Raw genomic sequence first — 57,671 nt, 5'->3', positions numbered from 1 at the left:
AGCTGAAGACGCTAAGATCTCTCCTAAACAAAGTGCAAGCTTACTTGATATCTTCAGTTGTATAGCTCAGGGCATCGTTCCTTATGGCGCTCAGGCACTTTTGGCTGCTGCGTCATTTAGTATCTCACCGGTCGAAGTTGTCACAAATGTTTGGTACTGTTTTATTCTGGCACTGGTAACTATTGTTCTGTTGTTTTGGAAAAACGGCGAGAGCTAGTAATTAGGATTACGACTTTGTTGTCAGTTGCATTTAGAGGCTCTTATCTAGAGCCTTTTTTATTCCTGGTAATTACTCAATGCCATTTGATACATCTAAAGGTTATCTCAATTACCAACTATTAAATTGTTGAGTGCTAGCTGAGAAAGATGTCTGACGTGAGAATATCTTTATGGTGGCATGTTTTTTTGAAAAAAAAACCGCAACAATTAAATGTTACGGTTTTGATTTACAGTAAATAATGGCGCTTATTTATTAAGTACAGCCGCCAGTGATTCTGCTAAGTAATTTGCATTGGTGTCGTTAACACCGGCAACATTCACTCGGCTTGAACCGACGATATAAATGCTGTAATCAGTTTTTAATGTGTTGATGGCCGCTTTATCTATTCCTAAGAATGAGAACATACCATTTTGGTTTGCAATGAAATCAAAGTTTCCAGGGACACCTTTCTCAGCAAATTTCGTTGCGATAAAGCTACGAAGTCCGTTAATGCGTTCACGTTTCTCGTTTAACTCTTGATGCCACAATGCGGTTAAATCTTGGCTGCCCAAAATAGTGGCAACAATATCAGCACCGTGTGCAGGAGGCATAGAGTAGATTGCGCGAATAACATTTAATGTATTGCTAAATGTAATTTCTGTTTTAATCGCGTCACGACCCACAATGCTGATTGCACCGATACGTTCACGGTACAAACCAAAGTTCTTAGAACATGAAGAACAAACAATCATTTGCTCAACTTGATCTGCTAATAAGCGAATACCAGCAGCGTCTTCTTCTAAACCAGAACCAAATCCTTGATATGCAGAGTCGATTAAGAAAGTGAATTTTTGCTGTTTTGCGATATCAGCAACGGTTTGCCACTGCTCGATATTAAGATCCATACCACTTGGATTGTGGCAACATGCATGGAATAAAACCACATCACCTTCTGGAACTTTGCTTAGTGTTTCAACCGTTTCGTTAAATTTAAGACCCATAGTGTCAAAATCAAAATATGGGAATTCTTCAACTTTTAAACCAGCTGCTTTGAATATGCTTAAGTGGTTTGCCCATGTTGGGTTGGTTACCCAAATGGTCGCATCTGGATTTGCACGTTTGATTAATTCAGCTGCAACTCTTAGCGAACCTGTTCCGCCAGGGGTTTGTGCGGTCTTTACGCGTGATGACTCAATGATTTGATGCTCACCAAAAATCAACTGAGTAATAAGTGAATTAAAATCCGCGTTACCCGCTAAACCTAAATACGATTTAGATGTTTCGTTTTCAAGACGAAACGCTTCTGCTTTTTTTACTGACTTTAAAACTGGCGTATTGCCAACTTCGTCTTTATAAACACCGACGCTTAAATCAACTTTTTTAGGGTTTGGATCAGCTTTAAATTCGGCCATTAAACCAAGAATAGGATCGGTAGGAACGGGTTGTAATTGATCAAACATGATGTCTCACTTAACTGTTATTCGGTTGATTAATTTAATTTTGAGTTTGAAAAAAGGTGGCCTAGCACCTCGCAAACAACTTCAAATACGGCTTGTTTGTCCGCGTCAAAGCTATCTGTACTAAAACATTCTGCGTCGATGATACCAATAATGTGGTCTGTACAGCCAGACCCATCGTTGACCTTTTTTAAACTATTTGGTGATAAAATAGGCCAACATAGTTCACTTTTCACTTTTGGGTCGCAGGTATAGTATTCTCCGCCGTCAGCGACGTACTTTTGGACATCATTAATTGTCCGTTTTTCACCATAAAGCCCAACAAAACTATTGTTGCTGATAGTTGCAAATTCAGGTGTTAATGGGAATTCAGCACGGCTTGGTTCACCAAAATAAGCCAATTTTGTTAATACTTTCTGGTCGTTATTATCAGAGCGTGTTATGTAAACCCCAAACCAGTCAACGGCCGTTTTGTATTTGACCCAGTCAACAACTGCTTGAACTTGTTTAACTAATACTAACTGCTGAGTGTTTAATACATTCGTTAAATCAAAAGGTTCGGCTGCGAGTTCGCCAAATAACGAACAGCTACCCCCTTCACCTAGCATAGGCACTGCATACTGGGTGATCAGATTAACAGGGTGATTTTCAAGCCAAGTAAGTAACTCATTTTTTAATTCAAGCATTAGCATCATTCTTTATTTTGGGTGTTTAGCCGTCTAAACGTAAGGAATGCTAACTTGAGAAAACCGATATGTAAACCATTTTTGGTATGTTGATGTTAATTTATTGATCTAATTGGGGAGTTAAGTTTATAAGCAACGTGTACTTGGTTACCTTTTTCATTGTAATTAACAAACTCAGCAAGCTCATGTAACAACATATTGCCTCTGCCGTGCTCTAATTCACATTCAAAATCGAAGTCATTGTCTTCCGCAATAAATCCGTCGCCACTGTCGGTAACAATAATATGAACTGAGCATTCAGCGGGCTCGTAATTAATGGCAATTTTGATTTGGCCTTCATTGAGTCGTTCTAATCTCTCAATTCTTAAACTGTAATATTCCATAAAGCCATCGTCAGTGTCTTTGATTTTGGAGTCAAGGCCCAACAAACCATGATCCACAGCATTATTATACGCTTCTGACAGTAACAAAAAGAGTGTTGAGCGATGTAAGCCCGCGCCTTTTATTTGCGCAATTAAATCGACAACTTCGGCAACAGGGTCTGTCGATTTTATTTGTTCAACATTTAAATCCAAATTAATGACAAGTGGTAATGTGGAGAAATGGTTATCCCACTCATCTTCATTTGAGTTAATTGCTGCACAACGAAGCGATAAAATTGAAATGTCGTCGTCTTGTTCTGCTTCGCCACGAAATTCATTGAGGGAGTCGACGATCTGTGCAATTGAATTGTTGTTAACGTCGTTTATTAAGTGTTCGAGCCTATCATAACCGAACATTTCTTGGTTTTGATTAAACGATTCAACTACGCCGTCTGTCGCCATATAAAGTTTGTCAGAGACGGAAACCGAATAATTTTCGACGGCTAAGTCAAATTCGACATTGTCAAGAATACCAAGGGCCATATGCTGAGATGCGATAGTTTGCTTTATGCCACTTAGGTCATCAACTAAATACATATCTGGCGTGCCACCTGCCCATATCGATAAGCTTTTACCTTGACTGCTTAACTCAATAAGGGCCGCTGCACAAAACATATCGTCGGGCAGTAGTGTGAGTAAAATATCATTGATTTCACACGCTATGTCACCAACCGATAAGCCTTTTTGTGTCATTGAATAAAAGGTTCGTGAGACTGGTAACGTTCCCACTGCAGAAGAGAGTCCGTGACCTGTGAAGTCACCCATCATCACATATAAGTTACCTGTTGGGCCGAGCGCAACCAGCATAATATCGCCGTTAAACATAGATGCTGGCGACAAGTGGTATTCAAGTAAGTGAGGAACTTTGTAATTGCCTTCAAGGGCTCGGTTAAATATATGTTCGACAATTTGGTGTTCGCGCTCAGTTTTTAGTCGATAGAAATCAAGCTGCTTTTTCTGTTCGAATGTTTTAATACTCAGAGCACGGATCCGAGAATGAGCCTGAATTTTTGCCTGTAGTATAACCCGGTCAAATGGTTTGTTAAGGAAGTCATCACCGCCTACTTCAAGGCAATGTTTTAAACTGTCTTGGTCGTCCAATGCGGTAATAAAAATAATTGGCAAGTAAACTTCTTTCGACAGTTCTTTTAACTTTGGTGCCGTTGAATACCCATCTAAAATCGGCATAACAACGTCGAGCAACACTAAATCAGGAGATTCTTGTTTAAAAACACTGATAGCTTCGATGCCATTTTCGGCTAAAACAACAGTGAAGCCCTCATGCTCTAGCATGTGCTTAAGTAAACTGCGATTTAGTTCTTGGTCGTCAACTACCAGTACTTTCAATGTTGTTCAGCCGGTTAATACACGTTTTTAATCAATATCAAACTTTTTATCAAAGCGAGATATCTGCAATATTTTCTTAATTTGTGGTCGACAATTTGAGATTTTGATATTTGGAATACTGCTGCCTAGAGATTTTTGCATATTGAGCAACATGCCAAGAGCAGAACTATCCATATATTCAGTTTCACGTAAATCAACAACAACGCAATTTAGTTTTCTATCTATGTCAGAATAAGCGCTTCGAAACGACTGAACTAAATTAAAATCAAATTTTCCTTTGATCTGGATTGTAAAGGTTTGACCATCTGGCGAAGTAGAGGTGGTTAAACTCATTATTAAAGCTCCTAGTTTTATGTTTTACATTTCTATAATTGCTTGAGATTAGAGGAAAACTTCAAGGAAATGCATGTCCAAGTTAATTTCTTAACCTTAGATTCAAGATTAATCTGTGATCCTACAAAAATCCAGTGAATGTACTGAATTAGTTTTAATTGTTTTTAATAATAGTTGAAAATGGTAAATTTCCGTCAAGTTAATTGAAATGATAGAGGTCATATGGCTGACTGGCAAAATCAGTTAAGTAAACTAGTCTACTCTACAGACAGTGGAAAAATTGAAGATAAAAAACCGACAAATGTACAAGTCGGAGAAGTATATAAAGACGGATTTGTTCGAATTTCTCGTGAAACAAAAGGTCGTAAAGGCAAAGGTGTCATGATCATCACAGGAATACAACTTCCAGCAGATGAATTCAAAAAGCTTGCTCAAACACTGAAGAAAAAATCGGGTACCGGTGGTGCCGTTAAAGATGATCAAATTGAAATCCAAGGTGACGACCGAAACAAGTTGCAGTCGATCCTAGAGGACATGGGTTATAAATGTAAGATTTCGGGCGGTTAACACCTGACGTCGTCGTATTATGAGATCAATTAAATGAATGAATTATCACCGCAAGACTTATCAATACTATTAATCGAACCGTCACCAACACAGCAAAAATTCATCGCCAGACAAATGCAGCAAGAAGACATTGTTAATATTGAATTTGCCAGTGATATAAAAAGTGCCAAAACGTATTTAGCAAATCATCATCCAGATTTAATAACAAGCGCAATGTACTTTGACGATGGGACGGCATTGGAATTTGTTCGAGAGCTAAAAAGTGACGAGCACACAGCAGACATACCGTTTATGTTGGTTTCTAGTGAGTGTCGAAAGGAGCAACTCGAGGCGTATCGTCAAAGTGGCGTCATCGCTATTTTACCTAAACCCTTTACCCCAGAACATTTGGGAACGGCTATAAACGCGACATTAGATATCCTAAGTGCAGAAGAACTTGAGTTGTCTTTCTTTGATGTTAAGTCACTGAGAGTATTAGTGGTTGATGACAGTCGTTTTGCTCGTAAGTTTGTCTCCCGTGTCTTAAATAGTTTGGGTATTGAAAAAATAACAGAAGTTGCCGATGGCAAAGAGGCGATTGATACGATTAAAGAACATATGTTTGATCTTGTCGTGACAGATTACAATATGCCAGAAGTGAACGGTAAAGAGTTGACGGAATATATACGTAATGAAAGTGAGCAAAGCCACATTCCTGTTTTGATGGTCAGTTCGGAATCAAATGAAGCGCATCTCGCTAATATTGAAAAATCAGGTGTAAATGCGATGTGTGATAAGCCGTTTGAACCTGAAAATGTCAAAAAGATTTTGTACAGTTTATTGGAAGGAGAAGAATAAAGTTCAAGAGGAATGCATTGAATTGGGCTTTCACTGACAAGTATCGTTAACAAGATGGATAATTTCCCCTCTAAGCATGGCGATTTTAGTTCAATATGGTAGTATCCCCGCTTTATTTTTTTAATTGATAGAGAAGCATTATGTCTCAATATTCTACTGTAGAACTACAGGCTAGTTATGGTATCGGTCGTCAAATTGGCGATCAAGTTGCAAGCAACCCTTTTGAAGGTCTTGACGCTAACGCAGTTGCGCAAGGTGTTATGGACGCATTAAACGGCGCTGAGTTTGCTGTTGAAGTTGAAGATTTACGTGAAGCATTTGGCGTAATCAACGAACGTATGCAAGCTGCTCAAGCAGAGCAAGCAAAAGAAGCATCTGCAGAAGGTCAAACTTTCTTAGATGAAAATGCAAAACGTGATGAAGTAACCGTAACTGAATCTGGTCTTCAATACGAAGTTTTAGTTGCAGGCGAAGGCGAAAAACCAACTGCGGCAAGCACAGTTAAAACTCACTACCATGGCACACTAGTTAACGGTACTGTGTTTGACAGTTCTTATGACCGTGGTCAACCGGCTGAATTTCCAGTTGGTGGCGTAATTAAAGGTTGGACTGAAGCATTACAACTAATGTCTGTTGGTTCAAAATGGCGTTTAGCAGTACCTTATGAGCTAGCTTATGGCGAGCAAGGTGCAGGCGGCGCGATTGGTCCTTTCCAAACACTAATTTTTGATGTTGAATTACTAGAAATCATTGCGTAATTTAGCTTTAAATTGATTGTGAAATGGCAGTCATTGGCTGCCATTTTTTTTGCTTATTTGTCCGCTTTTTACTTTTCAAAGTATGATATTAAGTACGTTGCAAGAACCGACTTAACCAATTGTCCGGTTGTTGTTTTGGCATCGGATCAAAGTCGGCAATGTTTATGATAGAGGACGTGCTTTCCACAATTGGAATATAGTCCGCTGTTAGCGGATCAAATCGATAATCTTGTTGCCATTGTTGGGCATTTTTGACAATTTCATTTACCGCTTGAACAATAAAACGAGCTTCTGCATCGGTTGATGTTGGGTGCAAGGACACTCTTATCCAACCTGGTTTCGCAGATAAGTCGCCCTGATCGATTTGACCGGTTATATTACCCGATGTTGACTTGTCGACATTTAATAAAATATGACCGTAGGTGCCAGCACAACTGCAACCCCCACGACTTTGAATGCCAAATCTGTCGTTGAGTAATCTCACCATTAAGTTGTAATGCATATCTTTAACATAAAAAGAAACAATGCAGAGTCTGTCTTTGATGTCGCCTTCAAGTAAACCCACTCCGTCTATATTTGCTAAGCCATTCAACAAAATGTTGGTCAATTGTTGTTCTCGCTGATGGATTTTGTCAGTGCCCATTTGGTCTTTGAGTTTGATTGCTAGAGCAACTTTAATTGTTTGTAAAAATCCTGGAGTGCCGCCGTCTTCTCTCACTTCAACGTCGTCGTAAAACCCTTGTTGGCCCCATGGATTGGTCCAGGTCACTGTCCCGCCGCCCGGTTGGTCGGGGATTTTATTGCCGTACAAGGCTTTATCAAAAACTAAAATGCCACTACTGCCTGGGCCACCTAAAAATTTGTGAGGCGAAAAGAAAATAGCATCTAGCTTTTGTTCAGGGTCAGATGGATGCATATCGATGTCGACATACGGCGCAGAGCAGGCAAAATCGACAAAACAAAGACCGCCGTGTTGATGCATAATTTTGGCCATCAAATGGTAATCGGTTTTAATGCCAGTCACGTTACTACAGGCAGTAAATGAGCCTATCTTAAGTGTGCGTTGTTTGTAGATCTCAAGCTGCTGCTTTAAGTCTTGGATACAAGGTTTGCCATCGGCGCCTTTCGCTAAGATAACCACGTCAACTTCACAGGCATTCCACGTTGTTTGATTAGAATGATGTTCCATATGCGTGATAAATACCACAGGGCGTAAATTGGATTCAGCGGCAAGAGTTTTAAATCGTTCTGGTACTCGCAGACCTAGCATACGTTGTAATTTATTTACGACCGTGGTCATGCCTGAACCAGCACTGATAAGCGCGTCATTCGCGCTGGCATTTACGTGGCGCTTTATTATTTGCTGCGCGTCGTGGTAGGCGCGGGTCATTGTGGAACCCGTTAAGTTTGTTTCTGTATGAGTATTAGCGACATAGGGACCAAGTTGCTCAACAAGGAAAGTTTCTATTGGTTGATATAGGCGACCGCTAGCCGTCCAGTCGGCATAGACCACATCCCGCTTTGTATTATTAAAATCTACGTTAAGGTCGTGGCCAATTATGTGTTGTCTGAATTGGTTGAAATATTGTTCGAGCATAAGAGTATCCGCTTGTTAAAACTGACACCATTATATCGAGCATGTAGGAAATGATTTTTCTATTACTTCTATTTATTGGCTAAAGGTTGGTAATTAATCCCACAAAAGTAATAACTTTTGGAATAAAAAACTATATATGCGCTACTTGTTAAAACTAACAGTAATTGAGTGGGATCTCTGTGGTGTATTTCATTTGCTCCATCGCAAAACTGGAACTGACATCGCTAAATCCAGCTTGGCTGATAAGTCGCTTATAAAATTCATCATAGGCTTTCATGTCTGGCACTAACACTTTTAGTAGGTAGTCCGTATCACCACTCATGCGATAAAACTCAGTGATCTCGGGGGCGGTTTCGGCAAAGTTGTGAACATTTTTAATCCAATCGGCATTATGTTGATTGGTTTTTAAGTTCACAAATACGGTGAGTCCAACATTTAGTTTCTCTGAATCAAGCAGGGCAACTCGTTTACGGATAATACCATTTTGCTCGAGTTGCTGAATACGACGCCAACAAGGGGTCTGGCTTAACCCTATTTTGTCAGATATTTCTGCGAGAGATAAGGCTCCATTAGTTTGTAAAAGTGACAGAATGTGACGGTCAAAGTTGTCCATTTATTTACCCAATGCAAAAAAGATGTGAAGGCCATTATGACCTCCATCGTATTGTAATTTTCCAACGTCCTGATATTTTTGCAAATAACGTTTCGGCATGGAATAGAAATCGTTTTTTATGTGTAACAAATTATATAGTTTGCCATTTTATTGCTTTATTGATCTTATTTGACCAATCGCCTAGGTTTTCATTATCTTTTTTAGTAATGATCACGACATTTGCCGATTGAGCAACTATGGTCTCACCATTAAAATCAAGGCTGCTAAAATGTTTTCTAATGGCCAGTTTCGCGTCACTTGGAACAACAAACACTGTCACATCTCCCTGAGTACCCGCTAAAACTAAATGCAAACTTCTTGTGCCATCAAAATCACAGAAATTGGCAAATTTTATTGGTGCAATCGGCGCATCAATATGCCCACCAAAACTGGCTAACTTGGCGTTTAATTGGCCTAATGTATAGTCAGCAGAAGACGGAATATGCGTCATTTCTTCAGTCATATGGGCTAAAGCATGGTCACTTATCGAGTCAAATCTAGGACTTACACCACCTAATTGCAAAGAGATACCGATTGCAAAAGCGAACCCAGCGGCTATCGCTAAATGAACTCGGTGTTTCTTTTTCTCGGCTCTTTGAATAGCTAAAGATTGGCCAAGGAAAATTCGTTCAGCTAAATTATCTGGCACTGGCACTTCTAGAACATTTTTAATTTGTTCATCTAATTGCTGTATTTCAGATTTAAAACGAGCTTTAGCAGGGTCCGAAGCACAGGCATTTGAAATTTCTTGTGCATTGTCGTTAGGATCGGCATAAAGTCTACGCCTGAAATTTAACTCATCCATTTTCAGCCCCTCTAAATTGTTGCTTGTTTTCTAAAGCGTCCTTAAGTTGATTTCTCGCCCTAAATAATCTTGTCATTACCGTATTTCGGTTTAGCTCTAAAATATCCGCTATTTCATCACCACTAAAACCCCCGATAACCTGCAATATCAGTGGTTCACGATACTCTTCACCCAGTTTATTAATATGTCGTTGTAAAAGGTGGTTTTCCATTTCTTGCTCAGTAGAAGTTGATATATGATCTTCAACTTGATGATCTTCGATATCAACGAGGTCAAATTGTTTACGCTCAAAACGTCGCGCGTTTTCCCGTCGTAGGATGGTAATTAGCCAAGCTTTGGCGGCATTTTGGTCTTTTAGTGACTCAAGTGACTTCCACGCACGAAGAAAAGTCTCCTGGACCAGGTCTTCTGCTATAGAAGGGTCGTGGCAAAGCCAATATCCATAACGATATAGGTCAGTGCTATAAGCCTTAACTAAAGATTCATATGTTCGTTGTTTTGTTTTCATGTCTAATAAGACCTGAGAACCTCGGAAAAAATTTCCCATAAATTTCGTCATATTGTTTGATTCTGCTTAATGATAGACTAGCTTTTCTAGGGCTTATTCACAACGCATTGAATTTAAAACTTAAAACTATGGAAAAAAAAGTGCATTCAACCATTTCATTAAGTGTAATTTTTAAAGAAAAATCGACTGGATTCGTAAATAAGCTGCTAATAAAAATAGGGGATTACCTGTTAGGACTTAATAAGTTACAAAAATTTTATAGCAACAGTAACTTACCTGGTTTAGCAGCCGAACTATTTTGTGACGAATTAGTACGGATGCAAAATCGCCCCCTAACAAATACTCAGTTATTGACGGAGGTCGTGCCAAATACTGGTTCCCTAATTGTTGTTTGTAACCACCCCCATGGTTGCATTGAGGGCGTTGCACTTGCCGGTGCATTAAGAAAACGCCGCTCAGACGTCAAAGTGTTGGCCAACAAAGGCTTGGCGATGTTTCAAGAGCTACACGAGTTATTTATTTTTATCGACCCGCTAAATCCATCGGATCCAAGTAATTTAAAAGGCATTCGAGAATGTAAAAAACACCTCAATAATGGCGGCGTTTTACTGATTTTTCCAGCCGGTAAAGTCAGTTATTATCGCCCTGAAAAACAACGTATTTGCGATGGGGAGTGGAACCGGTTGCCCGGGGCGTTAGCTCGCGCCACAGATAGTCCTGTATTGCCAATCCATATTAGCGGACACAATAGTGACTTTTTTATCACTATGGGGCGTATTTATTATCGGTTCAAATTGTTGATGTTGTTTCGAGAAATGATGCATCTAAAAAACAAGCCTCTTGAACTCAGTGTCGGTCGCATACTGCCAACAAAGTTGTTGGCTAAGTGTGGAGATGAAGCTCAAATCACGGCATTTCTTCGTGCACAATGTTATTGCTTAGATCCTCAATTTAACGCCACGTGGTCAGCTGATTCAGCCCAACAATTTGCCGATTTAAATGCACCTGTGCCCGGACAAGTATTAGCGAGTGAAATAAATTCATTACCTAACTCACAGCATCTCGCTGATTATAAAAAGTTTCGCGTTTCATACGCATCGCTACACCAAGCGCCAAATGTCGTGAAGGACATTACTCGTTTGCGAGAGAAAGTATTTCGACTTTATGATGAAGGCTCCGGTGAAAGTGCCGATGGCGATGAATTTGATAAAACATACCTGCATTTATTTATTTTCGATACAGAAGAACAAGAAATAATAGGTGCTTATCGTATGGGACAAAGCGATAAACTTATCCCAGAGTTTGGGCTTAAGGGCATGTATTTATCTCGTATGTTTAAATTTTCCCCAGAGTTTATTAACCAACAGCAACCTTGCTTAGAGATGGGAAGGTCATTTATTGTTCCAGAACATCAGCGAAGTTTTTATGGCCTATTTTTATTGTGGCGTGGTATTGGAGAGTTTGTTGTTCGTCATCCTCAATATAGGATCTTGTATGGCACGGTTTCGTTAAGTAAATTATATCGACCATTAAGTGTGGAATGCATTAGTAAGTTAGCGTTGAACCCTTGCTCAAATGTATCAGCGAAGGTACCCTTTGCGCCGGTAAATAACCCTGAGCTCGATGACTATATTGCAGAAACTTCGGATACCGGTAATTTATTGTCAATATTAGTTCAAGGTATAGAACAAGACGGTAAAGATGTTCCGATATTAATGAAACAATACAATAAGTTAGCAGCACGGTTTTATTGTATTGGCATCGACAAAAATTTTAATGACACTCCAGGCTTATTGTTAAGTGTGGATATGAGCAAAGCGCCCCATAAGGCATTAAAGCAATATCTGGCCGAAGGGTTAGAGCAATATTTGAATTATAAAAAAGGTAGTTAACATGCGAGCAAATCGATTTGCACAGATCTTTAGTTTTTCTGTGATGTCGACATTAAAAATAGTGACTTGGCCCTTTTATCGCTTTGAAAACAAGTGGATTAGTGAGCAAAGCTATGAAGCATTTGATGACGTAAAATTGGTGGTCTTGCTAAATCATACAAGCCTCTATGAGACATTATTTGTGAGATTAGCCCCGTTTCGTTTTTTGTGGCGAATTGCTAGACATATGTTAGTTCCGGTTGCCGACATCACCACAAACCGACCTATCGTTGGTGCGTTTTTCCACGCACTTGTGCCTGGAGTTGTGCCGATTAGTCGTCGTAGAGATGAGTCTTGGAACAATTTTTTAGAGTCGATTAATGAGGAAGCTATTGTCGCTATTTTACCTGAAGGTCGGATGCGACGCCAAGACGGGAAGGACAAACATGGGAAACCTATGTCTGTTCGTTCAGGCATAGCTGATATCATTGAAAAAATTGACCGTGGCAATATTCTATTTGTTTACAGCGGTGGGTTGCACCATATTCAAGTTCCTGGACAGCGCTTTCCTAAGTTGTTTAAAAAAATAAAAACCCACATGGAAGTTGTCTCGATAGAAGAATATAAAAAGGCGTTATATCAGCCTGCAGCCAATAGCCGTAAAATTGCTTTTGTACGAGATATTCAATCGCGCCTTGAAAAACTAACCCCTTATTGTGAGCAGCAACCGTATAATAAGCAAAAGCCAGAATCGTAAAATTACGTTAGTCACTAAAGAAATCGGTGTGCTGGTGTTTTAAATGTAACGTTTATTTAAACGAAAATATAATTGAACTTGCCTAGCGAGATGTTGTCATACGATGGAAATTGCAGCTCTAATAAAAATAATAATTATCAATAGTATATAGATAAAACTGACTCGGGAAACAGAAATATGAGCGACCTTAAAGGTAGCATTGACAGGATAAAGGCAGCATCTAAAACCTTGGAAAATAGCATCAAAAAGCCTGAAACCAGCGAACACTATATGCAGTCTTTGCATGATGTATTAACTGAAATAAATTCTGGTGTTGAGCAACTAAAAAATGGCGTTCTGTCCGATGTGAATTCGCCAATTAAGCTAAAATCAAACAGTTAATTTTTGGCTTAATAATTAGTGGTTTCTCTGATTTCCAATCGGCATTGTTAATATAAAACGCGCACCCTTTTTAGTATTTTCCGCCACAATAATCTCGCCACCGTGCCAGGAGATTATTTTATCAGCAATAGACAAACCTAAGCCAAATCCGCCACCTAGTTTATTCCGACTGTTTTCTAAACGCGTAAATGGACTAAATATTTGTTGCCGTTGATCTGGCGAGATCCCAGGACCATCGTCATCTATTATTATGGTCAATAGCTCGTCTAACGTCACTGTGATATCTAAAGCTGTTCGGGCATAACGCAAGCCGTTGACAATAATATTTTGTATTGCACGTTCTAGTAAATGACCGTCACATAAACAGGATACTGGTCCTGATATTTGAACACCAATAGGTACGTCACTGGTGCGCTGAAGTTTTTCAACGAGGTTTTCTATCAGTTGGTTGATATTAACTTCTTCAATTGTTAATGGTGAAGATACGGTATCTAAGCGACCATACGTAAGCATTTCGTCAATAAGGCGTTCAATTTCTTCTATATCACTTAACATTTCACCCGTTAATTCAACTTGGTCATCAGGTGATTGGTTGGCGCCTTTCATTATAGCTATCGAAAACTTGAGACGAGCGAGGGGGGTTCGAATATCGTGGCTAATGGCGTGGGTCATTTGTTTTTGCAAAGAGATTAGTTCCACTATGGTATGAGACATACGACTCAGGGTTTTACCAAGAGGATATACCACAGAGCGCGAACTCAATGGGTTACTGAGTGCGGTTGTATCAGAGCTAAATTGTTCGGTAAGCCGGGTTAATTTATTGATGTCGGTCCATAGCGGTCGTGTCCAAATGAGTATGAGTCCGGCCAGTAAGGTGTAGGAAATAAAAGTGAGCAGAAAAGACGTTGAAAGAGGGTTTTGATTGTCTAGTGCGTAGTCACCGGTAATGTCTATTTTGTAAATTGTTGGTAGGGTTGCCACGACATAAACAACTAATAAGCCTTGTTGGTCAAACAAATGAACCGCTTGCCCTGCCTTTAATTGTGCCATTTGACTTGGTGCAAACGCGAAGTCGTCAATGGAATGTTGACTATAAGCTGCAAATTCACTTTGATTTAATCGAGCCAGTTGTTCTGATTGTGAGTATTCACTCACCAACTTAATATTTCCTGCTGCTAATTGCGCTAGCGCATTAAGTTCTTTGTTTTTAAGGGACTGTTGAGTGCTTTGTAGTTCCTGCCAAACATATTCACTGGCCCAGTTTATAATGAGTAAACCTAAGGTAATAACTATGTATAGGCTAAAGAACAATCTCCGCATGACGACCCTTAATCATTCCAAGCATCGGGGCATAACATGTAACCTTTGCCCCAAACGGTAATAATACGGAAAGGGGTTTTGCAATTGTCGTGCAGTTTTTTCCTAAGTCGAGAGACCCTGACGTCAACTGTACGGTCTAAACCATCGTATTCGCGACCGATCATACGCTTATGTATGTCGTCGCGTTTCATGGGCTCACCCGCGTTTTCAGCTAATAACCATAAAAGTTCAAATTCATGACTGGTGAGTTCCACCAGTTCGTTATTTAAATATGATTTTCGAGTACTTTTGTTGATGGCCAGTTTACCAAATTCTAATATTTTATTTGGCTGGCTAACTTCGCTTTTATTACGCCTTAATGCGACGTTGATACGGGCAAGAAGAACATGGGGATCGATAGGTTTGATAATGTAATCATCGGCGCCTATTTCAAGGCCCATAACATGATCAATTGGACTGTCTTTGGCGGTTAGAAATAATATTGGGTTGTGATAATTGGCTCTTACTTCGCGACAGATAGAGAAACCATCTAGTCCAGGTAACATTATATCGAGAATGACGAGATCTGGTTGTTGCGCGAGAATGGTTTTGACCGCCTGCTCGCCGTCATGCAATACGGTCACAGTAAAGCTATTTTGCTGTAAGAAATTGGTGACTAGCTTTGCCAAGCGCAGATCATCTTCGACTAATATAATGTGTCGCATTAAAAAATACTCCATTGCGGTTTAAGCCGACGTCGGTATTTGTTGATAAAGTTGATTGTCACTCGTTTGGACACAAGTATTTTTTTGTCTTCATTTCGAATCAAGGAAAAGTCAGTGGATTGTTGCAAATTAATTACCAAACGTTCGTTTACTGAATCCTGCTGTTGCCAGCACTTTAACTTAGTATCCGATTGCATTAAGCACAAATCATCAGGTGAACTTGTTTGCCATTTCACTGATATTACCATTTCGCATTCTTGACCAATATACTCTGCAATACACGCAACTGGCTTGAGTTCAAAATTGAGTAGAGCAAGTTCGTCGTTGCTTTTTGCCATCGTTGAGAACTGACATGTAACCAACAAAAGCATAATACCAAATTTAAGAAATGAACTTATATTGAGACTAAAATGCATACAGCAGTCCCATAAAATAGGTATTCGACTCGGCGCTGGTTACTCTAGGGGAATGAGCTATTGTGTCATCCAAAAATTCTTTTTTCCAATACAGGATCATGTTTAATTTATTGGTAATGGGTTTTCTCAAACTCATTCGTACGGTTTTGTTAATCGCAGAATCGGTCCGGTATTGATAGCTTTGTAAATGAATGTGGCGTTCGTCAATACCATAAAAGTACTGCGTAGTTTGACGACTTAACATGCTTAAACCAAATTGAAAATTAAATTGCCAATTTGCCAAAAAAGTATTGTCCCCGCGCAATTGGTAGCGATACGAGAAATTAATATCCGCACGCTTACCGTTATGGACGTTTGAAACGTCGGTAAAAATCTTACTGATAATAGAATAGCGATTTGAAATAAACCAATTGTGTTGCAAGCCAAGATCAATGCTCCACTGAGGTTTCGTCAGCTCTAGGTTAGTTTCTATTTTTTGTTGTTCATCATCTCTGCTGTCGAGTGGTTGAGAAGGTAATACGACACCGGCATCGACGTCGTTGACGATATCAGAATAATCTTGGCTTGCTTCGGCATCAGAAAAGTCATTACTAACTGAAGAGTCGAATAAAAATACGTTAAGTGGATGATAGTCGTAATATTGAGCTGAGAAAGGGTTGATCTCTGTGACGACACTTAATGCGTACTTGGGTTTCTCAATAAAGGAATAACCTAGAGTACCGTTATCAAAGAACCACTTTTGACCATAGTAAGAAACTGTTGGAACTAAGTATATGTTTAGGTCTGACTGGCCTAATATTATATTCTGTTGTTTACCAAAACCGAGGGCGAGTCCAAAGTTCCATTGGCTAACAGATGCAAGTTGAGGTTGTTTACTTGACTCAAGCGTGGCTGCACGAGGACTTCCAACAAATAGAGTTAGAAAAATAGCGCAACAGAGGATAAAAAATCGTCGGAAAAGTGTCATTACATAAATAGACTATTAATGAATTAGGATATAACGTCAATTTAGCATGCTTTGTTGTCAGTTTTAACTTCGATTACAATTGATTACATTGAGTAGCAGATTGAAACAGCTATTTATTATCAAGCCGTTATTCTTAAACTCACAACAAACTTTAAGGAGTAGTAACAATGACTTTACATTCGTTACGGATTGCACTTATTTTCGCCATAGGAGCGTCTGTTACTGCATGCGGCAGCGATGGCCTTTTTGGTTCGTCTTCAAAAAACAACGTGGACGTGGAAGAATTAGAAATCATCGCGAGTTCAGGAAATCGGTTAGTTAAAGCGTCGAGTTTATTAACTGAACAAGTCGTTAAAAACGGCATGTTATTGCAAGGGAATGTGAATCGATGCAATGAATGTGATTTTACTGCTGAAGCAAGTACTGACGTATCGGCACCAACAACCGGTGACTATTCACAAACCACCACACAGGAGTCTGGTATCGACGAGTCTGACCGAGTCAAATACGACGGCGACCGAGTGTATTTAGCCAGCAATAACTATTACTGGTATGAAACTTTAGACAATGGTACTGACAACGACGAAAGTCGTCCGCATGTTCGTATTTTGCAGAAAAACCAAGATGATAGTTTAACGTCTGTGTCAAAATTAATGTTGACCGATAAAGCATCTAACGTAAATGACCTTTATGTAAACGACAATAAGCTAATGGCCATTTATAACGTTTTTGGCGAGCAGTTGTATAGCCATGGTTTTGTTTCCGACTTGGCAATGACGACAGATATTTGGTATCCCTATAAACAGCAGTTTGGTTTAACGGTGGCCGATGTGACCAACGCCGCGGATATTCAAGTAGACGTGAGTTATACCATAGATGGTTACCCAATTTCGTCGCGACGCATCGGTAATAAAATTTATTTATTAAGTAGTTACAGCAACCAAACTGACTTTGTTTTAGACACTGAGTCTAAGTTTACTGCTCAGGCTCAATATAACGATTTTATCGAAAACAATGAAATCCAGTTTTTACCAAAACTTTATACAGATGGCGCCGAGCAAGATCTAGTTTCGGCAGAAGATTGTTACCTACCAAGTGACAGCACAGAATCGTCTGGTTATTCGTCAGTTGTTACATTAACGACAATCGATTTAACTCAGCCAGACAAACTAGAGTCAATTTGTGTTGTAACACCTATCAATGGATTTTATGCTTCACATGATGGTTTGTACCTTTATTACAGTGGTTATGAGTTTATCGAAAATGAAAATAAGTGGGTATCGAATACAGCGGTTCACAAATTTGATTTTGAAGGCTCGACGGTTAATTACAGTGCCTCAGCTGAAGTTGATGGGGATTTAGGTTGGAGTAACCCACATTTGCGATTAAGCGAATATAACGGCGATTTACGAATTGTGACTTCAAGCAACAATTGGAATGGAACCGATGTCGAACACAAGCTGTTTGTATTGCGTCCTGATGAGGCTAATGTACAATTCAATGTGATATCCTCTTTACCAAATGCCCAACAGCCAGCCAAGATTGGTAAGCCAGGGGAAAGTATTTATGCTGTGCGATATTATGGCGATAAGGCATATATCGTGACGTTTGAGCGTCGAGATCCACTTTATGTCGTCGACTTGTCAAACCCAGAATCACCAAAACTGGCAGGGGAGTTAGACATCCCTGGATATTCAGCCTATCTACACCCGATTAATGAAAACTTTATCGTTGGTATTGGTATGCAGGTTGACCCTAATGTAAATACCCAAAGTGCTGATCCTAATTTTGTTAGTGGCGCTAAAATAGAATTATACGATGTCTCAAACCCAAATGAGCCAGTTGTTGTCGACACCTTAGTTTATGAAGATGGGTACTCAGTCGTTGAATGGGACTACCACGCGCTATCGGTATTAAAAGACTCTGATTCACATTATCGTTTTTCGTTTCCAGTAAACTCATGGCAAACGATAGAACAGCAAGATGGCTCGCAAATTTGGAATAATAATAACAGTTTAAAAATGGTCGACATCGATTTACTGCAAGGTGGGTCAATGACTCAACAAGGCTCAATTAACGTTGATTCAGGTTATTACGGTTCATTTGGTGATCGGTCGATATTGCACGGTGACATCGTCTATTATATTCGTAACAACTCTATTTGGCAGAGTTATTGGTCGATGCCTGACGTGTTAAATGGTCCTTATTAAGATCTGCTGTTGGAACGACAATTAATTTAAGCTTACAAAAAAGCCAGCTACTAAGCTGGCTTTTCTATGTGTAATCCCTTTTGATTTAGTTGCCTAAATCAACCTGAGCAGGTTGAATGTCTTCACTCGGATAACATCCTAATACTTTGAAGTAGCGCGTAATCGGTTTTAATTCATTAATTGCATTAATCAAGTTCTGATCACGTAAGTTCGCTTCAACATCTACGTAAAACATCTCTTCCCACGGATTGCCGTTAATTGGACGGGACTCTAAACGGCACATGTTCACGCCGTGTTCTTTAAGAATAATAAGGGCATCAACTAACGCACCAGGTTTTTGCTCGGTTGACATGATCCAAGTGGTTTTTGATGGAATTTGAGTCGATACCGATACTGAATTATTGGCTAATACGATAAACCGACTAAAATTTTCTTTTTGATTCGCTAAGGCTTCTGCAATAACTTGCAAGCCATATAGGCGCGAACCTTCGCCACTGCCTAGCGCTGCAATTTCACCGGTTGTATCGTGTTGCACTGCTTCAAATGCCGCTGATGAAGCGTCACAGATTTCAATTTCGACATCTTGAAATTGTGCCAAAAAGTTACTGCACTGGGCATAAACTTGAGGGTGGGCATAAAGTTTTTTAATTTTATCTGGCGTTGTTTCAACGGCAGTGACCATACAATGATTTACCGGATGAGTTAGCTCACCAACTATTGATAAGCTGGTATGTTGCAGCAAGTCGTAAACTTCATTGATGCTTCCTGAGGAAGTGTTTTCAATTGGCAATACACCGTGGTCAGCTTGGCCTTGTTCGACCTTGTCGATGATCTCTTTAAAACTTGTGCAGCCAATTTGTTTTAATTCTGATGCATGACGAGAGAAATATTTTTGTGTCGCTAAATCGCTATAAGATCCCTGTGATCCTAAATAGGTCACGCGATTTACCGGTAACTCTCCAGTCGCTCGATTTGTATGTTTTTGCAATAACGCCTGTTGATGTAAAACGGAGTCTTCAATAACCGTTTGAAACACTTGTTTGACAAAATAAGCATCCAAATTGAGTGATTTACCCCCCTTAATTAACTCGACCAACATTTGCTCTTCGCGTTTAATGTCACGGACAGGTTTATTTTGAATGATTTTAGCCTCAGCGACTAAATTCGAAACGCGGCGACGTTTCGCCAATAAGATCATTAATTCGTTGTCAATTTCGTTAATGTCTTTTCTAAGTTGAGATAGCTCGGTCAAGGTCGTGTCCTCGTGCAAAAAAAAAGCCTTCCGCTGGTGGAAGGCTTTTAAGATCAGTTTGCTTTATCTACTGGTCACCGCTGCCTTCTACACTGAGTGTGGAAACAGAAAGAAACAAAAGTAAGCAAATCGAAAATTCATATTCATGCTGCCAATCTATTTTTGTTTGGCTCATAAGTCAATCAAGAATTAAAGTTTTTACTTTAAATTTTCGCAATCTTAAATTGCTGTATTTGGGATCATCTGCAATTTGTATTTTGTTGCTCCTGGAAGTAGTGGGGTTGCCTGGCCTTCAATCCATTCTTTATGGCCTTGTTGGAAATATGGTGATAGTGGGTGACCTGCTTGACCAGAAGGCATCTGCATGATGCCCTCAGCCTCGTTACCAGGCGATACAACCATACGTTGTGACGAACCAAAGGACTTGCCTTGAACTCTTGGCATATAAGAATCGCCTGCAGCTTTAAGCCTTGGCATATCCAGTAACCAGCTTAATGCTGGAACCGCTTTAGCTAATGGATGCTGAATATGGGTATTGTTATAGTTGCCCCATGTGGCTTGGCTCAAATCGCCAAATTGGGTAAGAAGTTGACTGTGAGTCCGGATAATCATTTGCTCTAAAAACATGTTCCAACTCGGATAACCACTTGGAATCAAGTGGGCTGGTTGTTGCGTTATCATTTGCCACATAGGGACTTCCAACTGATGGCGAATGAGGCTCAATTTGGCACGTTTGTTTAAGCTTGCATCATCTAAATTTTCCTCTAGCGAACTAAATAATTGGTCACGAACTGTTAGCCTAAATTGGCGCACAAACAAATAACCGACAGAGTCTATCTCTGCACTTGCGCCCCAGTTGTTTAAATAATCAGGCAATTCCGTTAGCTGGTGGTTTTCAACAAAATCCGGTGTTAAAAGTTCGGTTGTCAATAATTGATGCCAACGGCTCAGAAAATCCGCTTTAGTGTCGTTTTGAATGGCAAATAGATCGGCTTCAGAAAATGACTCTTTTTCGAATAAACGGTGTTTAATCTGTTGGCTTCTTGCACCGAGTGCATACCCACCATCACCTATGATGTCAAAAAACTCACCACCGACTACACGACTATTTGCCGTCCAAATTCGGTGATCTTTGGGGTTTTTAACAACTGGGTATTTGTTCGATGCGATATAACCTTGCCAGCCTAGGTCACCATTACTCCAATCTTGGGGGGTTAACCAACTGCGTTCTAATTTAGGATTATGGTCAAACTTCGCTGGCATCACACCGGCAATGGTCCATGCAATATTACCAAGCTTGTCACCTATCACTATGTTCTGGGCCGGAATGCCGGCGCCATTTGCGACTGCAATAGCATCGTCAATGGTTGTTGTTTTCTCAAAGTCGAGTAAATCAAAGTTTATCCCTTGAGGATCATGTGCGACCCAACGAAGGGCGATTAACGAACCATCATGATCGCGACCTATTACCGGACCCCAAATGGTTCTGCGGATTTCAATGCGTTCTGGTTTATTGCCACTGACTAAGATTGTTTCAGTTTCGATATCAAAATTGCGATAACCTTCTTTTGTTTTATATTGAGTTCCTGAGTCGTCGAGTTGCAATTTTACAACGTCATTCCAGTCACCGTAGCTATTGGTAAATCCCCAGGCGATGTGACGATTTGAACCAATTACAATAGAAGGCGTGCCGGGCAAAGTAACGCCGTCGATAGCAACCGAATAATCACGTTGAGTAGATTGAGCAGCAGTCGTATTTGCTGGGTTGTAGCGAAGGCTTGCACGATACCAAATATTTGGCACGGCTAAACCTAAGTGCATATCGTCGGCGACAATAGCCGCACCATTATAAGATAATTGACCACCCACAACCCAGTTGTTACTGCCTTTTAGGGCTTCATGGTCATTATCAAATAACTCAAAACTGGTGGCGTTATCTGTTAACAAATTAAGAATAGGCGCAAGTTCTATAGTGTTACTTGGTACCGGTGATGATGTGAATGTTGTGCCATCAATACTGGCATCCCAACGTGAACCTTTTGGCGTCAGAAATTGATAAACATCAGGCAGTAAATTACGTTGAAGATGGCCTAGCAACCTTTCTCGTTCACCGTTTGCGTATTGGAGGTCCAAATACATACTATAGATAACGAGCAGGCTGTCGGCAGGACGCCATTTCTGAGGGGTTTTATTAAGCATCCAATATTCAAGTGGTCGCGATGTTAAATCGTCAATTCCTTGATTCACCCCGGCGGTATATTGCGTCAATATAGCGAGGTGTTCTGGCTTTAATAATTTAACATATTGTTCTGCTCGATTTCTAAATTGATGGTTACGAACATTGGTATCGTGTGATAATGCAAGCGGGCCAAATAGCTCAGAAAGTTCACCCGCGGAATTACGGCGTAATAAATCCATTTGAAATAATCGTTCTTGGCCGTGTAAATATCCGAGTGCATAACTAAGATCTTTTCGATTTTGTGCCATAATAGTTGGAATACCAGCGCGGTCGCGTTCTATTGTGACTGTATCTGAAACCGGTGAGTGAACAGTGCCGTCCAACGTTGCAAGACTATTACTCAAAGTAAAGTAAACAGTTATTGCAGTAATAATAAGTAACGTTATGATTAACTTTGAAATATAAATCAAAAATTTTGTCACTGTTTTGGCCTATGTATTTTTATTTATGGCTCATCATGACAGATAAATTTGGGAAATTTAATACTATTTCGTTTAGCTAGTCTGATATATTGGCTAATTAGCGCATAATCAATCGAATTCAATTTTTGGAAGGGTATTAGTGGGTTTATTTAAGTTTCGCAGTCTGACCTTCAAGATAAGCTTAATCGTGCTGATAGTCGCAGCTATGCTTGGCAGTTATTTTTTAGTGAATTTGAATAAACAAATTCACCAAACAGCATTGAACGATGGCAAACAAGCCCTAAATGAGGCGGCAATTCGTCAACAAATCGATCTTCAATACGCCTTTTCCTTTCTAAGAAAAAATATCGACAGTTTAGCAAGTGTGTTTCAAAGTCAGTTGGAAAAAGCTTCCTATGATCAGAGTTGGGAGAATATCGAAGCCGCTTTAACCTCCAATGTTGAACTCACTTATTATGTAGGCGAGGATCACACTGTATTTTCCAGCAATAAAACCTGGCAACAGGAAATTCTTACGGATCTTGATTTAGATAACAATCTTTTTTATCGAATTGCCCGTGATCCCATAATAAGGAGAGGACAGTGGTCACAAGTTTATAGAGACGACATTTTGGATATGTGGGTCGTCTATTACACGGTACCGATCTATAAAAAGGGGGAGTTTGTTGGGGTATTTGGCGGGGCAATAGATATCGACCCAATAATTGAAAAACTAGAACTAATGTATGACAACTCTATAGGGCAATTTTTCATTTACGACAGCCGACTGAAAATGATATATCACCCAGATTATGGCTCTCGTTTGATTAGGCAGGAAAACAATAACTTAAGTGCAGGATACATTCGCGACTCACTCAAGTCGTATATTGAATCAAAACGGCCTTTTGGTAGTTTAACTGAATTCATTGATTGGAATAAAAAAGTTTATGCCATTAGCAATAGAATTGACTCTATTAACTGGACAATTGTCACTTATCAAAATGAGACAGGCATTTTAAAAGGTGAGGATGAACGCTTTTATAAATACTTAATTTGGATTACTTTTAATATTTCACTTTTGTGCAGTGTGGTTTATTTTTCCTGCAAATTGTTTATAGCCAGAAAACTGACCCAGACGGCACAGGCTGTAGCAAATGTAGACCTGAATAATCCGCAACTTAACTTCAAAGGTCATATTGAAAGTGAAATAGAGGATTTGCATTCACAATTAACGTTATTGGTAAAAAAATTCGAATACAAATTAAACGACAAAAATAAGAACCTTGCGTTACTTAAAGAGGAAGTTGAGTCGAATAAAGCCTTGGCTCAAGCCGTAAGTTATTCAGACAACGCAGTGATCATTCTTGAGTTGGATTTTGCTATTAGTTATGTCGACTCCAAAGCAATCGCGATGCTTAAATGTGACCGTGAAACCTTATTAGGTAGTCGTTTTTTCAGTTTTATCCATGAGCATATGGCATTTATTTCAGAACAAATAGTAAATGAAATTCGTCGTAAGAAAAGCTGGCATGGTGAGCTTGTTTTGAAGGAACAGTCAAACGGACAACAGGTCTGGGTGAACAGTACGATTACGCCGATGCGGGACGAAAATAGTAATGTCACTAAATACGTATTGTCGATGCAAGACATATCGTTTATCAAAGACTCGCAAAACAAAATAGAAAAACTCGCGTATACCGATGAATTGACTGGATTAGCGAATCGCACGTTTTTTATTGCTCAATTAGAGAAACTTGTGGAAATCAGTAAACGTGGTCGTTATGAGTTTGCCTTGTTCTACTTTGACGTTGATGACTTCAAACGCGTAAATGATATTTATGGTCATGAAAATGGTGACTTGCTGTTAGTAGAAATTGCGAATCGACTGAATAAAAATTTACGAAATGAAGATGTATTGGCGCGAATGGGCGGCGATGAATTTGCACTTATTATGGGCGGTGCCCGAAACGAACAAGATGCACTAAATATTGCCCACGATATTTTAACCGCAGCCAACCGTCCGTTTGAACTGCGCGGCGAAGAGGTTGTATCGGGCACAAGTATTGGTATTACACTCTCAACTAAAGACACTAAAGACGCCGAAACTTTATTGCAACATGCTGACTTGGCAATGTATGAAGCTAAGGCTACGGGTAAAAATACCTATCATTTCTATACCAAAGAGCTAAACGAAGCCGCAAAAGAGCGTCAGGAAATAGAATCGGCTCTGAAACTCGCAATTCTTAATGATGAACTAGAGTTGTATTATCAGCCTAAAGTACATAGCTTAACGAAAGATTTAGTGGGTTTTGAAGCTCTATTAAGATGGAGCAACGATAAATTGGGGTTTGTCTCACCAGCTAAATTTATTCCTATTGCCGAGCAAAGTTCTCTTATTCTGCAAATTGGCAGCTGGGTTATGCGTCAAGCGTGTACGTTTGCAGCAAGTGATGATATTCACGTCCCTGTTTCGATCAATTTAAGTGCCTGTCAGTTTGAGTCTGGTGATTGTATTAGCGAACTCAAAACTATTTTACAAGAAACTGGTGTATCGCCGTCACGTATTGAATTGGAGATCACAGAGTCACACCTCATGTCGGATGTTGAAGATGCAATTAGGCAACTTAATGCGATTAAAGAATTGGGTGTTGCCATTTCAATCGATGATTTTGGTACAGGTTATTCTTCGCTGAGCTACTTAAAACGTTTCCCTGTTGATACGCTAAAAATAGACAGGTCTTTCATCAAAGACATACCAGAGGATGTAAATGATCTCGAAATTACCGGAGCGATAATCGCTATGGCTCACAAGCTAGGGTTAGAAGTCATCGCTGAAGGGGCAGAGACGCAAGCGCAAGTCGACTTTTTGGAAAAAAATGGATGTTATTTAGTTCAAGGGTATTTCTTTAGTAAGCCAATCCCAGCGACTCAAGCACGGGTTTGGAAATACACAACACCAAGCCAAGTTGAATCTAGTTAGTGTCTTAATTTCAATTTAGAGCTCTACGGTGGCGGTAAAATTAGTCACATATTTTCCTAAGATAAGCCGTTCGGCTTTGTCTCCTGAGTCGCTTAATCTGCTGCCAATAAATAGTAATTTATAGAGGAAATTAGGTTCGCCTTTTTCCTTTATGAAATACCTGCCACGCTCCTGAATGAGTGTGGTTATATCTGATTAGTTGTAATCTCCTGTGATAGAGAAACCATTATTATTGTATTAAAGCGCCTGGTGTGGATACGTCGTTTGAAAGCTATTCGTTCTCGTTTAATAACCAATACATTGTGGAGATAGGTCTAATACAAGCAAATCCCCGTCAGTGTGAAAAAATGCAATAATTTGAATCAAATAATTGTTTAAAGAAGATAAATTCGACGTAAAAAAAACGCTTAGTGGCGTTCGTCACTAAGCGTTTTATGATGCGCTAAATAAGCCGAGTTAGTTTAGAGGAGGCAGGTCTTCTTTATCGGTATTTTGTTGTGTTACCGTGCCGTCAAATTGCACTATCGCCTTCCACATGCCATCACCTTGCCAAGTTGTTCGTTCAGTCGAATACTGACTCAGATTGAGTCGACGGATCTCCCTTTGCAGATTAGCGGGGACTTTGTCATGCAACTGGTCGAGCGTTCTAACATCGCTAAACTTATACTGAGCCCACGCCAATAAATTAATGCGGGCGAGTTTAGGATCGTTGTTTTTACAAGCCTGTTTCAGTTGGTATATATCAAAACGTTTCTCTGTTTTTTCCGCGGATACAACCGATGCTGAGCGAGTACGATTTATCAACCAAAGCGCTACTGTTATTAACCATAATAACCAGCCCACAACGGCAAAGGATGTATTTTGATACCATTTAGGCTCTGTTAGTTCCGCGGCGGGGCCAGTTTCAGCTTTGCATTCAGCGGCGTTAATCGTTTCCATTTGGTTAGGTAAGAGGTTAGTAACACCAGATTGCTCGGACTGCCCAGAGGCCGCAACAACGGTAATTTGCTTTTCCGGTAATATCGCAAACTCCTGACGTTTCATTTTGGTATTAAACCAACTGATCTTGATCTCAGGTAGGGTATACGTACCGGCTTTATTTGCGACAATTGCTTCTGAACTCACGCGTTGTGCAACTAAGGCATTTTGACGTAAAACTTCGTGGGCTTCAGATTGGTCAGGATAAACTTTAAACGCATCTGGGTATATGCCATTAACGGTGGGTAGCTGTTCTTCATTGACATTTAAAGCGGTCAACGTGAACGTACGAGTTATGGCTTCACCTACTTCAATTGTTGAGTTGTTTGGTTGCCATTCTTCGTTTAATTGCACTAACTCACTGGCCAGCCAAGTTCCTGTATAGGACTCAGGAATAGGATTAACTGTGATTGAAATGTCTTCGCCAAAAGCGGTTACGGGCTTGGTTTGACTAAAGCCCGAGAAGAACCGACGACGGTTACCAGTGGCTATTTCACCATTAAATGCTGGCGATTTAATGACAAATTGGCCGCTGGCCTGCGGGGTGACCGTATATATTCGTTCAATAACGCGATACCGAACACCCATTATTATTTCACTGGTCTCGTTGTCTTTTCCCTGTTGCTTGATAAATGCGCCTTCAAGCACAGGTTCGGTCAAACTGCCGCTTTGCAGCTCGACGTTCGGAGAAAAATACAATCGACTCACAAGCTTTACAGTTTGTTGTAAATAAAGCTCGGTGGATTCAATATTATTCTTAAGAAAAATAGGTTCGTTGTTCTGGCCTGTTTGTTTACTGGCTTTTATAACACTAATTGCAATAGGTTTAGTGCTTAGATTATTAGCAGATAGGGCGGGAATAACATATTCACCGGCCTGTTTGGCTGTTAATACCACAGTCCAAGTTGTCGTTTTGGAAATGCTGCCATTAACAATTTGTGTTTGACTGCTCGTTGCTGTGCGTCCAACGATAAAGTCGGTTTTATCGAGCGGATTTAGGTTTAGGTCAGAGCTGTCGAGGGAGTCATTTGCCACAATTTCTAACACAAAGGCTTCCCGTTCCATTACTGGATTACGGTCGACGCTGGCTGATAACTGTGTGGCCGCCTCGGTATACATTGTCCACATGAATAAAATTGAGGTTATCAATATGAGTTTTAGTGATTTACTTACCACGACTTTTTCGCTCCCTTAGGTGCACGGTTAGACTGCTGTCGTTTACGATTTTCCAAGATCATCTTATTACGTAATAAGGTAGCTGGATCGTCAGATACTTTTCGTAATAATTGTTCGATTTTTTGCTGCTGTTCTTGTTCCGCGATTTGCTCCGCGGTTAACGGTGTCATAGCCGCTTCTTGTTCAGATTCTTCGCCCTGTTGTTTTTCCTGCGCTTCTGCCGCTTGAGCTTCTTGTTGCTCTTGTTCAGATTCACTTTGTTCAGCTTGTTGCTGTTCACTTTGCGAATCCTCCTGTGGTTCGGCGGACGGCTCCGATTGTTGACTATTTTTTTGCTGACCTTGCTCACTCTCAGAATCGGACTCTGATTGGCTATCACCTTCAGATTGCTGTTGGTCGTCAGACTGTTGTTGCTGATCAGATTGCTGTTGCTCGCCATCTTGTTGTTGATCAGATTGTTGTTCCTGTTGTTCTTGCTGTTGCTTCATTTGCTCTAACAGGGCTTTGTTTTCTTTTGCCTGTTGATGATTTGGCTGTATTTTTAATGTGTTGTCATACGCCTCAATCGCTTCGTCAATTTTTTGTAATTGCGCTAATGTATTACCGCGGTTGTACCATCCGCTAGCCGATTCATCTTGAGAGAAATAACTTAAAGCGGTTTCATAATCTCCTGCTTTATAGGCCGCACTGCCTTTCCATTGTGGATCTTTAAAATCGGTGGTTGCCTGTAAGTAATTTTCTTCGTTATAGGCTTCTTGACCATGTTTATCTGCGGTTTTAAAAAGCGTGTCATACCAAGGGCGTGGTGGCGGGAGCGTAATCGTAGCGTCACTATCAATTTTATTAGATTGCCCAAGCCCTCCAGAAACGTCGCTTTCGGTGGGGTTTAAAGTGTCTGCTGTTACTTGATTTGGGTTAGCCAATAAACCAAAGACCAACAAAGCAGAAAACACGGAACCTCGACGGAACTTAGAAGCGAAAAACGGTAGGATTAGTAATACTAGATAGGGCCCAAATTCATGCCAGTCATCGCCGGTTAACTTTTTATCAGGATCGTCTGAGTCGCCGTTTTGGTCCTCTTTTGGGGTTACAGTTAGTGACGCCAACGTTTTGATGTCGCGGTCATTTGCCGTTGTGGTAACAAACAATCCGTTGGTCATATCTGCGATTGTGATTAGCGGTGCCGTTGCCAATTTAGGGATGACAATGCTGCCTGTTCCATCTTTTAGTAAACTGCCATCAGCGAGTTTAATCGGAGCTCCTGTGCTGGTTCCTAAGGCGATAATGTTAATTCGATATGCCGTATTAGCCGCAAAGGTCCGTATTTGCTGAAGATCAAAGTCGTCGATTCCATCGGTAAACCAGAATATATCACCGGTAAGGTAACCTGCCTGGACCAGTAATTCAGCACTACGTTCTAAACCTAACAAGGGGTAACTGCCAGGTTCAGGCATAATTTCCGGAGTTAAGCTTGGAATTAATGCTGTTAAATTGCGAGCGTCAGGGGTTAATGGAGAAATTGTAAATGCGTCACCAGCGTAGGCTACGAGAGCCACTTCGCCATCACCTATCGCTTCAGCGAGATCAATTGCTTTAAATCGAGCACGGCTCAGTCTATTAGGTTTGATATCGGTGGATCGCATAGAAAGTGACATGTCGAGTAAGATGACACTCGCACGTTTAACCTGAAATACCGGTTTTTCAATTTTTTGCCACGTAGGCCCTGCCATCGCTATCGTCGCGATCAACCAAAAGCCGATTAATACTTTACCTCGTCGGGCACTGTTTTTTGGAGATTCCGAGCTGTTTAGTAACACCTGGGCCAAATGAGGCGGTAGTACGTTACGCCAATGGGATTGTTTATTCATTTGATTGCGTAACAACCATACTGCAACGAGCAACAGAATTGACCACAACCATTGCGGACGGATAAAGTGAAATTGATGTAATTGACTAAAACTCAATTGTAAAAAATCGTCCATTTATTGGTCCTCCCCGCGAATTTTGTTGATCCCCAATTTAGCTAAATAATGCTGTAGTAAAGGGAACAATGTGGTTAAAAATGAAAGTAACAAAGCCAATCCCAACGGAAAATGGAACAAGGCTTGCTGCGGCCTAAGTTGGATCGGATCGTCTTCTACAGGTTCAAGTTCATCCAATAGTTCGTAGATTTTTTGTAACTCTTCGGTGTCACGAGCCCGGAAATATTTACCACCCGTTTGTTCGGCAATTTGAGTTAACAAGTTTTCGTCAAGGTCTGCAGAAGGATTAACTTTGCGGGTGCCAAAAATGCTACGCACCATCATTTCGTCGGCGCCAATACCTATGGTATAAACGCGCACTCCAGCTTCTTTTGCAATCTCAAGGGCTTCTAAAGGCTCTATATTGCCAGCGGTATTTTGACCGTCAGTTAATAAAATAAGAATACGGTTGGATTCGCCTTTTTCATTAAATCGTTTTGCAGCTAATCCAAGTGCGTCACCGATGGCGGTTTTTTCGCCGACTAAACCTAAAACGGCTTCATTTAATAGCTGTTTTACAGTCGCACGGTCGTAAGTCAAAGGGGTTTGAACATAGGCTGTGTCGGCAAATAATATCAAACCGAGTCGGTCACCAACTCGTCGCTCAATAAAGTCGTTTAACACATATTTTAGCATGGTGAGTCGGTTAACTTGTTGTCGACCAATAACCATGTCTTTTTCATCCATAGAACCAGATAAATCGACCGCCAACATCATTTCACGGCCTTCCTGTGGGATGGTAATAGGGTCACCCAACCACTGAGGTTTTGCGGCGGCGGAGACTAACAATATCCAAATTAGATATGTGAACCATGGAAATCCGCCACGAGAAATTGGCTTTACAGAATCGGCGACTAAACCAAATGTTGGTAAATAAAGAGGCATGTCGGCACTGGCGTTTTTGGCTTTAAATAATCGAGCGATAAACGGCAACACTAATAGGGCAAAAACCCAAGGCCAGGCAAAACTAAACATGGTTTACCTCACGTGTTTGATTATTATCAGTCACTTTTGGCAGAGGTAAATTGTACTCAATCCAGGCACGAGCCTGTTGTTGATAACGTTCAGAATGTGCTTCGTCACAGGTCGCTTTGTAAGCTAGGGTCAATAAATCTGAATCTATAGTATGTCCTTTGGTGCCCTGACCATTTAACCATTCAGCCCATTGAGAACCGGTTAAGTTGGCAACATCTTGTCTTGGCGCATAGGCTAATACTACGCGCTTTAATATATTGTTGATCACGGTAACCTGTTGCAATGGAGTTAACGTTTTATCCATTGCGGTTAATTCACGAAGTGCTTGTTTTTTAGCTTTAGATTGCTCAAATTTTGTTTTTATCAATTTAAAAAGTATAAACGAAGCGGTCAGTAGCAATATTAAAACCAGATACCAACCCCAGGCTAATGGCCACCATCCGATAGGAACCGGTGTTTGTATGTCGTTTAATTGAGATAATAAATCGGGTTGCATTGTTGTTCTCTATAACTGTTCGTGCAGTGGTGTGCCAGCACAAATGGGTAACCAACGAATTTTGAACTGAGTTAAATTCTGTTTTTGTTGGTTAAACCTACTTTTTGCAAGATTCTGATACTGTTCAAGTTGCGAGTCAGAGTCGATTTGCTTAACCAATTGGCCATCGGTAACGGATATGGAGCCAGCAGCAAGTTTAGGTAAGCTATGTTCAATAGGGTCATTAACCCAACAGGCAACAACTTCACAGTGTTTTTGCAACTGAAATAAATGTTGCAGGGCAGTATCGTTGACATGCTGAAAGTCACTGATTAGATAAACTAAGCTACCAGGGTGGGCTACCCGGCGTAAGTGAGCACATGCTTCGGTAAACTTGGTTTCAAGTTCTGTCTGATCAAAAGCGTGTTTGTGATCAAGTGGCAGTAAGTTATGGGTTTTCTGCAAACCGTCCAACCATTTTAAAACCGCTTGCTGTCGACTTTTTGGTTTACTTTCCAGTAGGCCGTTTTCAGACAGCACTAAGCCACCGATTTTGTCGCCATTTTGCATTGCTTTCCAAGCTACCAGTGCACTTAGATGGCAGGCCTGAACAGACTTAAATAATAGCTGACTGCCAAAGCGCATACTGGGTAATAGGTCGCAAAAAACAAAAATAGGTCGGTCTTTTTCTTCCCTAAATATTTTTGTATGGGTTTTACCTGTGCGGGCGGTGACTCGCCAGTCGATTGTACGGACATCGTCGCCGGGTTGATAATGCCTAGCTTCGTCAAACTCCATACCTCGGCCTTTAGTTTTAGCCATGTATTGCCCAGACATGTGGTGTTTCACCTTGCTGCCGGGTTTATTGTTTAACAAGTGGGTGTATTTTTGATACATCACAAGTTCAGCAAAAGATAGCTGCCAACCGCTTAGTTCGTTTTGTTTTAGCCAGTCTAAATAGTGGCTATTTACATCTACGGATGCCATGTTGCTTTCCTAAGGTACCGCGACTAATTCGAGTATCCGGGCCAATATTTGATCAGCAGAAATGCCAGCCGCTTCGGCTTCATAACTTAATAGTATGCGATGTCTTAAGCTATTAAAAAATACACCTTGAATGTCGTCTGGTGTGACAAAGTCGCGACCATCTAGCCATGCTGTAGCGCGTGCGCATTTGTCTACCGATATTGTTGCTCTAGGTGACGCACCAAAACTGATCCATTTTGCTAATTGCTCGTCGTACTTTTCAGGTTGGCGCGTGGCAATGATTAAATCAACTAGATACTGCTCAAGTTCCGGAGCTAAGTGAATTGATAAAATTTCTTTCCGCGCAGCAAAGATATCCGCCTGACTTAACGGGGTTGGTTTAGGCACTTGTTTATCTAACGCCTCACCACGGGTTAAGCGTAAAATTTCAATTTCTGTTTCGGCGCCAGGGTAGTCAATATTCAGATGCATTAAAAAGCGGTCTAGCTGAGCTTCAGGAAGCGGGTATGTACCTTCTTGTTCCAGCGGGTTTTGGGTGGCCATTACCAAAAATAATTCTGGTAGTTCGTATGTGGTTTTACCGACCGTAACTTGGCGTTCCGCCATAGCTTCTAATAAAGCTGACTGAACTTTTGCCGGCGCTCGGTTAATTTCATCGGCTAACACCAGGTTGTAAAAAAGAGGTCCTTTTTCAAAAACAAACTCACCAGTTTCAGGGCGATAGATATCTGTACCTGTTAAATCGGCTGGGAGCAGGTCTGGGGTAAATTGGATACGGTGAAATTCACCTTCTAATCCGTTTGCCAATGCGTTTATTGCGCGGGTTTTTGCAAGACCTGGAGGGCCTTCTACCAATAAATGTCCATCTGCCAACAGGGCAATCAATATTGCCTTAGTAAAATCGGGTTGGCCAATGACTTGTGAATCCAAATATTTTTTTAATTGTTCGAATCGCGATACCGACATTTGTCCTACACTTCCTATTAAGATTTACTGGAGTTTGGGATTAACACTTTTTTAATATAAAAGTGTTATTACGCCCTATACGACTAATCTGTAGTTATATGGTTCCATATAAAAAAAACAAGTGATGTTTTTTCGACCGAACGGAAATTAAGCAATAAATAACGGTATTCGTTAAAAAATATGAGTTTTCTCTTTTACTTTTGAAAAGATATGGTTAGAATCTGCCTTAATTAGAGGTCTGACCAGATAAAATTGGATATAACATGACAGCAAAAAGATTAGAAACAAGAAACGGTGACCGCATAGCGGTTGTTGCAGGTTTACGTACGCCATTTGCAAAACAAGCAACGGCTTATCACGGAGTACCCGCATTGGATCTTGGCAAAATGGTTGTATCAGAAATGTTGCAGCGCTCAGAACTCGATCCTAAAGCAATAGAGCAATTAGTATTTGGACAAGTTGTGCAAATGCCAGCTGCACCCAATATTGCCCGAGAAATAGTGTTGGGCACAGGTATGGATGTTCATACAGATGCTTATTCAGTGTCTCGAGCATGTGCGACGAGCTTCCAGTCAACTGTTAATATCTGTGAGTCAATTATGGCTGGCCATGTTTCTATTGGTATTGCCGGTGGCGCCGACTCCTCGTCAGTATTGCCAATTGGTGTGAGTAAAAAGCTAGCCCGAGCATTAGTTGATTTAAATAAGGCGCGAACACTCGGTCAACGCTGGAACATCATTAAAAAAATTAGATTTAAAGATTTGGCTCCTGTGCCGCCAGCGGTAGCTGAATATTCAACGGGCTTGTCAATGGGACAAACAGCTGAACAAATGGCAAAAACTCATAACATCAGCCGTGCTGACCAAGACGCTATGGCTCATCGTTCGCATTCTTTAGCGACTAAAGCGTGGGAAAGTGGCGTTATGCAAGATGAAGTTATGACAGCACACCCAGAACCGTTTAAACAATTTATCGACATGGATAACACCATTCGAACCAATTCAACGGCAGATGGATATAGCAAGTTGCGCCCAGTTTTCGACCGTAAACACGGTACTGTGACAGCAGCTAACTCTACCGCGTTAACTGATGGCGCTTCCGCTATAATGTTAATGTCAGAAAGCAAAGCAAAAGCCCTTGGTTATGTGCCACTTGGTTACATTCGTAGCTTTGGTTTTGCCGCTATTGATGTATGGGAAGACATGTTAATGGGTCCTTCATACGCAACACCAATTGCATTAGAGCGTGCGGGCATGAACTTGGGTGATTTAGACTTAATCGAAATGCATGAAGCATTTGCAGCGCAAGCATTAGCAAACATGAAAATGTTTGGAAGCAAAAAGTTTGCGGAAGAGAAGTTAGGTCGTAAATCGGCAATTGGCGAAATTGATATGGCGAAGTTTAATGTTAATGGCGGTTCATTGGCTTATGGTCATCCGTTTGCTGCGACAGGGACACGTTTAATTACGCAAACTATTAATGAATTGCGCCGCAGAGGCGGTGGTGTTGGTCTAACGACAGCATGTGCAGCTGGTGGTCTAGGCGCTGCAATGATTGTAGAAGTTGACGGCTAACCGATTTAATTAGAACAAATTCGAGATTCACCAAATTCGAGAACGAATAGGAACTCACATGACAGAACAAAATTCAAAATCCGCGTTTAACTTAGAAGTGTTAGACAACGGAGTTGGCATCATTCGTATCGATGTGCCAAACGAGTCAATGAACGTTTTAAAAGCAGAATTTGCCGAGCAAGTAGAAGCAATATTTGCTGAAGTAAAATCAAACAGTGCGGTTAAATCGCTAGTACTAACGTCTGGCAAAGACAATTCGTTTGTTGCAGGGGCCGATGTAAAAGTCCTTGATTCTTGTTCAACACAAGACGAAGTCAAAGCGATAGCGCAAACAGGGCAACAACTATTTGATCAAATCGAAGGCATGAAAATGCCAATCATTGCGGCTATTCATGGTCCTGCATTAGGCGGTGGCTTGGAATTGGCAATGGCGTGTCACGGACGTGTTGTTTCTGATTCGTCTAAAACGGTTTTAGGGTTACCTGAAGTGCAACTTGGCTTGCTTCCAGGCTCGGGGGGAACACAGCGTTTACCTAAACTTGTTGGATTGCAAAAATCCCTTGATATGATGTTAACTGGCAAGCAATTACGTGCTAAACAAGCCCTTAAAGCCGGTCTTGTTGATGATATGGTGCCTGTCAGTATCTTGCTCGAAACCGCAATTGAAATGGCACTTAAAGGTAAACCTAAACGTAAACCAGTAAAACGCGGTTTAATGTCGACTTTGTTAGAAAATAACCCGTTTGGCCGAAAGGTCGTATTTGACCAAGCAGCTAAGCAAGTTATGCGTCAAACCAATGGTAATTATCCTGCGCCGATTAAAATTATTGAATGTATTCGTACAGGTATAGAAGTCGGTTATCGACAAGGTTTAGATATTGAAGCGCAACGTTTTTCTGAACTTTGCATGACGGCTGAATCAAAAGCATTGCGCAGTTTGTTTTTTGCGACCACAGAAATGAAAAAAGAAACCGGTGTTGCTGGTGTCGAGCCATTAGTGATTCAAAAAGCAGGTGTGCTAGGTGGTGGGTTAATGGGCGGCGGTATTGCGTTTGTTACCACGACGAAAGCTGGCGTACCGGCTCGAATAAAAGATATTGCCCACGAGGGGATACGCAACGCATTTAAGTACAGTTACGACATTTTAAATAAAAAGGTTAAACGTCGTTTTATGTCATCTTCGGAAATGCAAAAACAACTGTCGTTATTATCTGCAAGCACTGACTTTGTAGGTTTTAAAGACAGCGACATTGTTGTAGAGGCTGTGTTTGAAGATTTAACTCTAAAACAGAAAATGGTTGCAGATATCGAAGAGAACTGCAAAGAGTCAACTATATTTGCATCTAATACATCTTCTTTGCCAATTCGAGAAATTGCGGCAAAAGCCGCGCGTCCTGAAAACGTAATTGGTCTACATTACTTTTCGCCGGTAGATAAAATGCCACTGGTTGAAGTCATTGCAACAGATAAAACTTCTGACTTAACCATTTCTACTACCGTTGAATTTGCGCGTCGTCAGGGTAAAACACCAATTGTTGTAAAAGATGAGGCTGGATTTTTTGTAAACCGTATACTTGGTTTATACATGAACGAAGCAGCAAACATTGTGATGGAAGGTGAGCCGGTTGAGAAAATCGACAAGGCGTTAACTAAGTTTGGATTCCCTGTGGGCCCTATGACTTTGCTTGACGAAGTTGGTATTGATGTTGGCGTGAAAGTATCAAGCATTCTATTTGATGCCTTTGGTGAGCGCTTTACGCCGCCAGCGGCGATGGAAAAGCTTATGGCCGACGACCGTAAAGGCAAAAAGAACCAAAATGGGTTTTATCTTTACGGTAAAGCAGCCGCACCTAGCTTAGTGGATAAGTTAACGTTTAAACGTAAATCGAAACAAGTTGATGAATCGGTATACCGTGTCTTGGGAATTACGCCGTCGAGTAAAATGTCATCTGAAGACATTGCAGAGCGCTGTGTCATCCAACTGTTAAATGAAGCTGCACGTTGTTTAGATGAAGGCATTGTCCGTTCAGCACGAGATGGCGATATTGGCATGATCTTCGGAACCGGTTATCCGCCATTCCAAGGTGGTCCATTTAAGTATATGGATAGCTATGGCATCGACAACTTAGTCGCGACGTTGAAAAAACACCAAGAACAGTTTGGTGACCGTTTTGCGCCATGCGATAGCTTGGTTAAAATGGCCGAAGAAGGTAACACCTTCTACTAAAATAAAAGCGATTTAGTGAGCTGTTGGTATTTTAGTTACCAGACCTAAACATTAAATTTGGTTAAAGCTTACGACATAAAAAAGGTCAGATACCAATGTATCTGACCTTTTTTGCATTTGTCATTTGACCTTTTTTGCATTTGTCATTTGACCTTTTGCAGTTCAGCTTTAGGTCATACTTCGCACGTTTATTGGCACTTTTTACACAAGCCTTTTAATTCAATTTGTTGGGTTGTTAATACAAAACCAGACCGTTCGACACTGCTTTTAAGCTGTTCCATTACAGAGTTTTCAATACCGACCTCCATAACGGATTGGCAGTTTTCACAAATTAAAAATTGTGGGCTGCGGTGGCTGTGGGAACAGGAGATATGAGAGCATGCGATATACTTATTGGCGGACGTAAGTTTATGGACTAACGTTAACTCCACTAGAAAATCCAGGATACGATAGACCGACATCGCCGGCATGGATTGGCCAAAATTTTCCTTGTAGATCTCAGCTAATTCGTAGGGAGAGACGGCTTCGTCTGAACTAATAATACATGCTAAAACATTTTCACGCTTACTCGTTAGCTTAACACCTTGTTCTGCACAGGTTGTTTTGGCTTTTTCTAATATTGGGTTTGGATTTACAGTCAAAATTCACCTACAGAATGGGTTGAGTTAGATACATTGTATTGATTTCTATTTTAGATACAAATTTCGTGTTTTACACGATTGTTAAAGTCAATTGTATCCTTGAATTGAAGTTGCGTGTACTAATTATGTCGAACAGATTAATTGTTATTAAATTTAGTTAACCACCAAGCTTTTGTATCTGCCTCACTAGCGCCTGATTTACAGGGACATCAATTTTATATTGATTTGCAAGCTTGCACACATAGCCATTAATAAAATCAATTTCGGTTTTTCTATTATTTGTTAAATCTTGATACATCGAAGAGTAATTTTTAGCCGTTGACTTAATGACGCTGTTCACAAGATCGATCATGGTGTTTAAGTCAAAATCTACACCATCAATGCGAGCAACGTTTATGACCTCTGCGACGATCGTATTAAGTTGTTGCTGAAACGTTTGAGCTGCAAGTTCACCATTGGTAACACGGTTGATGGCCGTCAGCGGGTTAATGGCGCAATTTATAATTAGTTTTTGCCACAATATCGTTGGCAACTCCTCGGCTTGTTCAGCAACTAAAAATAGTGATTTAAAGTCGTTGATATTGAGAGCACTGTGAGGAGAATGAGTAACAATTGACTGCCACTGACTTTGGCCGATAGCGGCTAAAATAATGTTGTTTCCTTGATGATTGACGCCACTGCTTGTTGTGCAAAAGTATACATTGCAGTTTGGTTTAACTTGCAATAGTTCAAGTACGTCCGGAATTGTTCCCATGCCATTGTGACATAGGACGACATTGGCATCGTCAGCTAAGCTGCCTATAACGTCGGCAATGGCGTTTACTATGTCATAGGCTTTGACTGCTACCACTAAATTGTTAATCGTTTCATCGTTTCGTAGGCGCCTTGGTAAGGGCAATCGTATTTGTTGTCCCTGCAAGTCGATAAAGGTTTTTTCACTAACAGATGAGCGACGAGTGAGTACAGTAACGGCGTGATTGGGTAAAACATTGACGGCACAAAAAGAACTGATCGCACCTTGACCAACAAAGTGCCAATCTCGATTATTTGGCATTAGCTGGTTTCCAAAATTTACTTACGAGTTTTTCAGCATATGGTTTAAAGACAAAATAATAGACTAGGCAACCTGACATGTCGGCAACAACATCAGCTAGGGATGCTTGTCTATTAGGCAGTGTACTTTGAATAAGCTCAACTAGAATGCCATACACTAAGGCGGCTCCAATTCCCCAGATTTTGGCGAGAGTAAAAGCAAAATCAAATAAAAATGACAAGCCCGAAAAAGCGATGAAATGACCCACTTTATCAATGTGAGGGATCTTGATGCCGGTATCCAAATGGGGATTAAAAAATAAGTACATTGAATAAATGAACGCGATAACAAAGGCGGTTTTAAAAAAGTAACTTTTAGACATGAAGCTCTTTAAATGAGGTAACACAATTTGACTGTATGTTACCCCACATTAAATTTAAATTTAACTGAGTATCTGTACTTAGCAGGTTTTATTTTAAGAAGTCGCTAAACTTTTGTTTAAACTTGTTTAGTTTTGGGTTTACGACCAAAGCACAGTAAGGTTGTTGCGGATTATTCTCGGCATATCCTTGGTGATACTCTTCTGCCGGATAGAAGATGGATATAGGTTCAACTTCAGTTACGATGTCACCATCCCAAATGTCGTGGTCATGAACGTCGCTAATTTTGTTGATGGCAGTTTGGCGCTGAACTTCGTCGTGATACAAGATTATCGACCTGTATTGTGTTCCAACATCATTGCCTTGGCGGTTAAGTTGCGTTGGATCATGAAGTTGAAAAAAGAAATCGAGCAATAAATCGTATGAAATAATATCAGCGTCAAATGTCACTTGGATAACTTCAGCATGCCCAGTTTGACCACTGCAAATTTGCTGATAAGTTGGGTTGTCTACTTGACCGCCTGAGTAACCAGACACTGCTTGTTGCACACCGCGGATTGCATTGAGGGCGGATTCGATACACCAAAAACAACCGCCACCAAAAGTTGCCAATTGAATGTTTGACATATACATTGCTCCATAAATGATTTTTGTTAAAAAACTGCAAGTAGATTAATACAATATGAAGTTACAAACCAATTGTCCAATCTGTCGAATGATGCGCGCTGCTCTTTTGTGGTGTTTAATTTGTTTGGGCTTCTATTTTATTTTTAAACCTTTTTAAGACTGCAATGACCCAACCTATTTTTATTGAATCAACAGACAGCGATAATTCAGAAACCTTCATTAAATTTGGTTTTGGGCTAGCTGCAATTAACTTTGTTGTGCATTTTGGCTTTTTGTCTCAATTGTATATTGCCAATATGTTTTTGTATGGGTTTGCGATAGCAATGCTGTTATTAGGCTATCTAAAACGCAGTGAACCACGACATAGATTAAAACTCGCGGGTGATGGCTTAACTTTTTATCACCGAGCCAACACGGTTTTTGTTCCGTGGGAAAACATCCAGCGGGTCGGTATTCCTGCCCAAGATCGCATCGATGGTGGCAAGGAATATGACTTTATAGGCATTAAGGTTAAGGATCCTGAGTTATTTTACGATACGTTTCCATTGCGCTTAGCGTCAAAATTACTGATTGAACAAAGGCCGCTGTGGCTGGCTTTAGCCGGTAAGGGATGCGCAACAGGGCAGTGTGTGCCAGAGGATTTTATTGATTCTGTAGAATGTAAATTAGGGGCTAACCGTATTTATCGAGGACTTATTGCTATGTTTGTTCATCGTTCTGAGAAACTAAACGAATTACTTGGATTTCATTTTTATATCAACAGTAATGGAATTTCTGGAACACAAGCTAACGCATTGAAATTAATACAAGACACTAAAAATGAAAATATGAATCGATAAATTACTGTGTGTCCTTGATCAATTTAGTTCAAAACGCTAGAGTTATATTATAAGTAACATTTTTTGTTTGTTTTTGAAGGCAAACTAGAGGCTGAAGGTAGTTATGTCCGATATCCCATATATTCGAAGTGGTCGGAATACCATTATTCATAAGATCAGAAAAGTCGATCTTATCATTCAGAATGATATAGAGCACCCTAACGTAAAAGTAACGCAAAATGGCGTTCAAGCTTATGATGGCCCTGTACCAAGAAATAGACGTGAAGCGAAAGACGCTTATGTTGAAGTCGTAAACGTATCGAGCCCTGATGTTTTTGGTGAACCAAAAACATTAATGTTTGTGCAATGTCTAAATGGCAAAGAGTACAAAGTTGATTACTCTAAAGCGGGTACACCGCTGTTTATTCGAGTGCATCAGCAAAGCTACATATAATGAAAAACATGTAAGAAAAGCCGCAGATGCGGCTTTTTTTATGCTTAAAATTGGCCAAATTGATCATTTGGTTTCAGTAGCTACAAATTTTATATTTTGGTAATAGAAGTAAATACTCTAAAAACGAGGGGTTTCCCTATCGAATTGAAATTACTTCAGCGATATAATTGATCACTTCATAAATATTGACTGGGTTTTAAAGATGTTTGTTTTGCTTATGATGGTTGCCGTTGTTTGTTTTTCTGTGTATTTGTCAATTGAAGCGATGAAAAATGGCATGTGCGAGAAGCGTTGGTTTGTCGCTGGCATGTGTTTTGGTCCAGTTGTTTGGCCTATGTTTAATGTTAAAAAGCAAATGTTGTTACGCAAGCAACAAGGCATTGACGGCGTAAGTTTACGACTTTAAACCTGATACCTTCATATTTACCGCATGATCAAGGCGTGAATACGCTAACGCGTAAATAGGAGGGGGACTCATCTGTTTGATAAATTCAAATGGGTCCATTGAATACCCTCAATAAAGCTCGGTAGATGAAGCGAGTTTATATCTTGTGAACCATTATTGGGCCTTTTTCAACACAGGTTGTTGATTTGCCGCAAAGTGAGCCAATTCTTTTGAAGATAGTGGTTTAGAGTACAAGTACCCCTGCAGGACATCACATCCCATCTCAGCCATTAGCTTTTCTTGAGTACTCGTTTCAACTCCCTCAGCAACGGTCGACAAGCTTAGATTTCGTGCAATAGTGATAATCGTATCGATCATTGCTCGGCCGACGCTAGTACCTGCATCATCAACAAAGGCTTTGTCAATTTTTAAGGTATTAAGTGGGAACTTGCGCAGGTAAGACAACGAAGAGTAGCCGGTACCAAAGTCGTCCATAGCCAACTGAATTCCTAAAGCTCTAAGTTCATGCATAACTTGAATGGCATGTTGCGGATCGTCCATTACCGTACCTTCGGTGATCTCCAACTCTAGATTGTTCGGGCTTAATCCAGTTTCTAACAATATTGATTCAATTCGATGAATTAGATTGGGTAGGTTAAATTGCCTAGCTGATAAGTTGACCGCGACACGCCCTGACATCAAGCCTGAATCGATCCAACGTTTCATGTCGGCACAAGCTTTTCTTAGGACGACTTCACCAATCTCGACAACTTGCCCTGTCTCTTCGGAGATCGGAATAAATGTGCCTGGACTAACCAAAGTACCACTTGGAGAGATAAAGCGCACCAGAGCTTCCATACCAACTAATTTGCCGGTGCTGAAACTCATCTTAGGTTGGTAATACACATGGAAGTAATCTTCTTTTAATCCCTGACGAATTAAATTTTCTACCTGCAAACGTTTAACAGCTTGTTTATTCATCTCTTTATTAAAGAATAAGTAGCGATTACCTTTTTCTTTGGCGTGATACATAGCGGTGTCAGCATTACGATGCAAGGTTTCAGGTTGTTGACCATCATCTGGATATAAGACAATACCGATACTGGCAGCGACAACAAATTCATGTTGTTCGATTCGGAATGGATTTGAAAGAAGTCGAAGCAACTCTTTGGCAAGAATTGTCACTTTATGAATGTCGTTGGTACCTTCCATTGTAATAGCAAATTCATCGCCGCCAAGACGATATAAAATACATTGACTGTTGGTGAGTGGCTTTAACCGTTCGGAGATCTTCACCAATAATATATCACCAAGTACATGACCTAAAGAGTCGTTAATTTTTTTGAAATCGTCGACATCAAATACCAATATTGCGGTTTCTAATTGTTTGTCTACGCATTTTTGCAAACGCGAGAAGAATACATTTCGATTAGGTAGACCTGTTAACGTATCAGTGCGCGCCATTTTTATGAGTTTGGCTTCCGCTTTTTTACGCATAGTCGTGTCGGATACAACCGCGACATAGTTTGTAATCGCGTTTTCATCATTTCGGATACAGTTGACCGTGACAAAAGCGATAAACATATTGCCATCTTTTCCCTGGCCGGTGACGTCTCCCTGCCAGTTCCCAGTTTTATCGACAGCCGACTTAATATCGGTAATAAGCGAAGGGCTGATGGAGTTAAAGTTAAGCTTTTTACCAATAAGGTCACTAGAACTGAAACTGGTGATTTGGGTATAACCAGGGTTAATATGGATAACATTAAAGTCAGAGTTGAGGATAACCACGCCATCGGTCAAGCTTTGAATGCTTCGGGCAAATATCTCTAGATTGCTTTCGGTTTTTTTTATTTGGTGAATATCTTTAAATGCACCAGTCATACGAATCGGGTAACCCGCGGCATTAGACGAAACAACTTTACCTTTGTCTAAGATCCAGCGCCACTTGTCATTGCTGCCTTTGATCCGATACACACATTCAAACTCATTAACTTCGCCATTGAGGTGGAGTTTTAGCTTTTCGACAACTTTTTCGACATCTTGTGGATGAATATGCGGTCTGTTTGGCGGAAAATCAGAAGGGTCGATATTTGGCAGGGGGTAAGTACCTGCGCCATTTGTTCTATGAAGGCTGCCCCTGTGGATATTCCAATCCCACATTTCATCGCCACTTGCCCATAAAGACAAACGCAATCGCTCTTCGCTTTCAGTAATTTGACCTTGATATTGTCTGAATCGGTATAAACCGTAGACCAAGTAACCCGTAAGGCATAATGCAAACAGGATAAAAATCGACAAGACTGCTCCATCAGAAAACAGTTTTTCGATTACATTTGAGATTGATTCGGTTTCTAACGCGTAAGTGTTAAAACTTACAAGGCTTGAAACAGCCACAATTTTATTGTTATTTTTTTTCAGTGGACTTAGCACAACGACGACTACAGCTAGTTAAACGCTGATTCAAATTACCTTATGGTTGCGCTACTGTCAAAGTTTGGATGCGAGTTGGCAAGCTTTTATCGTTAAATATATGATTAATTGATCGAATTTTATTCGGTTGATATTTGGTAGCCAGTGGCGAACTGCTCCAATAGATTGGTTTTTGCCCATTGTTGCAATTCATCTAAAGTTGCCAGTTGCAGTTCTTCTACTATTCGAGACTTGTGATTAAACTCATAATCTTTGTTGCCAACACTAACCCATAATTGTTGACACTTTTGATTTAAATTGGCGGGTTGTTCTTGATATTGGTGAATTACGGCCTGTTTATGAGCGTTAAATTCGTCTAACTCTAAATGATCTAACTCTTTGATAAAGCCTTCGATACAAAGGCCGATATGCCGTTCAAGTTCGCTGTTTTCAACTTCATGTGATTGCACATAGACAACAAGTCCTGGGACATTGCATAAAGGCATATAACCACTACCTGCGAGATAACCTAATTGTTGCTCGGTGCGTAAATAGTTAAATGCATATGGCGCTAAAATTTGTGAACATAGAATAAACCATGCTTTTTCAACGACGTCGGTTTTATCGTCTACGGTTTTGTTGCCCTGTAGGTAGATAATTGCGGCGTTGTCACTGTGTTCAACCGGAACGCGTTGTTTTTCTACACCAATCCTATCAAGTTTTACATTTGCTCGAACATTTTCCTTGACCTTAGTGGCATGGCTAAAACGTTGTTCCACTAAGGCGTTAATATTTAAAGCTTGTTGAGTATTCCAGTTACCATAAATGAGCATCTCTGCATTAACCGCATTAAATAGTGTGCTATGGAACGCTAAGAATTCAGCAAAACTGACATCAGCTAAAATCTCTGCGAGTTCTAAACTATTGGCCACTTTAGGGATTAAAGTTGAATTTAAATGACTAAATAAAAGGCTAATGGGGCGATTCGACTCACTATTGTTCCAGTGTTTTATCAACTGACGTTTAATCTCTTTAAACCGACTCTCGACAAAATTTGGTTTCAACATGGTATCAATTAGCGTTAGAAGTAGCTCATGTTGTCGGTTACTCAAGCCTGACGTATAGATTGTGATGCCACCGTTATGTGCATAGATATTATAATAAAGCCCAGCCATTTCAGCTTGGTAATGTTGTTCAGATACCGAGTCTAAAAATAAGTCACAAAACATCCGCATCATTGTTTGGTTACGTTTGCTAGCGATGCCATTTGGTAAGTCTAGGCCGAGGTAAATATTGCCCTTTGGTACGCGATAACTAACATCTTGTTTAAACCACGTTTTCCAGCCCAATTTGTCTTCTATGTTAATAGGGGTAAGACTATTAAAGTCGAGTTGTTCTAACTTTATCTCTCCTCCCAAATAAGGGTTTTCCGGGGGCAGTTGGAAATTAAAATCACTCCAACTTGTGTCATTCAATAGTTTCCTAACGTCCAAATCAATATCGGTGACGGCATAGGGGGTATGGTACCAAGGTGCTTTATGTTGCGTTTGGATTGACTGACTTACTAACGTCACACGGAAGTTGTCAGCATTTAAGTAGCCTAAAATTTCCTGCCATTGTTGGATGTTAAAGCCGTCCATCCGATAATCTCCAGACAGATAGTCTACTTCTGGATAATGTTGCATATTGAGGGCAATTTGATTGGCAAGTTTGGTCGCTTTAATTTCTTCTTGGTAGTTAAAACTGACTTGAGTCAAAACTTGTTGTTCGTCATATAAATAGGCTGCGGGCACTGTTTGTTTCAAAAAATTTAGGTAGGCAAAAGTAATCTCTAAAATATCGTCAATATTTTCTTCGCCTAACTCGGTTAATTCCAGAGACAAATTAAAGTCTTTAAAATTATTGCCACTTATGCCGTTCCCAGCAGTTAAGGCGTTTATATATTCTTTGTTGTCTAACGCTTCGTATAACGACCCTTTCCCTTCATAACCAATGATATGCGCCACAAAACTCAGCATCTTTGTGTTGTACATATAATTCATGTCAGGCATCGAGAACGTCACATTAAGTTTGTGGATCTCTTTAACTGGATGGATTCCAATAAATTGATTTAATTCTTGGTCGCGATAAAGTGGTGGTTCAATACTTGGCTTGGCGAACTTCGGATCATTGGATTTAATTGCAGAAAACGTTGTCGCAATTAAATCACGCATCATTTCTATAGGTTCTGCAGTGACTATCGACACTGTCATATATTGAGCTTGATAATTTTGGTGCCAAAATGAAAATAATTCGTCGGCGACAGGTCGGTCAGGTAAATCTGAAAGAGTATGTTTATTGCCAACTGAAAATTTATGGAACGGATGGTCAGGATTACTCGTTTGTTTATGCACCTGTTGGATACGACGACTGTCATCTTGCAGTTTTAGTTTATATTCTTCATGGATAGCTTCTTGCTCACGCGATAGGGCGTCATGACTGAACAAAGGCTCGATAAACATATTAGCAAACTGGTCGAGAGCAGGGGCAAAAAATTCTGGATGAACATCAAAATAAAAACAGCTGTGCTCTGTGCCAGTCCAAGCGTTACACATCCCACCGTGTTGCCCAACAAAATGACTTAGTCCATTCACTTCTGGGTATTTTTTGCTGCCATTAAACAATAAGTGCTCAACAAAATGTGCAAAACCCGGGCGGTCAACGGGATCATCAAAATGTCCCGTATTCACGACCAGTGAACAGGCGTTTTTATGGCAGTCATCTTGTTCAACTAAAACAATTCGAAGGCCATTATCTAACGTCATAGCCAAATAATTTTTGTTGTCGTTGGGACTAATATTCAATGTTTATATCTCGTTTGGTTCTCGAAATACCGCAGCATTATGTATCTCTTTATCCTAGCTGTTTTTTTCAAGAAATCGAGATATATAAATAAGATACGTGCTGAAACAATTAATTTCATAAATTAATGGTCAATAATTGGTGAATTAATTATAGTAGTCACTAGTGTAGGCAAGACAACTAGTGACAATGGCAATTTATCTTTATATCGTTCGACACGGAGAAGCTGAGTCAATCGCAGCCGAAGATCAACTTCGTGTGCTCTCAGAACATGGCCGCTGGGAAGCAAAACGTACAGCACTGTGGTTGAAAACGCAGCTTGGACAGTTTCACCAAGTCTATGCCTCGCCGTATATTCGCGCCCAACAAACGAAAGATATTATTATTGAACGTGGTCCAGATGCGTTAGATATAGACGTAATTGTGGATTTGATCCCAGAGGGGGATCCAAAAGTCGCAATGGATTTTGTTTTGGCTAGTATTGATAAAAACACCGTTGATGACATAAATATTCTATGTGTTTCGCATATGCCTTTGGTGAGTTATTTAATCGGCGAAATAACAGGTTACACACCCATAATGGCGACGGCGGGCGTTGCAAAGATTAAAATTAACCTAGATAAATGGAATGGTGTGTTAGAAACGCTGATCGCCCCTGAACAAATGTTGTAATTGCAACTTACCAGTCTACTGATTTACCGCTTTAACAAAAACTGCAAATCCTCGCCTAAATCAATAATTATGACAATTGCGCCTTGGCCGCCCCATTCGAGTGGTGCTTGATGTAATGCGGCAACATCCGGGTGTTGCAGTAAATAATGTGGGATTTTTCGTTTTAGAACGCCGCCCCCAACACCATGAACGATACAAGCACTTAATAATTGTTCTGTTTTGCATGTTGTGATCAAGTCAGCTAAATCTCGTTTAGCGCTTTCTTTGGTGTGACCATGAAGGTCTAACACGATATCGGGTTGAATTTCACCGCGCCTAATGAGTTTTGCTAGGTAACTGGGTTGTCCCGGTTTAACAAAACTTAACGTCTGCTCGAAATCGATCAAAGGTTCGTATTCTTCAGAAAAGTGAAAGCGGGTCGCTGCTAGCTTATCGTCCTTATCGATATTCTTTCTATCTTCTTCCTTAAAGTTTGAAGCTAAAGCTCTATTTTGCTTGCTGAGCGCTTTCCCAAAGTGTATTTTGTCTTGCTTGAATGGTTTGACGCCCTGCATCTCATCAGCAAATGTACTTGGCAAAGATGGACTATCATCTTTTTTGTTGAGTAAATCTTTAAAATTCAAATTTTTTTCAGACATTTTGCGAGAAAGTTTAAGCAATATAGTGCGGGGTATTGTAAATTAAGCTGGTGAGTACGACCAGATTAATTAGGGTTTTTGATGCAAAAAGAGTTATCTGAGCTAACAATATTGCTCGAAGAAGCAGTAACTGAACTTCAAACGGTTAACGATCTAATTCGTTGGTCGGTAAGTCGATTCAATGAAAGCGACATTTATTTAGGTCACGGAACCGATAATCCGTGGGATGAAGCCGCCCAATTAATTACCTATGCGCTGAGTTTACCACCTACAATGAATGAACATTTATTGCAGGCGCGCACGACATTAAGTGAACGTAAAAATGCATTAGGTCTTATTGAGCAGCGTATATTAACCAAAAAACCGGCAGCTTATTTAACCCAAGTATCCTATTTTTGTGGTCTGCCATTTTTTGTCAATGAAGATGTATTAGTGCCGCGTTCGCCAATTGGTGAATTGATCACAAATAATTTCGAAGGGCTCATTTCAAACACGCCTTTGAGAATAATGGATTTGTGTACGGGGTCAGGATGTATTGCAATTGCCACAGCATTTGCTTTTCCAGATGCAACAATAGATGCGTTGGACATTAGTCCTGAGGCACTTGCTGTTGCAGATGAGAACATCCATAGGTTACAGGTTGAAGATCGAGTATTCCCTATTATGTCTGACGTTTTTGCGTCAGTAGAGGGACTTAAATATGATCTTATTGTATCTAATCCACCTTATGTGGACTTAGAAGATCTAGGTGATATGCCGGAAGAATTTCACCACGAACCGGAAATTGGTTTAGGCAGTGGTAATGACGGTTTGGACATCACACGTATTATTTTAAAACAAGCTGCTGCACATTTAGAAGATAATGGATTGCTTATTGTTGAAGTTGGTAACTCCATGATCCATTTGCAAGCCGAATTCCCAGAAGTCCCATTTAATTGGTTGGAATTTGAAAATGGCGGTATTGGTGTATTTGCCATAACCAAGCAGCAATTAATTGATCATAAAGATTTATTTTAGCCGTTTTTTGATAGCGGTTTAATTAAAAGAATAATTTAGAAAAGAAAGAGGGCGTAATGGCTGGAAATACCATCGGTGAAGTGTTTAAAGTAACAACATTTGGCGAAAGTCATGGTAATGGCTTGGGCTGTATTATAGATGGTTGCCCTCCTGGGTTGGCGATATCTGCAGAAGATATTCAGCGCGACTTAGATCGACGTAAACCTGGTACCTCACGTTTCACAACACAACGCCGAGAAGCGGACGAAGTGAAAATTTTAAGTGGTGTTTTTGAAGGGGTTACAACTGGCACTTCAATTGGTTTGCTAATCGAAAATACAGACCAACGTTCAAATGACTATTCGAATATTAAAGACAAGTTTAGACCTGGTCACGCGGACTATACCTATCACCATAAATACGGTGTCCGAGATTACCGAGGCGGTGGTCGTTCGTCAGCCCGAGAAACAGCGATGCGTGTTGCCGCTGGTGGTTTTGCCAAAGCATGGTTAAAACAACATGCTGGAATCGAAATATTCGGTTATATGGCACAACTTGGTCCAATTGCGATTGAGTCAGTAGATCCAACTATTATAGAAACAAACCCGTTTTTCTGCCCTGATGAAAAAGCCGTAGAAAAATGGGATGAGTATATGCGAGACCTTAAAAAGCAAGGCAACTCGGTGGGGGCAAAAATTACCGTTGTCGCTAAACAGGTGCCGGTAGGACTTGGTGAGCCCGTATTCGACCGCCTAGATGCCGATATCGCTAAATCCTTAATGAGCATTAATGCTGTTAAAGGTGTAGAAATTGGAGATGGTTTTGATGTCGTTGAGCAGAAAGGTTCAGAACACCGGGACGAGATGACCCCAGAGGGGTTTAAATCGAATCACGCAGGCGGTATTTTGGGCGGTATTTCAAGTGGTCAGGATATTATTGCGCACATCGCATTAAAACCAACGTCAAGTATTAGCGTTGAAGGCGAAACAATAGACGTCAATGGCCAAACCCAGCCAGTAGTTACTAAAGGTCGTCATGATCCCTGTGTTGGCATTCGCGCCGTACCAATTGCTGAGGCTATGTTAGCCATTACTTTAATGGATCACTTTTTAAGAAACAGAGCTCAAAATGCGGACGTAGTTGTGACAACGCCGGTTATCCCTGCGTCTGTAAAGTAATTACATGGATAATATAAAACTGAGTTCATTGGTGCCAGCGGCAGCAGTGAACTTTTTTTATTATGGCTTTCTTGGCGGCGTGATCTCGTATCTCGCTGTCTTTTTGAGTTCACGTGGATTCACGTCGACCGAAGTTGGAACCTTAATAGCGTCATATACGTTTATCAGAATATTTTCGGGTCAACTATGGGCCTACTTGGCCGATCTCCAACAGAACCCCAAACGATACTTTCAACTTGCGGTCATAATTTCATTTGTAGCTTTGTTACCTGCGGTTTTTATCGATATTAAGTGGGTGACCAACATTTCAATGATTTGTGCCTTTGTCTTTTTTATGGCGGCGGTGTCCCAGATTGAAGTGTTATCGCTGGTGGCAACAAAAAGCAATCCAACTATTTATAACAGAGTCCGATTATTTGGCAGTATTGGTTTTATTGTTGCGGCAATAGCGGTGGGCACAATTGTCGATATTTATGGACCAGGTGTGATCTTGTATGTGGGTTTAGGGCTTATTTTTCTGACGTATCTAACAAGCTTATACCTCGATAATGGAGATCCGTTAGCCCATGACGAACTTGGCGATAGCGAAGGGTTTTTTAAACGTTGTTGTACGGTTGGTTTTGGCTCGTTCTTGATTGCGTCAATATTACTGCAAATGAGTTTTGCGCCATATGTTGGTTTTTTCACTCAGTATTTGTCACAACATGAATATCCAGGCACTGCGACTGGCATTCTATTTGCGCTAGGAACGTTTGCTGAAATTTTTATGTTTCTCATTGCCGGTCACCTATTAGCAAGATATAGCCTTAAGTTGCTTATGGTTGTTTGTTTGATGTTAACGGCGCTTCGTTGGCTATTAATGGCCTATTATATCGATTTTGTCATTGTCGTTATTCTTACCCAGATTATTCACGCAGTGAGCTTTGGGTTAATGCACAGTTCAAGTATCCATTTTGTTCGACGTTATTTTCCTAAGCGGATGCAAAATCAAGGGCAATTTATGTACCTTGGGATCACCTTTGGTATTGGTGGCGCACTTGGTGCTTGGGTTACGGGCATGACTTGGAACGAAGGACTTGGAGGCAGTGACACCTTTGTCTGGGCTAGCATGGTTGTCTTGGTTGCAGGATTAGTGATTTTAATGACACCCCGCAAAAAATTTCAATTTGAACCTGACAAAGTCCAAGTATAATAGCCATTTTGAGCTGAAGTTAAATTTCGTGAGTGAAGACGAGCCTGTGAAAGAATATGCTGACCTAATCGCCATTTTTGAGCAAACTTTTTTTGCTAAATACAATACTAAACTGGTCTTAGGCGGCAGTGAACCCATTTACTTGCCTGCTAATACGAGTGACCTTGGGATTGACGCACAGCCCTATGCACAAGTGGTTTTTGCCCATGGCTATTTTACCAGCGCATTGCACGAAATTGCCCATTGGTGTTTAGCCGGAATGCCGAGGCTGAATAAAATTGATTATGGTTATTGGTATTGTCCCGATGGCCGCACTGCAGAGCAGCAAGCCAAATTCCAACAAGCGGAAGTCAAACCCCAGGCCATTGAAATGGCGTTTAGCCTAGCCTGTGGCATTAAATTTAATGTCAGTTGTGACAACTTATCAGGCGATGAATTTGGTCGTCAACCTGATCACATTGCTTTTGAACAAGATGTTGCTCGCCAATTTAAAGCTTATCTAGCTGATGGCTTTCCACCTCGGGCAGATTTATTTATCGCGGCACTGAGTCAATTCTATCAACAGGATATTTACGGTCATCAGGAAGCTCTAGATATAGCAAACCGACAAACAGAGGTTGCTTAAAATGACGCAGCTAACAAAAAAATCAGCAAATGATAAAACAAACGCACAAACCAACCCACTGAGAAAAAAATTTCGATTAGGGTTAATTATCAATCCTTTAGCGGGTATGGGCGGAACCGTCGGGCTAAAAGGAAGTGATGAATTAACTTCAATTCAACAGGCTGAATCGTTAGGGGCAATTGCCCTGGCAAATCAACGAGCGAAAGTGGCATTGGAGCAATTTTTACCATTTGCTGCAGATGTAGATATTTTTACAGTGAGCGACCAAATGGGCGAAAATTTATGCCAGTCACTCGGTTTCTCGTACCAGGTTGTCTATCAAACAAGCTCAAATACCACTAACGCCCAAGACACGATTGACGCAGCAACACTTATGTCTGACATGGCTTTAGACCTTATTTTATTTGCCGGGGGAGATGGTACTGCGCGTAATATCTGTGAAGCAGTAACCGACAATACGACTGTACTCGGTATTCCAGCGGGTTGTAAAATTCATTCTGGGGTTTATGCAATAACACCAAAAGCGGCGGGACGAATTGTCCATATGCTGATCGCTGGCGAACTTGTTTCAGTGCAAGAAGCAGACGTCATGGATATAGATGAGGCACAATTTAGGCAAGGTGTCGTGCGAGCCAAGCGTTTTGGTGAATTGCAGATCCCTTCAGAGTTACGCTATGTGCAAGCGGTAAAAATGGGCGGCAAAGAAAGTGATGAGTTAGTATTGCAAGATATTGCAGCCAGCGTCATCGACGCAATGGAAAGTGAAGAAACCTACATAATGGGCTCCGGTTCAACAGTTGCATTTATTATGGAAGAGCTTGATATCAAAAATACCTTATTAGGTGTTGATGTGATCAAAGATCACCACCTAATTGCGACGGATGTTACGACCAATCAATTACTACCTTTGTTAGAGCATAAACCTGTGAAATTAGTGATAACGCTTATTGGTGGACAGGGGCATATTTTTGGTCGGGGGAATCAACAACTTTCACCGGAAGTCATCAGAACTATAGGTAAAGAGAATATTGTTGTTGTCGCAACAAAGCGAAAGTTACAGGCTTTGGCGGGACGTCCGCTCATTGCAGACACTGGCGATATTGAATTAGACAAAATGTTGGCAGGTCATATTAAAGTGACAACTGGATATAAAGACCAAGTGTTTTATCCCGTTGGATATGAAGAAATATAAAAGGATACACATGTTAGATTTAGAACAACTAAGTGATGACGCGCAAGTTTACTTCGACGGTTATGTAGCAACCGGAACAGATGATGAGTTATTTGCGAGTGGCTATTTAAGAGGACACGTAGATTTGGTTTTAGGTGGTGCTTTAATGCAAAACAAAGCGCTAACAATGGACGAGTTTATTGAATTAGTTGAACAAAGCGTCAACAAAGCCATTAAAAATGGTGAATTGGAACAGTCTGACGTAATTACGGTTAATAACGTCCTCAATGGCCTCCTAAAAACACTATAACAGCATATTAGCTCAAATAGGCTATCTAGTGGCTGTAGTAATAAATTACTTGCTACGTTGTTTCTAGTTCGTTGTTTTAAACAGGATTACAAGGCATCACGTTAATCTAAAGGCTGTATTTAACAGCCTTTTAATATATAGCTGGTATTGAATTAAGCCGTCTGAATTATTCGCTAGCTAACTGCCAACTGCGTTTTTCTTCGTAATATGTCTTACTGGCAAATTCAAAAAACTCTTCGTAAACCAGTGGGCGGCTGAAGAAGTAGCCTTGAATAAACTGGCAACGATAGTTATGCAATATTTGCAGTTGCTCAACGTTCTCAATCCCTTCTGCAACAACTTTTAGTTCCATTGTTTCAGCAAGTAGCATTATTGCTTTGACTATGGCTGCATCGTTATCACTATTTGCAATCTCGATGATAAACGAACGGTCAATTTTTAGTGTATCGATAGGGAATTTTTTCAAGTAGCTTAGCGACGAATACCCTGTACCAAAGTCATCAATCGCAATGGTTATGCCCATGTCTTTAAATTGTTGTAAACGGTCAATATTGTCGTCTACATCTGACATAACCGCGCTTTCCGTAAGCTCTAACTCAAGCAGTTCTGGGGGCAGTCCGCTGCGTGTTAAAGCATTTCTGACGTTGTCGATAAGCGCAGTTTGCTTAAACTGAACACTTGATACATTGACTGAGACTTTACAATTTTCTAAACCTTCATCAAGCCATTGCTTTGCTTGTTTACAGGCGGTGTCCAAAATCCAGTTGCCTAGCTCGATAATCAGCCCGGACTCTTCTGCAATAGGTATAAACTCAGCAGGGGAGATAAAACCGAGCTCTGGACTGTTCCAACGGATAAGCGCTTCAGCCTTGGTAATTTCATTGCTAACGATGTCGACTTGCGGCTGATAATGTAAAACAAACTCGTTGTTTTTAACCGCATTGCGCATTTTTTCTTCAAGCTGCAAACGTTCAAGAGCTCGATCATTGAGTTCATTTGAATAGAACTTAAAGGTTCTTCTGCCGTCTTCTTTAGCTTGATACATAGCGATATCAGCATGTTTCATTAATTCATGAACTGTGGTGCCATGTTCAGGATATAGCGCAATCCCTACACTCGGTGTGACGGTTAATTCATAACTGTCGATCTTAATTGGACGTGATAAGCTCTCGATAATACGTTGCGTTATTAGTGTTGTTTCGGCAGCTGATTCAACATGACTTAAAAACAGCGTGAATTCGTCGCCGCCTAATCTAGCGATTTCATTATTAACAGAATTTACTTCGTAATTTCTTGCAACAAAATCACTGTCTCTAACGCATTCTTTCAACCGCTGTGCAATTTCTTGCAGAACTAAATCACCGTAATCATGCCCCAAGGTGTCATTGATTCGTTTAAATCGATCTAAATCAATGAACATAACCCCTGCTTTATAATTGCCGCGTCGTGCAAGGGAGATAAATTTATCTAAACTCTCGTAAAAGCTCTGACGGTTTGGTAGACCTGTAAGTCCGTCAAAATATGCAAGTTGGTGTAATCTGCGTTCATGAGATAACTGGCGTTGATGTCTAATCCGCTGGTTTCTTAACAGTTGAAGAAAGATCAAGATCGGGCCAAAAATATAGAATAGTTTGGCGTGTGTTGTCTTCCAAATGGGTGGCATAACTTCAATTGGGATCTGCAGTATTTCACTCCAAACCTCTTCGTTGTTACTGCCCCTAACTTTTAGTGTGTAGCTTCCATCGGCTAAGTACGAAAATGATATATGGTTACTCGTGCCGATGTTACTCCAAGAAGAACTGAGTCCTTCCATCATATATTGATAACGATTATTTGACGGTTTTGTATAATCCAAGGCCGCAAATTCAAAGTCGATTATCGTATCTTCATAGTTCAGTTCTAATACACCATCAGCACGCAGCATGGTTTGTATCGGCTTTTCTTCGTTTGCGTGTACAAATTTAGTTAATTTAAGTTTTGGTTTATAAGAATTCAGAGGAACTTTATTTGCCTGAAAAGTGTTAAAGCCATTTGTGCCACCAAAAAATAGTCTGCCGTCTTTTGCTTTATAATAAGCGCTGTTATTAAAGTCTGAGCTTTGTAATCCGTGGGTGGTATTGAAGTTATTAATTTCAAAATTGTTGGGATTAAGGCGCGATAGTCCTTTGGCGTGGCTTATCCAAATATATCCTAAGTCATCTTCTAGTAAGCTGTAGGTGAAGTTACTTGCTAGTCCTCTAGATTGATTAATAATATGTTGGGTTTTGTTATCATTGTCTTCAATCAATAACAAACCCGCGTCACTTGTTGCGAGCCAAACACCTTTTGCGGTTTTTATGACGGAAAATATTTCGTCACTACCAATAAAGTATTTGCCTTTCTGTTTTGTTGAATAGGTCGAGCTTTTATTATTTCTGGTGTCATAGTGAACAAGGCCCCCACCATGAGTTGCAAGCCATAGATCTTTATTATTGTCTTCGAATATATCCAGTATAAAGTTAGTTACAGCAGTATTATTGGTCTCAATATTATATTTATTATGGATAACCTGCTTGGTATTTGAATCTATGAGATTGACGCCACCACCATAGGTTGAAACCGCTAGGTTACCGTCTTTTAATTGAATTATTTTACTTACAGCGTTGTTATTTAATCGATTTGAAAATTCACTGTCTGCGCTGAATAAGACTTGTTCATAGTTCGTTAAATCAATATAAAACAGGCCGTTATCATAGGTACCAACCCATAGCCCAGTATCGCCATCCACCAATAGGCTTGTTATTAAGCTGCTATCTAAGTTTTTAAGTTTGTCGGAAAATGATGAATTAAACGGCGACATTGTCTTAGTATCAAAGTTCAATACGTTGACGCCACCTTCTACAGTACCGACAAATAAATTGTTTTTGTTCATCGCAAAACTGGTGACAGAGGCAGAGGTCATAGTGCCAAACGGGTTTTGTTGAGCAATATGAGTGAAATCCGCCAGTTTTGCGTTCCACTTGCTCACACCTGAAACGGTACCAGCCCAAATTACACCGCCCTCATCTTGCATCAAAACTCGGACGTCATCGTTTATTAAACTTGAAATACGGCCAGATTCTTTTTGGTGAGGGATGAAGCGTTCGGTTTCATGATTGAATTCACACATACCATTAGGGGTAGCTAGCCATATATTATCGTTGTGATCTATAAGCACGTCATTTATCACACTGCTACACATAGTTGATTTAAATTGTTGTAAAAATTCACCAGATTCGGAAATAAGTAATAAACCGTCTCCTTCAGTACCTGCCCATACTTGATTTTTTGAATCAATATCTAAGCTGATTACCTTATTTGTCGGCAAAGTTTTTAATTCTACATTTAAAATATTAAATGTTTTTCCGTTGTCTTCACTAAGGTACAAACCGTTATTTTTCGTTGCGACCCAAATAACTTTGTTAGCCGAATAATCTAAGTCTCGAATATTACTATTATCAACAAGTTGTTTGAACTTTTGGGTGCTATCTATAGAACTAAAACGGGACGTTTTTGAATTAAAAACTGTTATCCCTGTTTCGCTGCCAAACCATAAGTTGCCATTACCGACTTCGGTAATTGAATTAAAATTTAATGATGTAATGTTAGGATTAGTTTTAGAACTAAAATTTAGAAATTTATCTTGTTCAGGTATATAAAGATGAATACCACCGTTACTTGTAGCCCACACTCGTCCTTCAGAGTCAGCATACATTTGCCAAATCCAATTATTATTTAAACCTTCTTCATTCGCCGAAACTGCAGTATAAATAGATGAGTTTGTACCATTAAATCGTGCTATGCCTCCTTGAGTAGCAAACCAGACGAACCCTTCTTTATCTTGAATAATGTCCATTATAGTAGGGTGTGGTAAGGTTGATTCAATATCGAGATGCTGAAAATGGATAGTATTTCGAACGGGGTCGAATAATGGATTAGCAGAACTAGAAATTGTGAAGAGCAATAAAGAAATTGATAGAGTAAATAATCTAAAATATTTCAGAGATAAGATTCTGCCTCTACCGTTGTGCATTTAGAAACCATTATTATTTTTATTATTATTATGGGGACAATTTATACCACATCTATTCGCAGAGTCACAGGTTCAGTAAAATAAAAAAAGCCCAATTTTTTGAAAATCGGGCTTTTAGAAATTTAATGTATATTTAGTAGCCTAAGCTATGTCAGAACGTCCACCGTGACGACCCCAGATAACACCGGCAGTTTCAACACGTCCA

General features: G+C 40.3%; 49 protein-coding genes (1 of these 49 running past the window's edge). 21 read left to right on the top strand and 28 right to left on the bottom strand.

Annotation, left to right across the window (positions count from 1 at the left end; all coding sequences use genetic code 11):
- Window positions 1–217, top strand: partial view of a Na+/H+ antiporter NhaC family protein gene (locus KO525_RS17585; RefSeq protein ID WP_215965134.1) — the final stretch only. Its footprint begins 1,160 nt before the window's first position; only the last 217 of its 1,377 coding nucleotides appear in the window; its start codon lies off the left edge, out of view; its stop codon occupies window positions 215–217.
- A gap of 248 nt (window positions 218–465) precedes the next feature.
- Here KO525_RS17585 and KO525_RS17580 read toward each other — a convergent pair whose 3' ends face one another.
- The 4 genes from KO525_RS17580 to KO525_RS17565 form a co-directional block, all read right to left on the bottom strand.
- Window positions 466–1,659, bottom strand: coding sequence for an amino acid aminotransferase (locus KO525_RS17580; RefSeq protein WP_215965133.1), 1,194 nt, complete (start codon window positions 1,657–1,659; stop codon window positions 466–468).
- 29 nt (window positions 1,660–1,688) lie between these two features.
- Complete coding sequence (locus tag KO525_RS17575; RefSeq protein WP_252736639.1) at window positions 1,689–2,342, bottom strand: histidine kinase; 654 nt, start codon at window positions 2,340–2,342, stop codon at window positions 1,689–1,691.
- A 95-nt stretch (window positions 2,343–2,437) separates the two neighbouring features.
- Window positions 2,438–4,111, bottom strand: a complete 1,674-nt coding sequence (locus tag KO525_RS17570) for a fused response regulator/phosphatase (protein ID WP_215965131.1) — start codon at window positions 4,109–4,111, stop codon at window positions 2,438–2,440.
- Between the two features lie 27 nt (window positions 4,112–4,138).
- A complete protein-coding gene (locus KO525_RS17565) occupies window positions 4,139–4,444 on the bottom strand; it encodes an STAS domain-containing protein (protein WP_215965130.1) in 306 nt (101 codons plus the stop codon).
- Between the two features lie 222 nt (window positions 4,445–4,666).
- Here KO525_RS17565 and KO525_RS17560 point away from each other — a divergent pair, with 222 nt between their 5' ends.
- The 3 genes from KO525_RS17560 (at window position 4,667) to KO525_RS17550 (ending at window position 6,606) form a co-directional block, all read left to right on the top strand.
- Window positions 4,667–5,011, top strand: a complete 345-nt coding sequence (locus KO525_RS17560; RefSeq protein ID WP_215965129.1) for a translation initiation factor — start codon at window positions 4,667–4,669, stop codon at window positions 5,009–5,011.
- Window positions 5,012–5,044: 33 nt separating this feature from the next.
- A complete protein-coding gene (locus KO525_RS17555) occupies window positions 5,045–5,848 on the top strand; it encodes a response regulator (protein ID WP_215965128.1) in 804 nt (267 codons plus the stop codon).
- Between the two features lie 137 nt (window positions 5,849–5,985).
- Entirely contained in the window at window positions 5,986–6,606 is a 621-nt protein-coding gene (locus KO525_RS17550) for an FKBP-type peptidyl-prolyl cis-trans isomerase (RefSeq protein ID WP_272182681.1), read from the top strand.
- Between the two features lie 88 nt (window positions 6,607–6,694).
- Here the strand turns inward: KO525_RS17550 and KO525_RS17545 are convergent, their stop codons facing one another.
- The 4 genes from KO525_RS17545 to KO525_RS17530 form a co-directional block, all read right to left on the bottom strand.
- Window positions 6,695–8,203, bottom strand: coding sequence for an aminotransferase class V-fold PLP-dependent enzyme (locus KO525_RS17545; protein WP_215965126.1), 1,509 nt, complete (start codon window positions 8,201–8,203; stop codon window positions 6,695–6,697).
- 154 nt (window positions 8,204–8,357) lie between these two features.
- On the bottom strand, window positions 8,358–8,816 hold the full coding sequence (locus tag KO525_RS17540; protein WP_215965125.1) for an Lrp/AsnC family transcriptional regulator: 459 nt from the start codon (window positions 8,814–8,816) through the stop codon (window positions 8,358–8,360).
- A 130-nt stretch (window positions 8,817–8,946) separates the two neighbouring features.
- Window positions 8,947–9,660, bottom strand: coding sequence for a DUF3379 family protein (locus KO525_RS17535; protein ID WP_215965124.1), 714 nt, complete (start codon window positions 9,658–9,660; stop codon window positions 8,947–8,949).
- Window positions 9,653–10,219 carry a sigma-70 family RNA polymerase sigma factor gene (locus tag KO525_RS17530; protein ID WP_215965123.1) on the bottom strand — a complete coding sequence of 189 codons (567 nt, stop codon included), beginning with the start codon at window positions 10,217–10,219 and terminating at the stop codon, window positions 9,653–9,655. The genes KO525_RS17535 and KO525_RS17530 overlap by 8 nt, the downstream gene beginning before the upstream one ends.
- 89 nt (window positions 10,220–10,308) lie before the next feature.
- On the opposite strand from KO525_RS17530, the gene KO525_RS17525 reads away from it, so the two are divergent.
- The 3 genes from KO525_RS17525 to KO525_RS17515 all read left to right on the top strand — a co-directional run bounded on the left by KO525_RS17525 (window position 10,309) and on the right by KO525_RS17515 (window position 13,177).
- Window positions 10,309–12,060, top strand: a complete 1,752-nt coding sequence (locus tag KO525_RS17525; protein ID WP_215965122.1) for a lysophospholipid acyltransferase family protein — start codon at window positions 10,309–10,311, stop codon at window positions 12,058–12,060.
- 1 nt (window position 12,061) lies between these two features.
- Entirely contained in the window at window positions 12,062–12,796 is a 735-nt protein-coding gene (locus KO525_RS17520) for a 1-acyl-sn-glycerol-3-phosphate acyltransferase (protein WP_215965121.1), read from the top strand.
- Window positions 12,797–12,973: 177 nt separating this feature from the next.
- Window positions 12,974–13,177 (top strand): hypothetical protein, encoded by a 204-nt coding sequence (locus KO525_RS17515; RefSeq protein ID WP_215965120.1) that lies wholly within the window; start codon window positions 12,974–12,976, stop codon window positions 13,175–13,177.
- Between the two features lie 15 nt (window positions 13,178–13,192).
- Here KO525_RS17515 and KO525_RS17510 read toward each other — a convergent pair whose 3' ends face one another.
- The 4 genes from KO525_RS17510 to KO525_RS17495 are packed head-to-tail and all read right to left on the bottom strand — an operon-like array spanning window position 13,193 to window position 16,584.
- Entirely contained in the window at window positions 13,193–14,497 is a 1,305-nt protein-coding gene (locus KO525_RS17510) for an ATP-binding protein (RefSeq protein ID WP_215965119.1), read from the bottom strand.
- An 8-nt stretch (window positions 14,498–14,505) separates the two neighbouring features.
- Window positions 14,506–15,201 (bottom strand): response regulator, encoded by a 696-nt coding sequence (locus tag KO525_RS17505; RefSeq protein ID WP_215965118.1) that lies wholly within the window; start codon window positions 15,199–15,201, stop codon window positions 14,506–14,508.
- The gene (locus KO525_RS17500; protein WP_215965117.1) at window positions 15,201–15,617 is read right to left on the bottom strand and encodes a DUF3019 domain-containing protein; all 417 of its coding nucleotides are present in this window, start codon (window positions 15,615–15,617) and stop codon (window positions 15,201–15,203) included. Before KO525_RS17500 ends, KO525_RS17505 begins: the two co-directional genes overlap by 1 nt.
- On the bottom strand, window positions 15,607–16,584 hold the full coding sequence (locus KO525_RS17495) for a MipA/OmpV family protein (RefSeq protein WP_215965116.1): 978 nt from the start codon (window positions 16,582–16,584) through the stop codon (window positions 15,607–15,609). The genes KO525_RS17500 and KO525_RS17495 overlap by 11 nt, the downstream gene beginning before the upstream one ends.
- Window positions 16,585–16,751: 167 nt before the next feature.
- Here KO525_RS17495 and KO525_RS17490 point away from each other — a divergent pair, with 167 nt between their 5' ends.
- Window positions 16,752–18,794, top strand: a complete 2,043-nt coding sequence (locus KO525_RS17490) for a beta-propeller domain-containing protein (protein ID WP_215965115.1) — start codon at window positions 16,752–16,754, stop codon at window positions 18,792–18,794.
- Between the two features lie 85 nt (window positions 18,795–18,879).
- Here the strand turns inward: KO525_RS17490 and KO525_RS17485 are convergent, their stop codons facing one another.
- Both KO525_RS17485 and KO525_RS17480 read right to left on the bottom strand, forming a co-directional pair.
- A complete protein-coding gene (locus KO525_RS17485; protein WP_256448334.1) occupies window positions 18,880–20,046 on the bottom strand; it encodes a chorismate mutase in 1,167 nt (388 codons plus the stop codon).
- A 219-nt stretch (window positions 20,047–20,265) separates the two neighbouring features.
- Window positions 20,266–22,707, bottom strand: a complete 2,442-nt coding sequence (locus tag KO525_RS17480) for a penicillin acylase family protein (protein ID WP_215965114.1) — start codon at window positions 22,705–22,707, stop codon at window positions 20,266–20,268.
- Window positions 22,708–22,933: 226 nt separating this feature from the next.
- Here KO525_RS17480 and KO525_RS17475 point away from each other — a divergent pair, with 226 nt between their 5' ends.
- Window positions 22,934–25,666 carry an EAL domain-containing protein gene (locus KO525_RS17475; RefSeq protein ID WP_215965113.1) on the top strand — a complete coding sequence of 911 codons (2,733 nt, stop codon included), beginning with the start codon at window positions 22,934–22,936 and terminating at the stop codon, window positions 25,664–25,666.
- Between the two features lie 456 nt (window positions 25,667–26,122).
- On the opposite strand, the gene KO525_RS17470 is transcribed toward KO525_RS17475, so the two are convergent.
- Genes KO525_RS17470 through KO525_RS17445 form a run of 6 tightly spaced genes read right to left on the bottom strand, consistent with a single transcriptional unit; the run spans window position 26,123 to window position 33,244 of the window.
- On the bottom strand, window positions 26,123–27,820 hold the full coding sequence (locus KO525_RS17470) for a BatD family protein (protein ID WP_215965112.1): 1,698 nt from the start codon (window positions 27,818–27,820) through the stop codon (window positions 26,123–26,125).
- The gene (locus KO525_RS17465; RefSeq protein WP_215965111.1) at window positions 27,814–29,802 is read right to left on the bottom strand and encodes a VWA domain-containing protein; all 1,989 of its coding nucleotides are present in this window, start codon (window positions 29,800–29,802) and stop codon (window positions 27,814–27,816) included. The genes KO525_RS17470 and KO525_RS17465 overlap by 7 nt, the downstream gene beginning before the upstream one ends.
- Window positions 29,803–30,816 carry a VWA domain-containing protein gene (locus KO525_RS17460; RefSeq protein WP_215965110.1) on the bottom strand — a complete coding sequence of 338 codons (1,014 nt, stop codon included), beginning with the start codon at window positions 30,814–30,816 and terminating at the stop codon, window positions 29,803–29,805.
- Complete coding sequence (locus tag KO525_RS17455) at window positions 30,809–31,312, bottom strand: DUF4381 domain-containing protein (RefSeq protein ID WP_215965109.1); 504 nt, start codon at window positions 31,310–31,312, stop codon at window positions 30,809–30,811. The genes KO525_RS17460 and KO525_RS17455 overlap by 8 nt, the downstream gene beginning before the upstream one ends.
- A gap of 9 nt (window positions 31,313–31,321) precedes the next feature.
- Window positions 31,322–32,278: a DUF58 domain-containing protein gene (locus KO525_RS17450; RefSeq protein WP_252736640.1), complete on the bottom strand. Its 957-nt coding sequence runs from the start codon at window positions 32,276–32,278 to the stop codon at window positions 31,322–31,324.
- A gap of 9 nt (window positions 32,279–32,287) precedes the next feature.
- On the bottom strand, window positions 32,288–33,244 hold the full coding sequence (locus KO525_RS17445) for a MoxR family ATPase (protein ID WP_215965108.1): 957 nt from the start codon (window positions 33,242–33,244) through the stop codon (window positions 32,288–32,290).
- Window positions 33,245–33,507: 263 nt separating this feature from the next.
- Between KO525_RS17445 and fadI the strand changes: the two genes are divergently transcribed.
- Both fadI and fadJ read left to right on the top strand, forming a co-directional pair.
- A complete protein-coding gene (fadI, locus tag KO525_RS17440) occupies window positions 33,508–34,818 on the top strand; it encodes an acetyl-CoA C-acyltransferase FadI (protein WP_215965107.1) in 1,311 nt (436 codons plus the stop codon).
- A gap of 58 nt (window positions 34,819–34,876) precedes the next feature.
- On the top strand, window positions 34,877–37,045 hold the full coding sequence (gene fadJ / locus KO525_RS17435) for a fatty acid oxidation complex subunit alpha FadJ (RefSeq protein WP_215965106.1): 2,169 nt from the start codon (window positions 34,877–34,879) through the stop codon (window positions 37,043–37,045).
- A 188-nt stretch (window positions 37,046–37,233) separates the two neighbouring features.
- On the opposite strand, the gene KO525_RS17430 is transcribed toward fadJ, so the two are convergent.
- The 4 genes from KO525_RS17430 to msrA all read right to left on the bottom strand — a co-directional run bounded on the left by KO525_RS17430 (window position 37,234) and on the right by msrA (window position 39,726).
- The gene (locus KO525_RS17430; RefSeq protein WP_215965105.1) at window positions 37,234–37,686 is read right to left on the bottom strand and encodes a transcriptional repressor; all 453 of its coding nucleotides are present in this window, start codon (window positions 37,684–37,686) and stop codon (window positions 37,234–37,236) included.
- A gap of 157 nt (window positions 37,687–37,843) precedes the next feature.
- Window positions 37,844–38,740, bottom strand: a complete 897-nt coding sequence (locus KO525_RS17425) for a ketopantoate reductase family protein (RefSeq protein WP_215965104.1) — start codon at window positions 38,738–38,740, stop codon at window positions 37,844–37,846.
- Window positions 38,730–39,101 (bottom strand): VanZ family protein, encoded by a 372-nt coding sequence (locus KO525_RS17420; RefSeq protein WP_215965103.1) that lies wholly within the window; start codon window positions 39,099–39,101, stop codon window positions 38,730–38,732. Before KO525_RS17420 ends, KO525_RS17425 begins: the two co-directional genes overlap by 11 nt.
- Before the next feature lie 88 nt (window positions 39,102–39,189).
- A complete protein-coding gene (gene msrA, locus KO525_RS17415) occupies window positions 39,190–39,726 on the bottom strand; it encodes a peptide-methionine (S)-S-oxide reductase MsrA (protein ID WP_215965102.1) in 537 nt (178 codons plus the stop codon).
- A 164-nt stretch (window positions 39,727–39,890) separates the two neighbouring features.
- On the opposite strand from msrA, the gene KO525_RS17410 reads away from it, so the two are divergent.
- From KO525_RS17410 to KO525_RS17400, 3 genes are all read left to right on the top strand, one after another.
- Window positions 39,891–40,565 carry a DUF2982 domain-containing protein gene (locus tag KO525_RS17410; protein WP_215965101.1) on the top strand — a complete coding sequence of 225 codons (675 nt, stop codon included), beginning with the start codon at window positions 39,891–39,893 and terminating at the stop codon, window positions 40,563–40,565.
- A 103-nt stretch (window positions 40,566–40,668) separates the two neighbouring features.
- Window positions 40,669–40,998 (top strand): hypothetical protein, encoded by a 330-nt coding sequence (locus tag KO525_RS17405; protein ID WP_215965100.1) that lies wholly within the window; start codon window positions 40,669–40,671, stop codon window positions 40,996–40,998.
- A gap of 202 nt (window positions 40,999–41,200) precedes the next feature.
- Entirely contained in the window at window positions 41,201–41,404 is a 204-nt protein-coding gene (locus tag KO525_RS17400) for a hypothetical protein (protein ID WP_215965099.1), read from the top strand.
- A gap of 153 nt (window positions 41,405–41,557) precedes the next feature.
- Here the strand turns inward: KO525_RS17400 and KO525_RS17395 are convergent, their stop codons facing one another.
- Together KO525_RS17395 and KO525_RS17390 are read right to left on the bottom strand one after the other, a co-directional pair.
- Window positions 41,558–43,681, bottom strand: a complete 2,124-nt coding sequence (locus KO525_RS17395) for an EAL domain-containing protein (RefSeq protein WP_252736641.1) — start codon at window positions 43,679–43,681, stop codon at window positions 41,558–41,560.
- Window positions 43,682–43,932: 251 nt separating this feature from the next.
- Complete coding sequence (locus tag KO525_RS17390; RefSeq protein WP_215965098.1) at window positions 43,933–46,635, bottom strand: insulinase family protein; 2,703 nt, start codon at window positions 46,633–46,635, stop codon at window positions 43,933–43,935.
- A gap of 187 nt (window positions 46,636–46,822) precedes the next feature.
- Between KO525_RS17390 and sixA the strand changes: the two genes are divergently transcribed.
- The gene (sixA, locus tag KO525_RS17385) at window positions 46,823–47,305 is read left to right on the top strand and encodes a phosphohistidine phosphatase SixA (RefSeq protein ID WP_215965097.1); all 483 of its coding nucleotides are present in this window, start codon (window positions 46,823–46,825) and stop codon (window positions 47,303–47,305) included.
- A 23-nt stretch (window positions 47,306–47,328) separates the two neighbouring features.
- Here the strand turns inward: sixA and smrB are convergent, their stop codons facing one another.
- The gene (gene smrB / locus KO525_RS17380) at window positions 47,329–47,928 is read right to left on the bottom strand and encodes an endonuclease SmrB (protein WP_252736642.1); all 600 of its coding nucleotides are present in this window, start codon (window positions 47,926–47,928) and stop codon (window positions 47,329–47,331) included.
- 96 nt (window positions 47,929–48,024) lie between these two features.
- Here smrB and prmB point away from each other — a divergent pair, with 96 nt between their 5' ends.
- From prmB to KO525_RS17350, 6 genes are read left to right on the top strand one after another with little or no spacing between them, the layout of a single operon-like run.
- The gene (prmB, locus tag KO525_RS17375; RefSeq protein WP_215965095.1) at window positions 48,025–48,960 is read left to right on the top strand and encodes a 50S ribosomal protein L3 N(5)-glutamine methyltransferase; all 936 of its coding nucleotides are present in this window, start codon (window positions 48,025–48,027) and stop codon (window positions 48,958–48,960) included.
- 56 nt (window positions 48,961–49,016) lie between these two features.
- Entirely contained in the window at window positions 49,017–50,117 is a 1,101-nt protein-coding gene (aroC, locus tag KO525_RS17370) for a chorismate synthase (RefSeq protein ID WP_215965094.1), read from the top strand.
- 4 nt (window positions 50,118–50,121) lie between these two features.
- Entirely contained in the window at window positions 50,122–51,309 is a 1,188-nt protein-coding gene (locus KO525_RS17365; protein WP_215965093.1) for an MFS transporter, read from the top strand.
- A 28-nt stretch (window positions 51,310–51,337) separates the two neighbouring features.
- Window positions 51,338–51,934, top strand: a complete 597-nt coding sequence (locus KO525_RS17360; protein WP_368668249.1) for an elongation factor P hydroxylase — start codon at window positions 51,338–51,340, stop codon at window positions 51,932–51,934.
- Between the two features lies 1 nt (window position 51,935).
- Entirely contained in the window at window positions 51,936–53,126 is a 1,191-nt protein-coding gene (locus KO525_RS17355; RefSeq protein ID WP_215965092.1) for an ATP-NAD kinase family protein, read from the top strand.
- Between the two features lie 10 nt (window positions 53,127–53,136).
- Entirely contained in the window at window positions 53,137–53,415 is a 279-nt protein-coding gene (locus KO525_RS17350) for a YfcL family protein (protein WP_215965091.1), read from the top strand.
- A gap of 166 nt (window positions 53,416–53,581) precedes the next feature.
- Here the strand turns inward: KO525_RS17350 and KO525_RS17345 are convergent, their stop codons facing one another.
- The gene (locus KO525_RS17345) at window positions 53,582–57,466 is read right to left on the bottom strand and encodes an EAL domain-containing protein (protein WP_215965090.1); all 3,885 of its coding nucleotides are present in this window, start codon (window positions 57,464–57,466) and stop codon (window positions 53,582–53,584) included.
- Between the last annotated feature and the right edge of the window lie 205 nt (window positions 57,467–57,671).

The sequence above is a fragment of the Psychrosphaera sp. B3R10 genome (assembly GCF_018861025.1).
Lineage (GTDB): Bacteria > Pseudomonadota > Gammaproteobacteria > Enterobacterales > Alteromonadaceae > Psychrosphaera > Psychrosphaera algicola.
The sequence above is the reverse complement of the archived record's forward strand: the minus strand, read 5'-3'. Positions and strand labels throughout refer to the sequence as shown.

Excerpts from the sequence above, each read along its gene's own strand:
- KO525_RS17580 (WP_215965133.1), bottom strand. The coding sequence starts at position 1,659 with ATGTTTGATCAATTACAACCCGTTCCTACCGATCCTATTCTTGGTTTA.
- KO525_RS17575 (WP_252736639.1), bottom strand. The coding sequence starts at position 2,342 with ATGCTTGAATTAAAAAATGAGTTACTTACTTGGCTTGAAAATCACCCT.
- KO525_RS17565 (WP_215965130.1), bottom strand. The coding sequence starts at position 4,444 with ATGAGTTTAACCACCTCTACTTCGCCAGATGGTCAAACCTTTACAATC.
- KO525_RS17560 (WP_215965129.1), top strand. The coding sequence starts at position 4,667 with ATGGCTGACTGGCAAAATCAGTTAAGTAAACTAGTCTACTCTACAGAC.
- KO525_RS17555 (WP_215965128.1), top strand. The coding sequence starts at position 5,045 with ATGAATGAATTATCACCGCAAGACTTATCAATACTATTAATCGAACCG.
- KO525_RS17545 (WP_215965126.1), bottom strand. The coding sequence starts at position 8,203 with ATGCTCGAACAATATTTCAACCAATTCAGACAACACATAATTGGCCAC.
- KO525_RS17540 (WP_215965125.1), bottom strand. The coding sequence starts at position 8,816 with ATGGACAACTTTGACCGTCACATTCTGTCACTTTTACAAACTAATGGA.
- KO525_RS17535 (WP_215965124.1), bottom strand. The coding sequence starts at position 9,660 with ATGGATGAGTTAAATTTCAGGCGTAGACTTTATGCCGATCCTAACGAC.
- KO525_RS17530 (WP_215965123.1), bottom strand. The coding sequence starts at position 10,219 with ATGACGAAATTTATGGGAAATTTTTTCCGAGGTTCTCAGGTCTTATTA.
- KO525_RS17520 (WP_215965121.1), top strand. The coding sequence starts at position 12,062 with ATGCGAGCAAATCGATTTGCACAGATCTTTAGTTTTTCTGTGATGTCG.
- KO525_RS17515 (WP_215965120.1), top strand. The coding sequence starts at position 12,974 with ATGAGCGACCTTAAAGGTAGCATTGACAGGATAAAGGCAGCATCTAAA.
- KO525_RS17510 (WP_215965119.1), bottom strand. The coding sequence starts at position 14,497 with ATGCGGAGATTGTTCTTTAGCCTATACATAGTTATTACCTTAGGTTTA.
- KO525_RS17505 (WP_215965118.1), bottom strand. The coding sequence starts at position 15,201 with ATGCGACACATTATATTAGTCGAAGATGATCTGCGCTTGGCAAAGCTA.
- KO525_RS17500 (WP_215965117.1), bottom strand. The coding sequence starts at position 15,617 with ATGCATTTTAGTCTCAATATAAGTTCATTTCTTAAATTTGGTATTATG.
- KO525_RS17495 (WP_215965116.1), bottom strand. The coding sequence starts at position 16,584 with ATGACACTTTTCCGACGATTTTTTATCCTCTGTTGCGCTATTTTTCTA.
- KO525_RS17490 (WP_215965115.1), top strand. The coding sequence starts at position 16,752 with ATGACTTTACATTCGTTACGGATTGCACTTATTTTCGCCATAGGAGCG.
- KO525_RS17465 (WP_215965111.1), bottom strand. The coding sequence starts at position 29,802 with ATGGACGATTTTTTACAATTGAGTTTTAGTCAATTACATCAATTTCAC.
- KO525_RS17460 (WP_215965110.1), bottom strand. The coding sequence starts at position 30,816 with ATGTTTAGTTTTGCCTGGCCTTGGGTTTTTGCCCTATTAGTGTTGCCG.
- KO525_RS17455 (WP_215965109.1), bottom strand. The coding sequence starts at position 31,312 with ATGCAACCCGATTTATTATCTCAATTAAACGACATACAAACACCGGTT.
- KO525_RS17450 (WP_252736640.1), bottom strand. The coding sequence starts at position 32,278 with ATGGCATCCGTAGATGTAAATAGCCACTATTTAGACTGGCTAAAACAA.
- KO525_RS17445 (WP_215965108.1), bottom strand. The coding sequence starts at position 33,244 with ATGTCGGTATCGCGATTCGAACAATTAAAAAAATATTTGGATTCACAA.
- fadI (WP_215965107.1), top strand. The coding sequence starts at position 33,508 with ATGACAGCAAAAAGATTAGAAACAAGAAACGGTGACCGCATAGCGGTT.
- fadJ (WP_215965106.1), top strand. The coding sequence starts at position 34,877 with ATGACAGAACAAAATTCAAAATCCGCGTTTAACTTAGAAGTGTTAGAC.
- KO525_RS17425 (WP_215965104.1), bottom strand. The coding sequence starts at position 38,740 with ATGCCAAATAATCGAGATTGGCACTTTGTTGGTCAAGGTGCGATCAGT.
- KO525_RS17420 (WP_215965103.1), bottom strand. The coding sequence starts at position 39,101 with ATGTCTAAAAGTTACTTTTTTAAAACCGCCTTTGTTATCGCGTTCATT.
- msrA (WP_215965102.1), bottom strand. The coding sequence starts at position 39,726 with ATGTCAAACATTCAATTGGCAACTTTTGGTGGCGGTTGTTTTTGGTGT.
- KO525_RS17410 (WP_215965101.1), top strand. The coding sequence starts at position 39,891 with ATGACCCAACCTATTTTTATTGAATCAACAGACAGCGATAATTCAGAA.
- KO525_RS17405 (WP_215965100.1), top strand. The coding sequence starts at position 40,669 with ATGTCCGATATCCCATATATTCGAAGTGGTCGGAATACCATTATTCAT.
- KO525_RS17400 (WP_215965099.1), top strand. The coding sequence starts at position 41,201 with ATGTTTGTTTTGCTTATGATGGTTGCCGTTGTTTGTTTTTCTGTGTAT.
- sixA (WP_215965097.1), top strand. The coding sequence starts at position 46,823 with ATGGCAATTTATCTTTATATCGTTCGACACGGAGAAGCTGAGTCAATC.
- prmB (WP_215965095.1), top strand. The coding sequence starts at position 48,025 with ATGCAAAAAGAGTTATCTGAGCTAACAATATTGCTCGAAGAAGCAGTA.
- aroC (WP_215965094.1), top strand. The coding sequence starts at position 49,017 with ATGGCTGGAAATACCATCGGTGAAGTGTTTAAAGTAACAACATTTGGC.
- KO525_RS17365 (WP_215965093.1), top strand. The coding sequence starts at position 50,122 with ATGGATAATATAAAACTGAGTTCATTGGTGCCAGCGGCAGCAGTGAAC.
- KO525_RS17355 (WP_215965092.1), top strand. The coding sequence starts at position 51,936 with ATGACGCAGCTAACAAAAAAATCAGCAAATGATAAAACAAACGCACAA.
- KO525_RS17350 (WP_215965091.1), top strand. The coding sequence starts at position 53,137 with ATGTTAGATTTAGAACAACTAAGTGATGACGCGCAAGTTTACTTCGAC.
- KO525_RS17345 (WP_215965090.1), bottom strand. The coding sequence starts at position 57,466 with ATGCACAACGGTAGAGGCAGAATCTTATCTCTGAAATATTTTAGATTA.